We start from the raw sequence: 54,163 nt of genomic DNA on the forward strand, positions 1-54,163 counted from the left end.
GGGCACATTTTGCCATGAAGCGATAAATAACAGCAATAGCTAACATTCAGTTAATCAGAAGGCTTCTAAAATAGAAGCCTTTTTATTGTTTGGAATGATTTTAAATATCAAAAATAGTGTAACATATTTTAAATTTTATAGTCTAGTAAGCAACAAAAAAATTGTCCAATTTATAAAAAGATGTTAATTTTTGTATAAAATAGTACTATGTATTACATATTACAAGAAAAAGAAATACATTTGCAACATCAAAATCAATCAAAAAAAGCTAAATGAAACTAAAATTATTCTTTCTGTGCCTTATTATGCCAATGCTTTCGTTGCAAGCGCAAAATAATCTTACAATCTCAGGGAAAGTAACCGACAAGGCAGGACAGCCGATTTCTTATGCTACCGTAACGGTCAAAGAAGGCGAAACTGTCATCACTGGAAGCATCACTGATGACAATGGTGACTTTGAAGTAAAAGGACTTGCTCCTAAAAACTACAATGTAGAAATACAATTTATCGGCTACAAGCCATATAACGGAAAAGCAGATCTTACCTCTGGTCAAAAAGGTTTTTCACTGAACAAAATTACTCTTGCCGATGAAGCAACACAGCTTGAAGGCGTAGAAGTGATTGCGGAACGTTCTACTATCGAGCAAAAAATCGACCGAAAAGTAATCAACGTTGGACGTGATTTGACAACAGCTGGAGCAACAGCTTCAGAAATCATGAACAATATTCCATCGGTGAATGTAGACCAAGACGGAAAAATTTCCTTGAGAGGAAATCAAAACGTTAGAGTCTTAGTTGACGGAAGACCGACCAACATGGATCCGGCACAATTGCTAAAACAGATTCCTTCAACTTCTATCAAAAAGATTGAGCTGATTACGAATCCAAGTGCGAAATACAATCCAGAAGGTATGTCTGGGATTATCAACATCGTATTGCATAAAAATTCAAATGACGGTTTCAACGGAAGCTTAAATGCCGGAATTACGTTTGCGAAAGAGCCAAAATTCAACAACTCTTTGGATATGAACTACAGAACTGGAAAAGTAAATTTCTTCGGAAACGTAGGTAGCAATTTCGGAAAATACTACAATGACGGTTTTATCCAAAGATTCGACAACAACTCACAGCAAATTCTGGATATCGTAAACGACAATGAATCGTACTTGTATAAAATTGGTATGGATTATTATATCGACGATAACAATACGCTTTCTTTCTACACCAACCAAAACGGAACTGACGGAACAGGACATGTAAATACCGACATCCGATACTTGAACGGTGATCAGCCAAATGTATTGCAATTAGGAGAATATCTTACCGACAACAATAGCGGCGCTTATAATTTAGCGTACAAACATAAATTCGCAAAAGAAGGCCATACGTTAGATTTTGAAGGAAACTACAATGACTACAAGCAGACACAGCATGCTAATTTTGACACGACTACTTTTGAAACGCCAATTGAGTCTTTAATTTATTCGGACAAAATTGTAGACAAGAGAGAAAACACGACTTTGAACTTGGATTATGTAAATCCATTAAATGAAAAATCGACTTTAGAGTTAGGTGCTGAGGCAAGAATAATCAGAACTACAAACGATTACAATACTCAAAATCCGGTCTCTCCTTTTACGATTAGCCATTATGATTATGACGTAGATATTTATTCAGCCTATGCTACTTTTGGTCAAAAGTTTGAAAAATTCAGCTACCAAATCGGAGCTCGTTTCGAAAGCTATAAAGTAAAAGCAAATCTGGAAAGCAACAACGTAGATCCAGATCAAAGATTGAAAAAATTCGATGATGATTACATGACAGTATATCCGTCAGCTTATTTCACATACAATCTAGATGAGAAAAACATGTTCCAATTGAGCTACAGCCGTCGTGTTGACAGACCAAGTTTGGAACAAACAAAACCAATCAGGGAGTTTTCTACGCCATTGGTTACCGGTTTAGGAAATCAAGAACTAGAGCCTCAATTCACAAATTCTGTTGAATTGAACTATACAAAAATGTTTGAAAAAGGTTCTTTCACCGGAGGTGTTTACTACCGATTGATCAATGATGAAATCAGCAGAGTTTTGTATTCTGATGAGACTACAGACAATCCAAACGACTTGATCATGAGCTGGGCGAACTTCGATAACAATTCAGCGTATGGATTTGAATTGTCTGCGAACTACAAAATTACAAAATGGTGGGATGTTCAGCCTTCGATAGATTTCTCAAACATTTCGCAAAAAGGTTTGGTTTCTGTATTACGACCTGGAACAACGGATGTATTTGATTTCGTTAGAAGAGAAATTGATGCCTCTGCTTTCAACGCAAGAATGAACAGTAATTTCAAAGCAACAAAAAGCTTGAGCTTCCTTTTATTCGGCTTCTACAGAGGCGGCGTAAACGGAATCCAAAACGACAGCAGGGAAATGTACAAAATTGATATGGGTGCCCGTTATGCGATGCTAAACAACAAATTGTCTTTCAGCGCTCGTTTCAATGACGTTTTCAATATGATGGAATATGGTTTTGACAGCCGTAATCCGTATCCAAGCACAGGTGTTTTCAGATGGGAAAGCCAAAGTCTTTACTTCGGAATCAACTATATGTTTGGAGGTGGTAAAAACAGAGCGTTGCAAAGAAAGTATCGTGAAGACAACACGAAACAAGGCGGCGGAATGTTCTAAAAATGAATTTTTAGGTTTTATATATTGGGTTAGAAATGAAAAACTCGGAAGTGATGCCTCCGAGTTTTTCTATTTTATAAAGTCTTGTTTATGGATAAATTTGTATCTCTGCTCCAATTTTTACGGCATCGTACAATTCATCGATTTCAGGGTCTGTTACTGCTATACAGCCAGCCGTCCAGTCTTTCCATCGGTGGAATTTTGAAATATAACCCTTTCCGTTTCTAAGTCCATGGATTTTTATATCGCCTCCAGCTGGCTTCTCTAACCTTTTCGCCTTCTCTAAATCATTTTCATTGGGATAAGAAATGCCTAGGTTTTTATGAAAAGCGCTATTCGGATTCCTTCCGTCAATACTATAAATTCCTTCAGGAGTCTTGCAATCGCCTTCAAATTGTTTATGTCCGATTGGGCTTCTTCCCAAAGATATTCTATACGTTTTCAAAAGCACGCCTTCCGAATAAACCTTCATTCTTCTTTTCGATTTGAAGACTTCAATCCGATCAATTTCTTTTCCTTTTGGCAACTTGCTTTCGGGATAGAAATAATAGGCGGCAATAATAAGAAGGATTATTATGAAAATCATGTGGAGGCGCTAAGGTTTTGAGGCTCTGAGAAGCTAAGAACTATGGCTTTAAAGCTTTTCAAACTTAGAACCTTAGCGCCTTAACTTCTCAGCACCTTATTCTACCATTTAATCACAGCGCTTCCCCATGTAAAGCCACTTCCGAAAGCGGCCAAAACAACAGTATCGCCAGATTTAATTTTTCCTTGCTCCCACGCTTCCGTAAGTGCAATCGGAATAGAAGCTGCAGTAGTATTTCCGTATTTCTGGATGTTATTATAAACTTGATCGTCAGTCAGCTTAAACTTTTGCTGAATGAATTGAGAAATTCGAAGATTTGCTTGATGCGGAATCAGCATATCAATATCAGAAACTTCTAGATTACTTGCTTTTAGGCCTTCCATGATTACTTCGCTAAAACGAACTACAGCATTTTTGAATACAAATTGTCCGTTCATGTATGGAAAATAACTTTCGTCATTCGGATCATTATCTGCAATAATATCAGTAACCCAGCGACCGCCCATTCCTGGTGCCTTTACGATCAGTTCTTCGGCGTATTGGCCTTCAGAATGCAAATGCGTAGATAAAATTCCTTTGCTCAAATCTTCTTCTCTTGATAGGACCGCTGCTCCTGCCCCATCGCCAAAAATTACGGAAACACCTCGACCTCGGGTTGTCATGTCCAATCCTGTAGAATGTACTTCCGAACCGATAATTAGTATGTTTTTATACATTCCGGTCTTGATGTATTGGTCGGCAATCGACAATGCATATACAAATCCAGAGCATTGATTTCTGACATCTAACGCGCCAACAGTATTCAATCCTAAATCTCGCTGTACTAAAACGCCAGGCCCAGGAAAATAATAATCAGGACTTAGGGTAGCAAAAATGATAAAATCGATATCTTCTTTTGCTACTCCAGAACGCTCGATCGCAATCTTGGCGGCTTTTACGCCCATGGTCGTGGTCGTATTTCCGTCGCCTTTTGTGATGTGACGTCTTTCTTGAATTCCAGTACGTTCTTGAATCCACTCATCATTCGTGTCAATTATTTTTGACAAATCATCATTAGTAACTCTATTTTCAGGAACATAATATCCTAAACCTGCAATTTTTGAATGATACATATTTTATTATTTCGTTAAAAATCAGACCGCAAATTTACGCATCTGCGAATTATCTATTGCACAAGTTAGTAAATATTTCGATATCAGCAATCCTACCATTTTTATTGAGAGACATTTCAACAAGATTAACCGTATTATTAACGAAATATTTTAGCGTATGTAACAACCTTGACTTATTTTAGACAAATATTCATCAACTATAACACATAATCTATGAAATTAAAGTTATCCTTGCTTTTCTTGCTTGTCGGGCTGTCCGGATTTTCGCAGGAAGAGCTTACTTACCAAAAGCCTTCCAAAGAAATTTTGGAGCTGGCAGATTACGAAAGAGCTCCATCGGTTACCATGGATACCAAAAAAGAATATATGCTTCTTTCGTACCGAAATACTTATAAGACTCTGGATGAACTAAATCAGGAGGAATTACGACTGGGCGGCTTGAGAATCAATCCTATTACCAATATTTCAAGCACTGTTACTTACATCAACAACATCAAAGTCCGTAAAATTAAGGATAAGAATGAAATCCAAGTGACAGGCTTGCCGCAAAATCCAAAAATCAGCAATATCGCATGGTCGCCAGACGAAAAGAAAATTGCTTTTTCGCACACGACCGCTACAGGTGTAGAATTATGGGTTTTGGATATTGCTTCAGCGAAAGCGACACGATTGACAGATGCGACTGTAAACGCGAACATGGGCGGACCATTCAGCTGGTACAGAGACAACCAAAGCTTATTGGTTAAAATGCTTCCGAAAAACCGTCCTGCTTTGATCGATTCAAAAAAAGACCTTCCAAAAGGGCCTACGGTTTCTACAAGCGACGGTTCGAAATCACAAAACAGAACGTACCAAGATTTATTAAAAAACAAGACCGACGAAACGAATTTTGAAACTTTGGTAACTTCAGAATTATACAAAGTTGATCTTAACGGAAAGGCATCATTGTTCAAAAAAGCCGATTTATATGCCGGAGAAGGCTTTTCTCCTGACGGAAATTACATCTTGATCACGACCATCCAAAAACCATTCTCTTATATCGTTCCTTTGAGCCGTTTCCCTATGAAATCCATAGTTTACGACCAAACCGGAAAAGAAATAAAAGTAGTCAACGAAGTGCCTCTTTCTGAAATTATGCCAAAAGGATTTATGGCTACTAGAAAAGGAAAAAGAAGCATGAGCTGGAGAAGTGATGCGCCTGCAACACTTTATTTCGTAGAAGCATTAGACGGCGGAGATCCTGCAAACAAAGTAGATTTTAGAGATGAAGTTTTCTTATGGGAAGCTCCTTTTGCTTCAAATCCGACTTCTTTGGCAAAGACGGCACAACGTTATGGAGGAATTGTTTGGGGAAATAACACGACTGCTATTTTATACGACCAATGGTATGACACTAGAAACGAGAAGACCTATCTAATCAATCCGTCGAATCCAAATCAAGCGCCGAAAGTAATTTTCGATAGAAATTCTCAAGATATTTATTCTGATCCGGGAAGTTTTGAAACTGTAAAGAATCAATACGGAAGACAAGTACTGGCGTTAGAAAACGACAATGCTTTCTTAATCGGAGAAGGTCATACAAAAGACGGACAGTTCCCTTTTATTGACGAATTCAACATCAAGACATTCAAACCGAAACGTTTGTACCAATCAAATTATAAAGATAAAGTCGAAAGTATTTTCTCTATTGAAGATTTCAAAAAAGGCGACGTTTTGGTTCAAATTCAGTCAAAAAGCGAATATCCGAACTATTACTTCAGAAATATCAAAAAGAAAAATCAGCTGACACAAATTACGGATTTCAAAAATCCATTTGAAAGCATCAAGAATGTACACAAAGAAGTCATCAAATACAAAAGAAAAGATGGCGTTGAACTTTCTGGAACCTTATACCTTCCTGTCGGATATGATATGAAGAAGAAAGAAAAGCTGCCTTTGTTGATCTGGGCATATCCAGAAGAATACAAAGACAAAAACAGTGCGGGACAAAGCGCTCAAAATTCAAACGAATTTACGTTCCCGAATTACGGTTCTTTTGTATACTGGGTAACAAAAGGTTATGTTGTCTTGGATGATGCTTCTTTCCCGATTGTAGGAGAAGGAACAACTGAACCAAACGATACGTTCATTACTCAATTGGTAGACAATGCCGCTGCAGCTATCGACGCCGTAGATAAATTGGGCTACATCAACCGTAAGAAAGTTGCTGTTGGAGGCCATTCATACGGTGCCTTTATGACCGCAAACTTATTGACCCATTCTGACTTATTTGCGTGTGGTATTGCACGTAGTGGCGCTTACAACAGAACACTTACGCCATTCGGATTCCAAAGCGAGCAACGTAACTATTGGGAAGTTCCTGAGGTTTACAATACGATGTCGCCTTTCATGAATGCTGAAAAGATGAAAACACCATTGATGTTAGTTCACGGAGATGCCGACAACAACCCTGGAACATTTACGTTACAGACAGAACGCTATTTCCAAGCATTAAAAGGACTTGGAGCACCTGTTAGAATGGTATTATTGCCAAAAGAAAGCCACGGATATGCCGCCAAAGAAAATATCCTGCACCTGCTTTGGGAGCAAGACCAATTCTTAGAAAAATACTTGAAAAATTAATACTATTCTTAGGAACTATATTTAAAAAAATCCCGAAATCAGAAGATTTCGGGATTTTTATTTTAAAGCACTTTATTGTTTACTTCTAAGAAAAACAATGTTTCGTTTTCTAAAGCAGTATTGTGTTCAAAAAAAATGACTTGTTTTTCAAGAACAGCCTTAATAAGATACCTATTTCCTTTAAAAAAAGACTGCTTTACTTGAACTTGAATAAAACCGGATTGGGCTACCTTCAACTGATGCGGATACAAAAGCAACGTAGTCGTCGTTCCCTCTTCATCATCGACAGCAATCTCGTTGACCTCTCCAAAAAGCGAGGCCACATATTTATTAATAGGATTAAAATATAACTCTTTTGAAGGTGCCTTTTCAAGCATTTTTCCTTTTTGCATCACGATAGTCTCATCGGCAAAAGAAAGCGCATCAGCGCTATCGTGTGTGGCAACAATACAGGTTATTCCCTTTCTCTTCAAGTAGGCAAAAAGATTTCTTCTGAGCGCGTTTTTTCTAAAATTATCAATATGGCTGAAAGGTTCGTCCAATAACAGAACTTCCGGCTCTAATGCTAAAACGCGTGCCAGCGCTACCCTCTGTTGCTGGCCTCCGCTTAAATACTTTGCTTTTACCTTAGCATAATCAGACATTTCAACCATTGCGAGCAGGTCTGCGACACGCTGCGCCTTTTCTTCCTTATGGACATTGGAGAGGTATTTGCCGACATTCTCTTCTACCGTTATATAAGGCATCAGATCGAAATCTTGTGCTAAGTATTTTATATAATCTTCTCCCGGAATCAGATTGAATTTTGGACCTAAAATTTGGATCTCATCATAAAAAATCTCGCCTTCATCTAAATCATAAAGACCGTAGATTAATTTCAAAAGCGTGCTCTTTCCGCAACCGCTTTCGCCGATTACTGCAATATTTTGTCCTTTTAGGATTGTAAAACTGATATTCTGTATGACTTGTTTCTCGGAATAACCGAAAGAAATATTTTGAACTGATAACATGTATGGTCTTGATTGAAGAATGCAAAGTTACAAAGTTTGACTGCAACAGAAATGGAAACTTTTAAAGATATTGAGAAAAGAAAAAGCCTCCCAATGGGAGGCTCTTTTTATGTAATCTAATTTTTTAATTAGAATTTGTAAACCAATCCTAAGTTGATGTCTCTCATGTCAAGACCAAAATCGAAAGAGTTTGTTTTTTCAGCACCGTCAGCATCTGGTTTAGTAGTTTCGAAACCTAAGATTCCGAAAGTAGCCTCTAAAGAGAAGTTTTTAGTGATGAAATAGCTAACACCTGGAGCTACAACAACACCAAAACCGTCACCTTTGAATTCTCCAAGTTCTCCTGCTTCAAGATCAAACTCATTATCGTAGCTATTGTAGTTTACACCCAATTGTCCGAAAAGAGAGAATTTAGAAGCTGGTGTAAAGTAATATCTACCAAAAGCACCTACAGAAAGTGTGTTGTTTTTAGCATCTTCTCCACCAAATTCAACTTTTGAAGATTGGTATCCTACTGCAACACCAACAGCGATGTTTTCAGTTACGAAATAACCAACTCTTGGAGCGATTTCGAAATCACTTGTTTTGAAATCTCCAGTTTTAGTTGAACCAAAACCTACAGCTCCTGAGATGAATACATCACCTTTTTTAAACCCTTCAGTAGTTTCTTCTTGAGCGTTAGCAAATCCGAAAGCGAATACTGCAGCTACTGTTAAAATAATTTTCTTCATGTTTGTTTAGTTTTAAAATTATGGCGCAAATGTATAAAAAAAATAACACGAAACAACTTACGTGTTATTTTTTCATTTACCCTAAAATTCAGGTAAAAAGCATTGCCATACTCTAATTTTCTGACATTCAAAACAATGCAAATTTTACACCTAATAATTTCAAATAAAAAAGCCTTCCAAATTGAAAGGCCTTTATTTTTATTTTAGGTGATAACGATATTAAAATCTGTAACCAGCACCAATTTGAAAACCTGTATTAGTAACTTTGGCATCTCCTTCAGTATCAGAAATATCAGACAAACCTGCATTGTATCTAGCATCAAAGAACAAACCGTTTGGAAGTTCATAACCTGCACCAATACCAATACCAAAATCAATAGATTTCGTAGCTTCGTCTAAGAAATCATTCTCTGCTGCAATTTTAAATGCCACTTCTGGACCTGCCTGAATGCTCAATCCTTCGTAAACATAATACTTAGCCATAATTGGAATTCTTAGGTAGTCTAGTTTAGCATCTTCAGCTCCTTCATTAGAATACAATAATTCTGGCTGAACGTGAAATTTATCACTTACTGTAAAATCTGCCAAACCTCCAACGTAAAAACCAGTTTTGCCATCTGTATCAGCATCAGCACCAAAATTTGTGAAGTTTGCTCCAGCTTTAACACCGAATTTTATTCCTTCTTGGGCGTTAGCAAATCCGAAAGCGAATACTGCTGCAACTGTTAAAATAATTTTTTTCATGTTTGTTTAGTTTTAAAATTATGAACAAATGTAAAAAAAAAATAATACGAATCAACTTACGTTCATTTTTTTAATTAACTTAATTTTAAGAAAAAAAATATTAATAATTTCCTAAATTTAAATTTATCTCAAAAAAACATGGCTAAATTTGTCCATAGAAGCAAGTAGAAAAACTTTAAACCACCTTAAAAAATTTATTATGAAAAAACTTATCGTAGCTGCAATTTTAATCATTGCAGGAGCAACAAATGCTGATGCACAACTTTTAAAATTTGGTATTAAAGGAGGCGTTAACTTTGCCAACTTTAACGGAGGCGTCGACGGTATCGACTACAGCAGCAGAACAAGTTTTCACGCTGGTGCGGCTGCAGAAATAAAACTTTTTCAAAATTTTTCATTACAACCTGAACTTTTATACACTTCTCAAGGTGCCGATGTAGACGGATTTGACGATTTCAATTTGGATTATGTGGCTGTTCCTGTTTTGGCGAAGTTTTATATTATTTCTGAAAAATTAAGTCTTGAAGTAGGCCCTCAGTTCTCTTTCTTGATTGACGAAGCAGAAGAAGCTTATAACAACAAAAGTTTTGATTTCGCAGCAGCGGGAGGTTTAGGACTTAACATTACAGACAACTTCTTTGCTCAGGCAAGATATACTATCGGGCTTTCGGAAGTTTCAAAAGAAGCCGAAGTTAAAAATGCTGTATTCCAATTATCTCTTGGATACTTCTTTTAAAAAATAGTTCTCAATAAAAAGAAACCGTTTTGTTTAGGCAGAACGGTTTTTTTATTATTTATCATTTCACAAACACTGGAAATTCCTATTTTTACAAAAACATCTTCCATGAGAATCATTATCATCAATGGCCCTAACTTAAATCTGCTCGGAAAACGCGAACCCGAAGTCTATGGACATACTACCTTTGAGGAGTACTTCGCATCGCTTCAAGCTGAATTCCCTTCGCTTGAGCTTCATTATTTCCAAAGCAATATTGAAGGAGAGATTATTGATAAGCTTCATCAGACAGGCTTCTCTTTTGATGGAATCATTCTCAACGCGGCTGCGTACACGCATACCTCTGTAGGAATCGGAGATGCTGTAAAGGCGATTAGCACTCCTACAGTCGAAGTACATATTTCCAATACCTTTTCGAGAGAATCTTTCAGGCACCAATCGTATATTTCGCCAAATGCAAAAGGCATCATTATCGGCTTCGGACTTGAAAGCTACAAACTGGCAATAAACTCTTTTCTCTAAAAAAAATTTCGGCCATGCAACCATGTTGTAAATAAATTCGTCTATTTATTTACACGTATGATTGTATATTAACTTAAACTATTACATCCTCCGCATGAAAAAATTTTTTACGCTACTTCTACTTGCCTTTTCTATTTGTGGATTTTCGCAGATCAAGGGAAAAATTACTGACGAATCTGGAAAAGAACTTCCGGCCGTAAACGTATATATCGAAAACACTTATAACGGAACATCTTCTAACGAGCTCGGGTTTTATGAACTAAATATAAAATCACCAGGGAAATATATCGTCGTTTTCCAATACTTAGGATACAAGACGCAAAAGACAACGGTCAATGCAGAAAAATTTCCTCATGTTTTGAATGTGACTCTTGCCGAAGAAAACATCTCGATTCCTGAAATTGTTATTGATTCAAAAGAAAACCCTGCCAATGCCATTATCCGAAGCGCGATAGCTTCTAAAAAGCAGAATTCGGAGATGACGGCAAAATTCAATGCTGATTTTTATTCTCGCGGTATTTTTAGAGTAAAGGATGCTCCAAAAAAGATTTTAGGCCAAAAAGTAGACGAAGATGGCATCTTGGATTCTACAGGGACAGGAATTATTTATTTGTCTGAAACCGTGTCCAGAATCACCTACCAAAAGCCAGACAAGCTGAAAGAAAACATCATCGCTTCTAAAATAAGCGGAAACGACAAAGGATTCAGCTACAATACGGCCAGAAATACCGATTATGATTTTTATGAAAACTATATCGATTTCAATATTAATATGGTCTCTCCGATTGCTAACAATGCTTTTAACTATTACAAGTTCAAAATGGAGGGTACTTTTATCGACGAAAACAACAATACCATCAACAAGATTAAGGTAACTCCTAGAAGAGACAGCGAGCCTGTTTTTGAAGGCTACATTTATATTGTTGAAGATTCATGGGCTATTTATGCCGTCGATCTTGATATCAAGGGCTACAGAATGCAGGAGCCAATTATAGACGTAATGAATCTTACGCAAAACTTCAGCTACAATTCCAATTCAAAAATATGGGCAAAAAGCTTGCAGACCTTAGAGTTTAATGCCGGACTTTTCGGAATCACATTCACAGGAAAGTTTACGCATGCTTTCAGCAACTATGAATTCAAGCAAGAATTTGAAAAGAAAACTTTTACCAAAGAAATTGTTTCTATCGATAAAGAAGCGAATAAAAAAGATGATACCTTTTGGGATGCGATGCGTCCGGTTCCTTTAACAGACGAAGAAACAAAAGACTATGTCAAAAAAGACAGCATACAAACGATACGCAAATCGAAAACCTACCTTGATTCGATCGACAGAAAGGATAATAAATTTAAGATTCCCGACTTAATTACCGGCTATACTTACAAAAACTCCTATAAAAATTGGTCTTTGAAATACGACGGAATTCTAGAGTTCCCTACTTTTAATACAGTTCAAGGCTGGAATCTGAATTCTGGTTTTTCATTCATGAAAAGAAATCCAGACGAAAATACATATACGACGTTTGGCGTAAAAATGAATTACGGGTTTGCTGAGGAAAAGCTAAGAGCTATTGGTTATTTCTCAACTCGACTGAACAACCAGACCAATTCCTATCTCTACGCTGCTGCGGGTAATGAAGTTGCCCAATTCAATCCTACTGCAATTAGCGGTATCGTGAATACCGTAAGCACTTTATTCTTCAAGGACAACTACATGAAGTTATACGACAAGACTTTCGGGCGAATCGGATACCAGCAAGAAGTCGTAAATGGTCTTACGCTAACCGGAAACGCAGAATATTCTAGAAGAAAATCGCTTTTCAACAATACGGATTATGTAATGATAAAAAGGGATAAGGAATATACTTCAAACAATCCTCTTGCTCCCGATGCGCATACGCTGCCTATTTTCGAAACGCACAACTTGGCAAAAGCTTCTATCACGGCACGAATTAATTTCGGACAGGAATATATTTCTAGACCTGACGGGAAATTAAACCTTAGAAACGACAAATATCCTGTGCTTTCGGCAACTTATGAAAAAGCTTTTGCTGGAAGTGAAAAAGAATACGAATACGATGCTGTCCATGCGCGCCTAGTATATGATGTTACTTTAGGAAATAAAGGAGAATTTGGCATCAACCTGAAAGCAGGAAAGTTCTTTAATGCTGAGAATATTTCTTTTGCAGATTACAAACACTTTAACGGAAACCTGACTCATATCGGGCAATCTGACAGGTATTTGAATGTATTCAATCTTCTTCCTTATTATACGCATAGCACAAATGATTCCTATATTGAGTTGCATGCCGAGCACAACTTTAAAGGCTATATCATGAACAAGATTCCATTACTAAACAAGCTGAAATCAAATCTTGTGGTCGGATATCATGCTATTGCAATTCCAGACGTAAAACCTTATTCAGAGTTTATAGTTGGATTAGACAATCTTGGTTTTGGAAAATTCAGGATGCTTCGTGTAGATTATGTACGTTCTTACCAAAACGGATTCCAAGGCGATGGTGTCATCTTCGGACTGAAATTCTTGAACATTCTAGAATAATGAAAAACAAAAAGGCGTTTCGATTGAAACGCCTTTTTTAAATAGTATTTAGAGAAATTATTCGGTTACGATTTTGGCTCCTAGAGCTTTCAATCGTTCCTCTATATTTTCGTATCCTCTGTGGATTTGTTCGATGTTTTGGATTTTGCTTACTCCTTTTGCAGAAAGCGCCGCGATCAATAAAGAGATTCCGGCACGGATATCTGGAGATGACATAGTCGTCGCTTTTAATTGCGATTTGAAATCATGCCCGATAACAACAGCTCTGTGCGGATCGCAAAGAATGATTTTTGCTCCCATATCAATCAATTTATCTACGAAGAACAAACGGCTTTCAAACATTTTTTGATGGATCAGGACACTTCCTCTCGCTTGTGTCGCCACAACCAAAACAATACTTAACAAGTCAGGAGTAAAACCTGGCCATGGAGCATCTGAAATTGTCAAGATAGAACCATCGATATAATTTTGGATTTCATAACCTTCTGTATGAGCCGGAATATAAATATCATCGCCTCTTTTTTCTAGCGTAATTCCAAGCTTTCTGAAAGTTCCAGGAATCACTCCAAGATTTTCCCAGCTTACATTCTTAATGGTGATTTCGCTACGCGTCATCGCTGCCAATCCAATCCAAGAACCAATTTCGATCATATCTGGAAGAATTGTGTGCGTGCAACCCTTTAACGACTCAACGCCTTCAATTTCTAACAAGTTTGAGCCAACTCCGGTAATTTTAGCACCCATAGAATTCAGCATTTTACAAAGCTGCTGTAAATAAGGCTCGCAAGCGGCATTGTAAATCGACGTTTTTCCTTCTGCCAAAACAGCTGCCATAACGATATTGGCAGTTCCTGTAACAGAAGCCTCGTCAAGAAGCATTGTAGTTCCTATTAATTTAGTTGCTTCAACGCCATAGAAATGGTCTTCTCTATTATAACGAAATGAGGCTCCAAGATTGATAAAGCCTTCGAAATGCGTATCCAGCCTTCTTCTTCCGATTTTGTCTCCGCCAGGTTTTGGAATGTATCCTTTTCCGAAACGAGCTAAAAGCGGACCGACAATCATAATAGAACCGCGAAGCGAGCTTCCTTCTTTTTTGAAAGCTTCCGACTCTAAATAAGCCATATTCACTTCATCAGAAAGGAAAGTATAAGATCCTTTTCCGATCTTTTCGATTTTGACTCCAAGATTTTTCAATAAAGTAATCAGTTTATTGACATCGATAATATCCGGAATATTGTTTATCGTTACTTTTTCCGGAGTCAGCAATACAGCGCATAAAATCTGTAATGCTTCGTTTTTCGCTCCTTGTGGCGTAATTTCTCCTTTTAAAGGAACGCCACCTTCAATCTTGAAAGTTTCCATTTTTTAAAATTATGAGTTTATCGATTATGAGTATAAGTGTATATTTTACAATTTATAACTCAAAACGTTAAGGTTTCCTATTGTTGTTTTTGTTCTGATTGTTTTGCTTGCCGTTGTTGTTCTTAGGCTTTGCTTTTTGCGGCAGCGGCTGGTTTTTATTCGACATTTTTTTGTTCGTACGCATCAAATCTGTAGAATTGAGCAATTCTTCCGAACTTGCCTTCAAATTGATTCTGCCGTTTGACAGCTCGTATAAATGTTCAAAAATAACGTCGTCTTTTACCGTATCCTTGTTCCAGCTCAGGTAAGACTTTTTCATGTGATTGGCAATAACCTTGATCAGCGCGCTTTTCAATTCGCCTTCTTCCCATTTGTTAGCCACATCAATCATGTACTTGATATTGTTTCCGTAGAATCTATATTTCGGGAAATTTTGCGGATATTTCAAGCGATCCGGCTTCTGCTGCAGCATTTCTCTCGACGGTACCGGATACGGAGAATCCACATCTAATTTAAAATCAGACATGATAAAAATCTGGTCCCAAAGCTTGTGCTGGAAATCTGGAACATCGCGCAAATGCGGATTCAAGCTTCCCATCACGGCAATAATATATTTTGCAGCTTTGTTTCGCTCATTCTTGTCTTCGATTACAGTGGCCTGGTCAATCAGTTTCTGCAAATGGCGTCCGTATTCCGGAATAATCAAATGCGGTCTTTCGGCATTGTACTCCAAATGATGAACGATGTCGTGCGGGTTTTCTTTTATGTACATAAAATTGTCGTGAAGCTTTAAAGCGAGATAATCCCTTCTATAGTGGAAACCTCTAAATATTTATCAATGATGCTCTGTGAGCTTTTCATTCTTACATTTACAGAAATACTTGTAAATTTTCCTGTTTTCGACTGCGTGGTATTGATAACGGCACCCATAGCATTAAAAGCATTTTCTACCGCATCAACCTTTTCTTTATCTGTAGGCACTATGAATTTAAAAAGATATTCTGCCGGCCAGACATTTGCATCATCCAATTCTACTTTCAGCCTTTCATAAAATTCCTGGGTCTTCTTATCCATCTTCAAAATTAAAATAAAAGCAAATATACGGTATTGATTTTAGATTTAAGAATTATGAAATTAATTTAATATGAAATGAGAACATTCGCCATTCGCATAAAACATCAAGCCATCCAACCAAGCGCTTTTAAAAAAACTAAATTCGCTTTAGTATCTAAAAATCTTTAAGTAAATTTGCGCCTTATTTTCAAAAAGTGCAAAAAGATATTGTTGTAATTATCGGCGGCCCGGGAACTGGCAAGACGACCATCATTGATGGTTTGCTGGAACGCGGACACTGCTGTTTTCCTGAAATTTCACGAGAAATAACGCTGGAAGCCAAAAAACAAGGAATTGAGCAATTGTTCCTCGAAAATCCATTGCTTTTCAGCGAATTGCTTTTGGAAGGAAGAAAAAAACAATACCACCAAGCCTTAAAAGAAAAAAGTCCTGTAGTTTTTATCGACCGCGGCATTCCAGATGTATTGGCCTACATGCACTATATCGGCGATGCCTATCCTGCTTTTTTCGACGAAGCCTGTCGTGAGCACAAATACACAAAAATCTTTATCCTGCCGCCATGGGAAGCCATTTATGAAAGCGACGATGCGCGGTATGAAAATTACGAACAAGCTACTTTGATCTACAAACACTTGAAGGAAACCTACGAAAGTTATGGCTATTCCTTGATTGAAGTTCCAAAAGACACGGTAGATAACAGAATTCTTTTTATCTTAGGGCATCTTTCGAACTAGAAATATGCAAGAAGCGCTATCGATTCTTCAAAAATATTGGAAACACGATTCGTTCAGAACGCCACAGGCTGAAATCATAGCTTCGGTCTTGAGCGGACACGATACGTTTGCCCTAATGCCTACTGGCGGGGGGAAATCCATCTGCTTCCAGATTCCTGCCATGATGCGTAATGGAATCTGCCTCGTAATTTCACCGTTGATTGCCTTAATGAAAGACCAGACGGCCAATCTTCAAAAGGTAGGCATCAAAGCAATTGCTTTGACTGGAGGCATTTCTACCGATGAAATCAGTGATCTTTTAGACAATTGCCTATACGGGAATTATAAATTCTTATACCTGTCGCCAGAGCGATTGCAGGCGGATTGGATTATGGACCGCATCAAAAATCTGCCGATTAATCTTATCGCAATAGATGAGGCGCATTGCGTTTCGCAATGGGGACATGATTTTCGTCCGGCCTATCTTAAGATCGCTTCTCTAAAGACCCATTTTCCAAAGATTCCTTTCTTGGCCTTGACAGCAACGGCAACCGAGCGCGTAAAAGAAGATGTTATTATCCAGCTGGGATTAGAAAATCCTGCTCTTTTCCAGAAGTCTTTTGCGAGAGAAAATCTGGCGTATATGGTTTTTAATGTCGAAGATAAACTCTATCGACTAGAACAGATATTAAAAAAAAATCCGCAACCTTCTATTATTTATGTCAGGAATAGAAAAGCCTGCCTTGATACGGCTTCACAACTAGAAGCTTTAGGAATCAAAGCTACGTTTTATCACGGCGGCCTCCATAGCAGGGAAAAAGAAAAAAACATGAGGCTCTGGATGGACGAAGATGTCCAGGCCATTGTTGCGACAAATGCTTTCGGCATGGGAATCGACAAGGCAAATGTAAAAACAGTAGTCCACATCCAATTGCCAGAAAATCTTGAAAATTATTATCAAGAAGCAGGACGCGGCGGCAGAAACGGAGAAAAAGCTTTTGCCGTTTTGCTGAACAGTCCTTCTGACGTCCAATATTCCGAAAACCAGATCTTGAACAATCTTCCCGACAAGAAATTCTTGAATGAGATGTATGTGAAATTGTGCAACTTTTTCCAAATTGCCTATGGCGAAGGAATTGACGAGCAGTTTTGTTTCAACATCAACCAGTTCTGCGTCCAGTATGGATTTCCAATCTTGAAAACCTTTAATGGCCTGCAATTCTTGGACAGGCAAGGAATTATTACACTTTCACAGGAATTTTCAGAAAAAGTAACGGTACAATTTATCATTGAATCCAAGGAAGTAATCCGCTATACCAGTCTGAATCCGCAAGATGAGGAAATCATTCTGGCGATGTTGCGCACCTATCCTGGCATTTATGAAGTTGTTACTCCCATAAACATTTCCTTAATCGCAAAAAAATCAGGCAGCAAAGAAAACCAAGTTGCGGCTGTATTGCAGAAATTACAAGAAAGACAAATCATCGAGTACCATGCCAAGAGCAATGATTCTACGATTACCTTCAATGAAGTTCGCGAAGACGATAGGACGATCAACCGCGTTTCAAAATATCTGGAAAATCAAAATAATTTGAAAAAAGCCCAGCTGGAAGCTGTCTTAGAATACGTAACTAATGACAAATCCTGCAAAAGCCGTCAGCTCTTGAGTTATTTCGGGGAGAAAGACAGCCAAAACTGCGGTATCTGTTCCTTCTGCATCAAACAAGACAAAACACCGAGTCCTCTTTCTTCTATTGCAGAAAAAATCTTGGGATTGTTGCAAACCAGTCCGATGAGTTCAAGAGAAATCCAAATGTATTCTAAATTTCCAGACGATGCCATTATCTTTGCACTGAAACAACTATTAGAAACGAACAAGATCGAACTCTTGCCAAACAATAAATACACCTTGAAATAGAATGGAAAAATTACGCATCGTTTTTATGGGAACACCAGAATTTGCAGTCGGAATTCTGGACACAATACTTAAAAATAATTTTGAAGTCGTTGGAGTAATAACTGCTGCCGATAAGCCAGCGGGCCGCGGCCAGAAGCTAAAATATTCGGCTGTAAAAGAATATGCACTAGAAAAAAACTTAAAATTATTACAGCCGACAAATCTAAAAGACGAAACTTTCCTTGAAGAATTAAAAAACTTAAATGCGAATCTTCAGGTTGTGGTTGCCTTTCGAATGCTCCCGAAAGTGGTCTGGGAAATGCCTAAATTCGGAACATTCAACCTTCATGCTTCGCTCCTGCCTAATTATCGTGGTGCAGCTCCTATAAATTGGGCCATCATAAACGGAGAAACCAAAACTGGCGTGACTACATTCTTTATCGACGATAAAATTGATACTGGAGCGATGATTTTGAGCAAAGAAATAGAAATTACTCCAGACGAAAATGCAGGAATTCTCCATGACAAGTTGATGAATTTGGGTAGCAAGACCGTAATTGATACTTTACATTTGATTGAAAATGGCAAAGCAGCAACTACCATACAAAAAGATACAGACGATATCAAAACAGCTTACAAATTAAATAAAGACAATTGCAAAATTGACTGGACCAAATCTGGAAAAGAAATTCACAATCTAATTCGTGGCCTTTCTCCCTATCCTGCAGCATGGAGCTTTTTTAGCGACAAGGACCAAGAATGGAATGTAAAAATATACGAAGCACGTTTTTCACAACAAGATCACACAGAAGCTATCGGAAAAATCATTACGACTAAAAAAGAAATGAAAGTTGCGGTTAGTGACGGTTATATTGAAATACTACAATTGCAATTTCCGGGAAAGAAAAATCTAAAAACAGCCGAACTATTAAACGGTATTAGTTTTGGAGACGAGGCAAAAGCTTTCTAATCCCGCATAAACACTGATTTGACAGCGATTTCGAGAAAAACAAGTCGGTTTTATTAACAAAAGCCCCAAGTTATCAACAAATCGGTGAAAAACACTCGAAATGTCTTGCCCAGTAAGGAAATCCTATTAAATTTGTTATAATTAACATAATGTTTAACCAACAATTAAAACTATTATTATGAACAAATCAGAATTAATCGATGCTATCGCTGCTGACGCAGGAATTTCTAAAGCAGCTGCAAAACTAGCTTTAGAGTCTTTTTTAAATAACGTAGGTGGTACTTTGAAAAAAGGTGGCAGAGTATCTTTAGTAGGATTTGGATCTTGGTCAGTATCTTCTAGAGCTGCAAGAGAAGGAAGAAATCCTCAAACTGGAAAAACTATCAAAATTGCTGCAAAAAATGTAGTAAAATTCAAAGCTGGTGCTGAATTAGAAGGATCAGTTAACTCTAAATAGTTTTTTGTCCCGATATAAATCAAAGCCTTCCATTTGGAGGGCTTTTTTTATGCAATTCATCGAATTAATTTGGAACAAAAAAAATTTATTGTTAAATTTAGTAAAAATTGCAAGAAAATGATTTCAGAAAAACTCAAAAAAGGAATCTTACTGATTGCGGAACCATCCATAATCGGAGACCTATCATTCAATCGCTCAGTTATTTTGCTTGCCGATCATAATGAAGAAGGTTCTGTAGGATTTATCCTTAACAAGCCTTTAGAGTACAGCATCCAAGATTTGATTCCTGAAATTAATGCAAAATTTAAAATCTATAACGGAGGGCCTGTCGAACAAGACAATCTTTATTTTATCCATAATATTCCAGACTTGATTCCCAACAGCATTGAAATTTCAAATGGAATTTATTGGGGCGGTGATTTTGAATCTACGAAAGACCTCATCAATGAAGGAAAAATCAAGAAAAACAACATCCGTTTCTTCTTAGGATATACAGGCTGGGATGCACAGCAATTAGACAAAGAGATGCAGGCCAATTCGTGGATAATTACAAAAAACATCTACGAAAATAAAATTATCGGAAAATCTACTACTGACTTCTGGAAGCAAAAGATTTTAGAATTAGGAGGCGATTATGTAATCTGGTCCAATGCACCAGAAAACCCTATCTTAAATTAGCTTAAACGAATCTGAGCATTCAATCGAAGTAATAAATCTTTAGCCGTTTTTGTCTCGTATTCTTTCTTGCGATATTTTGTTATTGGCTGAATTCCTCTAATTACATTCGTAATAAATAATTCATCAGCTTTTTGCAAGTCAAAAGGAGAAATCGAAGTTTCTTCCACCTCAATTGTTTCTATCTTTTTTGCGAGTGTCAAAATTTGTTTGCGCATCACGCCATTCAGGCAGCCTTCAGAAATTGGAGGCGTAATCAATTTATTACCCATGAGCATAAAAAGATTTCCGTTTAATGCTTCGATTACGTTTTTATCATCATTGATTAGAAGACAGTTGTCATAGCCATTTTCATCAGCAAAAATACTTCCCGTCACGTTTATCATCCTATTTGACGACTTTATGGTTGAAAGCAGGTGTTTTGCCACAACAAAATCTTTATAAAGCTCTACTTCATACTCCTCTTTTTCAATACGATAAACGGAATTTTCGAGAGGCTGTACGGTAACCAAAAAGGAAACATTATTATCTTTTGGAAGATAAAATCCTCCTTCGTTTCTATATACAGAGATTCTAGCTCTTGAAGAAGACGAAAGATTTTTAGCAGCTGCCAGCGAGAGAAGTTGTTCCTCAAAATACTCCATCGTAAAATTCATCGGAATTTCCATCCTAACGATACGCATAGCAGACATCAGCCTAAAATAATGATCTTCAAGGAAAAGAATTTTTCCATCTAAAATTTTTACCGTTTCAAAAACAGAGTCCCCATATAAGAATCCTCTGTTACCTATCAATAAATTTGCTTCTGACGTAATGTTTCCGTTGAAATTGATCATAAAAAAAGCCCTGAAATTAAATCAGGGCAAATATAAGTCTTAAAAACAGAATTACACTATACAGATCCTATTACGTGCTTCAAATCCGAAATTTGGTTTTCCCACAATTGTGTAGATTCTTCTACTTCGTCTTTTTCGGCAAAATCAACTACCATCAGAGAAACATCTTTAGTGATTTCATCAACAAGGATTCGCAATTCAAAAAAATACTCCCCATCTTGGCCATTTTCGTCAATCCAACGAAATTTCACTTTCTCTCCTGTTTTTTTTGAAGCCAATCTGGCTTTCTCTTCTGCATCATCCCATATGAACGTAAAAAACTCCCCTCGAGAATTAACATTATCAGCAAACCATTCTGACAATCCAGAAGGTGTTGATATATACTGATATAGCAATTGCGGTGAAGAATTTAGAGGAAATTCTAATTCATATCGTACTTTATTTTCCATAGGGCATCGTTATTTTTTTGGAAATATATAGAATAAAATCAAATTAACGATGATTTAAAAATTATTTTTTTTTGCTGATTTATATTTGCAACCTGTAAATTTAATTTTATATTTGCACCCGCATTCGACAAGGATGCATGACCTAAAAATGGCGAGGTAGCTCAGTTGGTTAGAGCGCAGGATTCATAACCCTGAGGTCACGGGTTCAACTCCCGTCCTCGCTACGAGATTGGAAAATCAGAAAAAAGCAGGTTTTATGCGGTTTAAAAGAAATTTTAAACCGCTTTTTTTATGTCTATAAATAAGTTACTTTTACTAAACGAATACGATTTAGAATACGATTTGGTAAAAAAGAAAGACTACTCAGAACCCGAAATATACGATGCCGGCGGCGACCTTTCTGCAAGATGGTACGTATATTATTCCTTCAGGAATCCTGAAACCGGATTGCTTGAAAGACAGACTCCCATTTACCATAACGTAAACCAGTTCAAGGAGCTGAAGCAGAGAAGGGCCGCAATAAAAATATTGCGAAAGGCAACATCTGCAATACTTAAAGGCGGGTATAACCCTTTTAGCGATGATAAAAGAGTAGACGAGATAGAGAAGCTCAACATACCGGATGCGGTCAAGTTTGTGCTGAACATAAGGAAAGCTACGCTCTCTCCAAGCTCATACCAGGACCTGCGCATAAGACTGGCCGACTTTGAAAAATGGCTGCTGAAGCACGGTTTTGAAAACAGGTATATTACAGACGTCAACAAAAAGACCTGCATCGCATACCTGAACGACATTCTTATCGCCACTTCAAACAGAAACAGGAACAACACGCGTACCTGCCTCTCTCAGTTTTTCACCACGCTGGAAGATAACGAGATCGTACCGGAAAATTTCATACATCGCATAAACGTAGAAAAGACGAAACCCGAAAGAAACAAGACATTCGACCTTTCGCAGGAAGAAGAAATTTTCAGGCTTGCAAAATATGACGAGATCATGCTTCTCTTTATCAAGTTCATCAGCTATAATTTCCTGAGGCCGGTAGAAGTCGTGAGGCTGAAGGTAAAAAATATCAACATTCGGGAGCGCCAGCTATTCGTAAAAGCTAAAAACAACAACTATAAGATCAAGATTATTCCCGAAATATTCTTAAAGGACATTCCCGACCTTCGAGGGCTTGACCCCGAAAGCTGGCTGTTTACGCCAAACGGTTTCGGCCAGTCTTGGGATGCTACCGAAATATCTCGGAGGAATAATTTTGGAAAGAGATTCAAGCTCATAAAGGACGAGCTCGGCCTTGGGAAAGATTACGGATTATATTCTTTCAGGCATACATTCATAACCAAGCTGTACAGGGAATTGGTAAAGGGCAGTACTCCATTTGAAGCAAAAAGCAGGCTGATGCTCATAACCGGACATTCCTCGATGACGGCGCTGGAGAAATACCTTCGAGATATAGACGCACAGCTGCCGGAAGACTATTCAAAACATTTCGACAAATAAAAAAAGCCTCTCTATGCGAGAGGCTTTTTTGCGTTTGCGAGCGATCTTAAACGATCGTGATGGTTTTTGGAAAACCTGCGACACTTACAAGACCGGAAATATCCTCATAAGTTGAGATTCTATAGTACTGATCGATATTCAAGTCAAGTATGTTCTCAGCAGTAACTACAGTACCATCCTCAAGCTTCAGCTTCGTTCCGTTCGTAATCTTATTCAGCAATTGTTCGTTTCCTGCCTTCTCGACCAGCAGCTGCGTAGTTGTTCCCCAGCCTCTATTGGCATCGTAAATTGAAACACCGACGCCGTTGGTCCAAAGGGGGTTTGTAAGTTCGGCCAATTGGAAAGTGGTTCCTGCGGCAGCTCCGCCGCCGTCCTTATTTTTCCTTGTGAAATAATATGCAGCACCCGCCGCAATCAACAATCCGAATATTAATTTTTTTCTTGCCATTTTTATCTTTTTTTAGAAGTTCTTTTTGTCTTTTTGGCCGGAGCTTTGGCCTTTGCCCTTACGATTCTGCCTCCGGGCAGATATCTGAACCCTTTTAAAAGGGTCTTGCCGTCTGCCCTTAATCCCTCTTTTCTTTTGTTTGAGGCAGGTTTCTTGTCGCCTGCCGCCTTGCTTCTTGGTTTTTTAGCTGTTGCCATAAATAAATGATTTAAGATTATATTTTTGGTTAATTCAATACTCTAATACGTCGAATGAAAAAGCTGTCTCTTTTGGCACGGCAATCTCTTTTGGTGCTTCTTTTTCTATTTTTCCCTTATAGATGTTATATTTTAGCTCATGCAGCGGCCTGTCCTGGTATCTGTTCTTGTTCGCATAGACAACATTCCGCGTGTAGTCGGGAAATGCTTCTGTAAGCAGTATGATGTCGCCGTCAAATTGCGATTTTGATCCGCCTCTCATCTTTCCGTCGCCCGTCAGCTGGTAGATAACCACAAACAGCTTACCGTCATATTTTTTGCGCAGGTCCTTGTCCAGCTCGAACCCCCTGCACATTTCCTGAAGCTTCGGGAAACTGTCGATAAAGACAACATCGCATTGCTCGATAAGAGCATGAAGGTCCTCAATGCTTCCAATTTCAGGAGCGAAAATATTTTCCTTTGCCTTTTGGTTCAGATACTGGTCTACTTTCGACTTATAGATTGCACTCTGCGGATGTTCCTCAATTGAGGCGTGGCCGCATCTGTAATTCTGTCCGAAAGCATTCATCATGCGAAACAGCATTCTTGTCTTCATAGAGCCTTGGCCGCCGGCGAGGGTAATGGCCAGGCTCTCGCGTTTTTTCTTTTCTATCCTTCCAAGAAACTCAGATATCTCTGCATCCCTTATATCGTAATACTCGTAAGCCTGTGCGGGTTTTGAGAGTTCGTGTGCCAGCGAGCCTGGAACAAAATCCTTTTTCGAATCGGACTGGATTGCTTCGCTTGTTGATTCGGGCTTTGTTCCGAATAGCGCCATCTGTCCGCTTTCAGGCTTTGTCTTCTTATTTTTTGCGTTTCTGCGTTCTGCCGGACTTTCTTTTCTTGGCTGCACTGTTTGGCTTTTCTGTGCTTTAGGCTTAACAGGAGCGACTATTTCGGCTTCTGTCTCGATTTCTTCTGCTTTTTGCTTTGCTTTTGCTGTTTTCTTTGGCTTTTCCTCTTTTTTTATTTCCTCGGTAATTTTCTTGATGTCATTGAAATAAAGAGGGTCGCCGTTTTCGTCAAGCTGCAATATGTAGTCTGCCGCTTTCTGCGCTTCCGTGCAGGCGCGCATTACGAAACGGTTATCGTTTTCGATATGCGTCAATGCCAGGTTCCAGTTCTTGAGGTATGCCGCATGGTTTATATTGTTGTGCCATATAATGCCGGCTTCTGCGCTCAGGAAGGTAGCCGACCATTCGGCGATCAGTTCCTCAAAAGCATATTTCTTTTTTTCCGCCGCGCTTCCTTTCATCCTGCCGGAGAAATCGCGGTCTAGCCTTTTCGGGTGCCCGGTACTGTGGCCGATCTCGTGGAAAAGCGTACGATAGTAGTCCTGCACGGTCTCAAAGTCCGACAGGTAGGGCATCTGTATATGGTCATGGCTTGGCGAATAATACGCGCGGTCGCCCCCAAACCTCAATGGAGGCACCGGCGAAGGATAGTTTTTCAATATCGCTTCGGGTATCGGCATCCTTTTTTCTTCGTCTGACGGTATTTCTTTTTCGATATATCCTACCTTGAAATTTTCAAGATCGAAATCAATATCCTCGATGTCCTTTCCGTTAAATACGTTGTAATATTTGAGTATCGGTATCTTATAGACTTCCTTCGCGTCGATGCCGTTCTCATCGGCAAACTTCAGCGCTTTTTCTTTGCTGTACGAACCGAAATCAATCTCTCTCTTAACGTCTACCACCTTATACAGCTCAGTAAAGTACACGACCGGAAAGCCTTTTGCCCCTTTTCTAACCTTGCCTTTCATTTCCTCGACCTGCTTGAATGTCATAAAGAAGGGATTGCTCAGGATTCCGAACTCCGTAAGGAGAAGGACGTTTACGCCCCTGTATCTTTTCTTGGTCGAGAAATTGAACGGTACCAGGTAGCCCGATCCGTAAAACTGCCCTTCCCATCTTTTTTCGTAGCCGTATGCGTTCGCCTCCTTGATCATGTCTTTCATCCTAGCAGAAATCATATCATAGATTTCTGTCGGCGAAACTGCCTTTCCGAGCCCTGCAAATTCTTCGGCAACGGCTTCGCAGTCCAGGCACTCCAAAGATGACCTGCTCACGATCTCGCAGGCCGGGTTTTCGATATCGAAATAAAACTCCTTGCTTTCAGGATAGGAATCGAGTACCTGCTGGAGCTTTGCCGCAATATGATATTGCTCCTGCTTCCCTGCAAGAACAATCTGCGCCGCAATTTCCTCTCTCGTTGCTTTTCTTCCGTTTAGTCCGTTGAAGCTGTCTACCGATTTCATATTTCCTTTTTATATTTGGTATTCGATTCCTAATGCCGATACGGTTGCCGTAATCTCCAAGTTTTTCATATTCAGGTTGCCGAAGTCGAAAAGGACTTCCAAGGCAGCAAGGTTGTCGGCCGTGACCGGAATATCCGATATGACTACAGAACCGTTAGCCGGAACCTCGATCTCGCTTATGTTCAGGTCTGCCTCTGCCAGGTACTTGCCCTTGTAATAGATGACGAGCCTTGTCAGCGTTGCCACAACTCCATTGACCGAAAATGCCTGGTTTGTCGGATTGACCAGCCTTACGTCCAAATTAAATTTTGTAGACGAAAGGTTAAGAAAGGATATCTTTCTGATCCCGACCGGCTTGATGCTCATCTTGTCAAAAATATCGGCCAGGTTCTTGACCTTGGCCGCGCCTAGGATTGCCAGCCCGACGACTGCAACTCCTAATCCTATCAATATTGTCTTGGTTTTCATACTAGATAAAATTTGAAATCTGCAACAGGGTTCCTTTCTTGTCTCTCAGCTCAACGTGAATATGGTTAGTCATCGAAGCGCCGTATTTCTTGGCGATATCCTGCGCCTTGCCGATAACCTGGCCGGCTGCAATCGCCTGTCCTATCTTTACGGTAGGCGTCATGTAGAAAATCTTTATCTCATGCTCTGAGTTCTTGATTTCTATTCCGGTATAGCTCAGATCATTTCCATAAGGAAAAGGAAAGCGCGTTACCGTTCCTGAAATAGGCGAAAAGATACTTTCTCCCGGACTTACCGTAAAATCTTCTCCTTGGTGCTTGCGTTCTCCCCTGCCCGCTCCAAAGCTTCCGCAGCCGAAAGGATCGCAGCCCCTGATTTTTTTTGATGCCGTAGGTGCGGCAAATGCTTTTTTTGTCATGATAAGAATGATTGCCAGTATTGTTAATGATATGATTATTGTCTTTGTTTTCATGGCCTGAAAATCTTGCTGAAGCGATAGCCTAGAAACAAGATGACGAGCGGCCAAAAAACAAGGCCGGTACAGTAAAAGAACTTCTCCCATCTTGACCATACGGCCGGAACCAGGACAGGCTTTTCTTGATATACTGTCTTTTCCTTGATTACTGTCCTTACGCTGTCTTTTCTCTGCGATATCGTTTCTTCCAGCGCCGCATAAAGTACCAGCATCTTTTTATACTTGTCATAGTAAGCCCCGAACTCATTGCCTCCGGATTTCTTTTTGCTATTGAAGCTTTCAAGCTGCCGCTGCAACGCCTCGTTGCATACAGAATCGCATTCCGGCTTTGCTGTCTTAAGCTGGCCGATCAGAAGAAAAAGGCTGTCATTGATAGCCTTGCTTCTCTCAAGCATCGTATTTACTTGCGAACTCTCGCTATTATTTATGACTGTTTCTGATTTTTCTACCAACGGCTTCTGCTTCGCCTTGCACGAGACAAGGATAAGCGAAAAGCCATACATCATAAATAGTGCTGCAATCCAATAGATTGCGCATTTCGTGCCTATGCTTAGTTTTTTCATCTTTTTGTAGAGTTGTTAGAACAGTTTATGCATTTTTCCTGGTAGCCCTTGACCAGCTTGTGCAGCATCTCGATTTCTGTCTTCTGCTGTCCTACTGTCAGGTTTAATGTTGCGACGGTTATATTCTGCTTTTCCATCGTGGTCTCATTCTTGTCAAGCTTTCCGTAAAGCGTTTCCAGTTCCTTGTTAAGCCTTTCGGTGAGCTTGTCATAAATTGCCTGCGATTTTTCGACGCTGTTTGCCTCCTCTATTTTTGCGCCTGCCCTTTCTTTTTTAAGCTGGCTCCTGATCGTAAGAATGTATGTAAGAAGCTGGATAACATTTAATCCGCCTAGTAACATTGCCAATGTAGATTGATCCATATATCTAAATATTGCAGGATACATTTACCCCGTCGGTTAATAGATCATTATAAAGCACAAGGTTGGCACCCGTAACCGCCTCGTTGCCTGTTCCGTTCATGTCTAGGCTTGCCGGCATTATTCCGTTATCATTCAGGTAATTCAGTATCGTTGCTATTTCTGCCTCAGGCAGAAGGTTATTTCTCAGGTTGATCGCTACGCCGTCCTTTATGATAGACAGCGGCCCGATATCATTTATAAGATTGTCATTCGCGGCTAGATATGTAAGGTCGGGGCTGTTTTCCAAGAATAGGTTGACAAGCTGGTTATTCCTGATCCTTAATTCTTGCAGCGCCACGAGAGCCGAACCGTCGAACGCTCCTAAAGAACATACTGCCGCCCTAACATTTACAAGGCCTGTACACTGGTCAAGTCCGATGATAGCGCCTAAAAGAGGGTTGCTCTCGCAGTTGAATATCTCAAGGCTAGGCGTACCTATATTCAGGTTTCTCATGTCGTTAAATGAGCAGTCAAGCGAAATAAGATTTGCATTTGCCGAGACGTCCATGTTCTTCATGAGATTGTTGTTAGCGATCACGGTCGATAGGTTCTCATAGATGCTCCAGTATATTTCGCTTTCGATGCTGTTGTGCGAGATATCGACATATTCAAGGTTAGGTAGCGTCGAGATTTCTATATTCGTAAGCCCTGCTTCCTGCAAATCCAAGTAGGTTGCTGCCTCATTATTACCGCCAAGCTGAACGCTGTTGCCGTCTACGAAACAAGTCGTAAAATTCACGTTGCCCTCTCCGGTATTCCAATTATTGATTGCAGCATTCCATTGCGCTGCGTTTTCAAGTTCCGTTACTCCCATATTGGCAGCTCGTTCCTCGATATCATCGAATGTCAGGGCGATGAACATTATCGGAGGTTCAGGAACGGCAGTCACTACTGCCAGCAGGGTGATATCTGCCGAGGCAGGCAGCTGATATATGTCGCCTGCTTCCAAGCCAGCAAAAAGGGCTTCGGTATTGTTTGCAAATTCGCCTTTTATCTGGAATGCAGGCGTTGAGCCGTCGTCAGGCAGCTCGCCTGAATCCGAGTATTTGTTGAAGTCGGCCTCTACGCATTGCTTTTGCCCGAAGCCGTAGATGCCGAACCCTTGCGAGCTGTCAGCGCCTCTGAAAACGTAAAGATGCGTCTTGCCGTCCTGACCGAACTGGATAAGATAGGTCTTTGTAACATCTGACAGGTCAAGTCCTTCAGGGTCGAAATTGATAGTCTCGACAAAAGCCGTATCGGCAGAAATATTTCCAAGGTTTCTGAAAACGGTATTTGCAAGGTTGACATCGGCTGCCGATGCGATAAGGTTGGAACTCTCGAAGATGATATCCGTACCGATCACGACATTTCCGATCGGCGAAAACTCGCCTTCGCCTTTTGCCCACTTATAGCGCTCGAAGTACTGGCGTGTCACGTCAGTCTCGGCATTGTAAGAAAGCCTTACCAGACTCAGGATCACATTCTCGTTGCTTGCGACTGTCAGGCTGGAAAAAATCGTAAAGAGCATCATAAAGCTGCTCTCGTCCGCATAATAGCCCAGGAACTGCTCGCGCCATGTGATGCTTTGAGGTTCCTGCGGTCCGTTATTTCTTGGCACTATTACTATTCCTGACATTTGAAAAGATTTTAATTAGCGTTATGGCGGCAAGTGCGCCCAGTATTATTTTTGTCGTGTTGCTGCTGCTTTTTTTTTTTTAGCGGCCTGTCGAATATCGCGATCGCATCGGCATAGTCCTGGTCTGTCACGAAACTGGAATAGCTGGAGCCGTTTTCGACATAGCTGATAGCCTTGCAGAGCGAAATCAGGCTTTCTGCCGTCAGCTCGATAGGAACGTTTGCCGCATAGCCGACCATCGATGCTACCTGCTTTATATAGGCTGCCGTGTTGTTCTCGATCGGCGGGGCATAGACAGTAATCAGCTTCTCGATGGTGTTGGTGCCCTGAGCGATCTTGTTATAGATCAGCACCATCTTTGCCCTGATTCCTTGGTGCAGGTACTGGAACTGCTCGAAAGTCTTTCCGGCATCCGTATTGCGAGAGAAAGGTATCTTTCCCACCCAGTCGTTTGCGGCCGAATATCTGATATTGCCCGGATTGTTGTTTCTCAATCCTCTCGGCAGGTCCGTTCTGTTCAGGTATGATCTAGCCATTGATTTTTACTTTTTGCGGTTTCTGCTTGAAAAATGAAGTGAGCGCCCATACTGCCAAGGCGGTACCTCCGACTATAAGGAACAGGTTTGGCTTCTTCTGTCCGGTTATCTCTACCGGCTCAAGGTCGATATCTGCCGGTACCAAGTTCACGAACTGGCTGAAGGTTCCGGCTGCGATAACCTGGTCCTTGAATCCCAAGTGCGAAAACCTTATCAGGGATGCGGGCGATGATGCGACAAGCGTAAAAGAGCCGTTGTTTGAGGTCGTCGTGCCGTTTGCCGTTCCTACCTCTGTCACGTCTACGCCAGGCAGTCCGTTGTAATCTCCATCTGCGTAAATTCTTCCGGTTACTATTTTCATGGCTATAGGTAATTAGGGTATTTCAGTCTCAGTGTCTCGTAGCTTGATTCAGACAGTTCGTTCTCCAGCCAAAACTGGAGATCGTAGCGGTCAAGGTCGGAAAACGGGTTAAGGTTTACCTGATTGCCCAGCGTCGGGTTATATTTCAACTGTCCGAATTTCTGAATCACCTGCGCAAACTGCGCCTGGCTGACGTTTTTCAGGGCGGCAAAAATCATGTTTTCGTTTGTTCCGCTCTGATACATCGCCTTCCACAATGTCGTTGCCGTTACAAACGGGTCAAACTTTCCAGTATCGGGAACAGTATTGCCGTTTCCTGTAGGGTCCGTATCTGAGCCGCCGTCCTTTGGCTTGAAAGCATAATAGGCAGCCACAATAAGGACTAAAGCGCCGCCTCCGTATATCAGGTAATTTTTTTGTGTCTGTGTCATAAGGTTCTGTTTTAGAAAAAGCCAGGTATAAGGAATCGAAGCTCGGCCATCTGCGCCGACGAGAACTGATTTTTAAGCCACTCGAAAAGAGTAAGGTTTCCTGCAAGCAGGGTACCCCTGCGCTCTCCGAATGCGTTGTAAACCTTCACGACCGCATTATAGTTAAGTCCGGCAAGCTGCAATTTCACGTTGTCGAAATCGTTAGAAACCCATCCGATTGATGCATAGATAGCATCCGCCCTTGTCTGCGCCTGTGAATCCGTAATATTAGAGGCTCCGTATCTTGAAATTTCCTTCAGCCTTATAAAGCGGTCGGACCATACGCGGTAGGCCACATAGCCTACCCCTAGGATAAATAATGTCTTTAGCACGAACGGAATGACAGAAGCCGTCTGCTTGACGACCTCTGCCTGAGTTTCCGCGCTTTTTTTAATGGCATTTTGTCCTGCTGGTGAAGCAACAACCAAAGCCGCAGGATTACTCATGCCATTATTTTTGCCTTTTGTATTTGCTGGTGCTGCCATTCTTGTCTTGTTAAGCGAACATTCCTTTAAGCAATGTCCAGTTTTCTTTTAGTGCCGCCAGGGCTTTCGGGTTCTTTGCGATATCGATGATTCTCTGCTGGTCCTCGGCTTCGAGGTTTGAGATTGCTCTTAAAAGCGTTTCCTTGTCTTTCAGGCGGTGCGGCGTGTCCGCATCGACCTTTAGTTCTACATTGATAATTTTGCTAGGCATCCTTATTATTGTTTTTGTTTAGCCTCAGTAATTCCTCTTCTAAAAGAGAGATTCTTAATTCATAACTTTCTAAAACTGGAATAATCTCTCTTACGAAAAGAGAAACATTCAAATCATTTGGACAGTTATTTTTACCCTTTTTGCACCAATCTTTAATTTGTGCTACGATAGATATTTCTGTGATTTTGCTAGGCATAGTTATACGGTTGTTAGGTTGTGCTTGATCATAAGCTCGTTCAGTTCTGCGTCAAAATCAGGCTTTTCGGCCATTCCCTTGATAAGCAGGGCAAGGTCATTCAAGAAATTCTCGTCTGCGTTCTGTGCCAGGCCGATGAAATACTGCTGCACTGGCGTAGCGTTTGCTCCCGACAGTCCGGCAGTCGCAATCGCTTCTTGCGGGGTAAGGAACTTTTGGGCGACAAGGGAAAGGAGCGGCGCGAAAGTCTGCGCAAGCTCATTGTTTGCCTTGGTCTTTTCGACCGTCTTGGTTCCGACAAGCTCATTTGTCAGCACTTCCTTTTCAAGCTTCTTGTTTTCTGCTTCCAGCACTCCAACTTTTACCTTCAGTTCTTGGTTTTCCTGAAACAGCCTGCTATGGTCCTGCATCTTGTAGGCAACGTCGACCATGTTTAGGCCTGCCATTCCGTTCATTCCGAAACCGAACATATCCTGCATCGGAACAGCCTTATGCATGACGGGGCTTTGCTGCGGCTGGGTTGTTGCGGCAGATTGGATCGTATCGCTGCCGTTCCTGTCCATAAGGTCGGCATGGTATTCGCCGACTGCCTTGAAGCCGCTGCCGTTCTTGCGGCGGTCCCTGATCAGAAGCCTGTTGATTCCCTGCCCGTGCATCCACTCGAAAAAGCCTTCTACGCTTCCGTAACTTTCTTCAAGTGCTGCTCCGGTTGCATCAGTGACGACCTTGATAAGGGTGTCCTTGTCAGTTACCGTTACTGCATTAAGGGGATCTGATTTTAATCTTGATATTGTGTTACTCAGTTGCTTCATGATTAACATTCTTTTGTTTTTCTATAATCCATTATTGCAAGCCCTCCGACCTTGGTAGCAAAATCAACAGTCATCTCGATCTCGAACGGAAAGCCGTCGCCATCGATATCGAATTTCGGCGGCGCCAAATGGACCAAAGGATCGAACGCAGGAAGCGTACGGGTAACGTTTGTTATGGTAAACAGAACGTCCGTCGTTCCATGGTTGGCAAGCGTAAGGCTCGTAAGCCCTTTTTCCCTTACCTTCCTTTTTTCCGTGATATTCTCGCTGTTGTATGTTGCTGTCATGGGTTGTTAGATATTGCATTCTTTGTTAAGATTCTCGTAAACGAAAATCAGTTCCGTCAGGAAGTCGCCAGTAAATGCTTCCGTAGCAAGCACCTCATAGGTGTAGGTCTTTCCCCCTTCAATCTGCAAGGGCTTGATGCCGTCCACATAGGATGCCTCTCTGCTTCTGTAATTGTCGATGTGCTGGAGTTCCGAAATGAACTCGCCGCCGACGTTCTTGATTGAAGCCCTCACGAAACCCGTATTGTTCAATTCTCCCTTGTAGATCATGCAGCCCAATATCTTGCCTGCCGGCAGCTCAAATCTTTCTTTGTTGCTGGTAGAGCCTGCTGCAACCGTAAGGGGAACTATATGCTCAATTGTCGATCTAGTACTCATGTTATTTTTTTTTTGATTAAAAAAAGCCAAGCCTTTGCGACTTGGCTTTTTCAATTACAACTCAACTAAACTAAAACTATGCGCGGTCTGTATCTACAAACTCAAAGCCTCTGATCTCAACCTTAAAAGCTTGATCTACGGCTGCAGCTCCTGCTAAAGCGGCCTTGATAGAATAGATCACGTCAGGACGCAGGTTGAAAGGGACTACTGATCTGAAAATGTAGTCATCCCCTGAAACAGCCTTGAAGTTCGAGACGTCAGATCCGGAAGTTCTTAAAAGGTCTGCTCCTTGGTTTATGATCAGCTCTCCATTCTTGAAAATTTCAGGCGCTGCCGTCTTTCCAAAAGATGCCGTCAAGATACCTGCCGCCTGAACTCCGGCAGTAGTATCGAATGTCACACGAATTTCAGTTGCAAAAAAATCTGTACCGGTCGGGATGGTATTTCCTTTTAGCGATCTTTCGCCAATTGCATCCTGATATTTTGAAAGGACGATTTCTCCGTTAACCAATTGGTTAAGAAATCCCGTCCAGTAATGCGTTACGGACTTGATTGCCTTGTTATTTGAGATAGGCAAGCTAGTGCCAGGCTGGATAGCTCCTTTAAAAGCTAAAATTTCTTGCAATGTTAAACTTGAATTTGATTTCATTTTACAGTGATTTTTAAATTTTTATAATTTTTTATTTTATTGATTATCCTTTTTTGGTTCCGCTAAAGTGCAACGAGCGCCTGGCCTGTTCCGATAGCATTGTCAAAAGCGTTTGCGCTTTCTCCAAATCTTCCTGACGGAGCCATATCGCTATATGCGCCAATTGCCGGCATGATCATTCCCATGCCTCTCTTTTTTCTTCGGCCGTTCATCGGATAGGCAGGATATGCCTGCACCTTGTCGCCACATGCGCAGCCTAGCCCGACAGATTTAGCAATAGCGCGCTGGAGCTTGTCGCCCGACGCAGCCATTTTCTGTACCGCAGTGCTTTTCCCTGCCAAAGATTTTACGATCGCGTAGCCCTGCTGTCCTGCAATACCGTAGCATACTCCTTTTACAAGAAGGCTCACTACGTCGTTGCTCTTGATGGCCGCGCCTAATCCGCCGCCCACGACAACAAGCGCGCCTCTTTTCAGAAGCCCCATATTGTCATGCTTCTTTTTCTCGGCAGCATCCGCAATCGCTTTTTCCTCGTCATGGATGACTGAGAAAACGCCGTTAGATACGGCTGATCCGACAACAACACCACCAGCAACTGAGGCGGCGTTTTTCACATCGTTTCCTGATGGTTTCCCTACTTTCATTGTTTCTAATTTTTATTTATAATTGTTTTTACTTGTCTTTGTTTTTCTTCTTGCCGTCCGGTGACAGCAGGTAGTATGCAAGCGCGCCGAAGCCTAGAATCGCCCAGATATTTGTTTTCTTTTTGGGAGTTTCTGTAATCGGCTGTTTTACCGTTGCCGGTATCTTGATGATCGGCTTTACCGGCTCCTGGTTTTGGACAGGCGCCGTTGGCGTCGTTCCTACCGGCAGGAATGTCTGATTCTGTGCCGCGTTCCCGCCCAGGTAGTTGAAGCACGCATAAGATGCGCTGCTGCCTGTTATCAATGGCGCATAAGGCGAAAAATCCGTAATTGCAACCGACACCTGCACGCTTGCAAGATTTGCAGACGATACCGCGTTTTCGATTATATCTTCTATCGGGTTGAGCAGCTCGTCGATCAGCGACAGTCGCCAGGCGATCGCATTTGCCGAAAGCCCTACCATTTCGTTATTCATGAAATAGCTTCTTACTACGCACATCTTGTTAAGTGCCGCATTGATGCCCGTCAGCTGAGCTGCAAAATCCTGCTGCTGCAATGCGGCCGACAATCCTTCCGCAAGCTTTTTGTAGAATGGCGAAAATTTTTCCGTATTCCACTTTGTAAGTATCACTTCTTCAGATGCGGTCGGCTCGTATTCTACAGTGCCGCGATTCCACCAGCCATTATTGGGATCCGCTGGATTAGTCCAGTCTTGAACTAAATTACGTAACTCGCTAGCTACTGCTGGTCCTATGATAGGAACAGAATCAATAATACTAATTGCCGCATTGACAAGCTTTTTCATCAGCCTGCCGAACCAGCCGTTTAGGCCTGTGCCTGGATATGATTTTGCGGGTAATCTGTTTATCGCTGCTGGTAGCATATTATTTCGTGTTAGGTGTTTTTGCTTGTTTAGACGGCTGGTCTTTCATCTGCGTAAAGGCGTAACCCACTCCTATCGCTACAAACAGCCAGCCGACTATTCCGAAGCCTGCCTGAGAGGTACTTTTGTCTACGGGAATGATCCCGCCGCCCGTGCCCTGTCCGTTGCCGGACTGCCCGTTTCCTGCTTGGTTTCCGCCGCCGTTGTTTGGTGAGACAGAAGAAATGATATTGGAAAGCCCCTGTAAGAACTGCGCCGTATTGAATGAGGCAGGCGAATTGATATTCTCTGCCGCGTATGGCGTGATCTCGAAAGCCGGTATCAGTAATACTCCTGTCTTTACGGACCATGTATATTTTGGCTCAGTCAGATTCACGTTGTGCAGCCACAGTCCTATGCTTTCGGTGGCTGTCGAAGGGTGCTTGAAAACTACTGAGCCGTTTGCCGCTCCTTTGGTGAAATATTTGTCAAGGTATGCCGTCAGTCCTGCGCCTACCGTGTCTCTATAGAACTTGCTGATCTTGATTGCCGCGTCGAAATTCCTGCTGGAGCATGAGTTCCAGCTTTTCTCGCGCTTCTTGTTCTCATACCCGGTAACGAACATCTTTGCCGATCCGTAGAATTCGTTTATCTGTGTCGATAGCGCCTCGTAATTCCGTGCCGTGATCGCAGCATTCATTTCAGCGATCGTGTCGTTGAAATAAGTGGTGATGGCGTTCATGTTGGCGTTGAGCTTTGGCGCGTCAAAGGCAGTGCCTCCGATACAGCTTATGCTCGAAAGCAGGTTTTTCACGTCTCCGAACTCAAAGCCGTTGAGCCCTTGGTTCGGGTGTGTCCTTGTTCCGTTAAGTACGTAGTGTGGTAAGCTCATATCTAAATCACTTTTATCAATTCTTGCCGGCTCTTGCATCGTGGCCAGCGTACCGTCGATCGTGTAATATCCTTTGTCCGTCTTTCCCGTCTTTTGGTCCTTCGGCACTATCACGTACACATGGGTCCATTCCGAGGGCTGCCAGTCAGCCTGCTTGATCTTTCTTATCGAGTGCCTTATGCCGAGGCTTGCCAGTATGCAGCTTGCGATTATCGAATAGCTCTTGCAGTCGATCCCGTTTTTGCGGTCGTGCCAGCTGCACGCCAGCGTCCTTAAAAACTGGTCTTCCTGGTCTGCATGGTACTGGAAATGGCTGTACAGGAAATCATGTATTGCAATCGCCGTCTTTTCGAGCGTTTCCTTCTCTAATACGACTGCCAGGTCTTCTGCCTGCCATGAATATTCCTCGACAACGCTTTTCATCTGGTTGATTGAGAAATCCGTCATGCCTTTTCCCTTGTATTGGCTTACGCATTGGCCTTTCGGTATCAGGTGATCATATTCTGATCCTGATTTTATTTCCCTATAGTTCAAGATGTCCGCTTCGCTCATAACCTCTTTTATGGAACAAATGAAGCGGATAAAAAAAATAAGGTGCGTCAGTTTGACGCGATTCGACGTGATTCGACGCGGTTTGCTGTGATTCGACGCGATTCGACACGAAATTGCAACCCAGTTTTGCAATTCTTTTTTGCGGTTGTGAGATTTCCTACATTAAATGTTAATAGTGTGCAGGCATGAAAAAAAGTGTTCAGAATTTAGATAGTTTTGTATTCAAATATGAATTATGAAAGTGATAAGGATGCATGAAAGCGAAACCATGGAATTTTACACGGCAAGCACCGAGACGATGATGAGCCTGCCTTTTGTCGATGGCGGGGTTTCTGCCGGGTTTCCTTCTCCGGCAGAAGATTTCCTAGAGAACGAGCTTGATTTCAACGCGACTTTTATAAAGCACCCAAGCGCGACATTCTATGCCAAGGTGAAAGGCAACTCCATGAAGGATGCAGGAATATCAAACGGCGATATCATGGTAATCGACAAATCGCTTGAGCCGAAAAACGGAGATATTGCAGTATGCTACCTGGACGGCGAGTTCACTGTAAAGACCATTATGATAGAAAAAGATATTGTTTGGCTCGTCGCACAGAACGAGCAGTATGCCCCTATCAAGGTTACTTCCGAAAACGAGCTTATAATCTGGGGCATCGTAATAAACGTAATCAAATCTTTCAGGTAATGTTTGCACTTGTAGACTGCAATAATTTTTACGCCAGCTGCCAGCGCGTATTTGACCCGTCGCTGATAGGAAAGCCGATCGCTATCCTGTCAAATAATGACGGCTGCGTCATTGCAAGATCGAACGAGTGCAAGCCGTATATTCCGATGGGTGCGCCTGCGCACCAGTTCAAGGAAGAATTTGAGAAAAACAATGTCCATGTGTTTTCAAGCAATTACGCATTGTACGGCGATATGTCCAAGCGAGTGATGTCTACCCTTGCAGAGTTCACGCCTGATATGGAAGTCTATTCCGTTGATGAGGCATTCCTGAAATTTATCGGCTTTGAAAATTACGACCTACTGGAATATGGCAGGAACATACACAGGCGCGTGATGAAATGCACGGGCATACCCGTTTCAATCGGCATAGCCCCGACAAAGGCTCTTGCAAAAATTGCAAACCGGATCGCAAAGAAGTTTCCGGACCGCACAGCCAACGCCTATGTGATCGATACTGAAGAAAAAAGGATAAAGGCCCTGAAATGGTTAGAGATAGGCGATGTTTGGGGAATCGGCAGGCAGCATGCTAAAAAGCTGCTGGCGCTGAATGTCAGGACCGCCTACCAGTTTACGCAGATGTCAGACGACTGGGTGAGGCACAATATGTCGGTTGTCGGGCTCAGGCTGAAGCATGACCTTCAAGGAATCAGCTCTATTGATTTCGAGGAAGTAAAGCCGAAACAGAACATTGCCTGTAACAGGAGCTTTGACAGGATGCTCAGGGATAAGGAGGACCTTCGCGAAAGGATATCGACCTTTGCTGGAACGGTGGCCGAGAAGCTTAGAAACGATAAGCTGCATGCGAATTCGATAGATGTCGTATTATGGTCCAACCCATTCAGGGAAGACCTGCCGCAATACGCGAAAAGAATACGGATCAAGACAGAATTTCCCACCAATTCGACTTTCGAGATAAACAGGCTTGCCTTGATCGCGCTTGATATGGCTTTCAAGCAGGGCATCGACTACAAAAAGGCAGGCGTCATGGTCGGGTCCATAACTCCGGCCGACTGCTATCAGATGAAAATTTTCGGAGGCGAGAACCCGAAGCACCAAGACGTATTGAAGGTGATTGACAGGCTGAACAGGAAGATCGGGAATACAAAGATCAGGTTCGGGGCTCAGAGCCTCAAAAGAAAATGGAAGATGAGAAGGGAAAGGCTTTCGCCGTCATACACGAGCCGCTGGAGCGACCTAATAACAATCAACTGCGAAAACTGCTAATTATGTGTTTCTTCTATGCTCAGCTCAAATCAAAAAAAGAACTTGAAGCCAGGTTCGATGCCCTAGTTGAATCTGACGAGGATATTTTCGAGATCGGAGATTTCAACGGCTTTGCAAATCCGTACACTCCCATCATTTCGGATGCAAGCCCAAAGATAATAGAGGCCGCGCAATGGGGTCTTGTTCCGGCATTTGCAGCTGATAACATAAAAGGTTTCCGGGAAGATGCAAATACGCTTAACGCACGCATTGAGGGTATCGAGAAAAAAAACTCATTCAGGAACAGCATCGGCAACAGATGCCTGGTAGTGGCAAGCGAATTTTACGAATGGAAGCATATTGGAAAGGAAAAGATCAAGCATAGGATTTATACTAAAGACGGCCAGCCATTCGCATTAGCCGGAATATACAGCCCTATCGACGATATCAAGACCTTTTCGATACTTACTACAGAAGCCAACGAGCTTATGGCCGAAATCCACAATACAAAAAAAAGAATGCCGGTAGTCTTACAGAGGGATGAAGAAAAGCTTTGGCTGGACGGCGATCCGCTTGCATCCTATCACAGCAGGAAAGAGATAGAGCTGATTGCAGAGCCTATCGGACCGTTTCAGGGCCAGCTTTTCTAGCAGATATCCACAGGCATATTCTCAAAAAGGATATGCTGTCGGGTGTACCTGCCTCCTTTCACGCTCCAGACGATATCAAGAAAAGCCTTGCTGTTTTCAAATTGCGCAATTACCTTCTGCAATATCAATTTTTCGTTTCTCGGAAATTCTCTTCTTTCAAATCCTACCTTAAAAGATGCAACGATCTCGATGATAGTCTCGTCCTGTTCGATCGGGTCGATATAATCCGCAGAATTGATGTCTCCATATTGTTCGCTTGCATAGCAGTCAACTACCTTTGGATTGCCGGTCTTCAGTTCCTGCAAAACCATCTTTGGAACAATTATGTTTAGGTCGTCATTATCCAGTTCCGGCAGCTCTAGATTTTCTGAAAGAAGTATCGAGTATATTGTTCTTGTATTCATTTGCCTAATCTACGAAATAATTGCAAAAGTATATTGCAAAAAAAACCACCTAAGTGGTGGTTTTTTTTTTTCTTTATGAGTACTTCCGCATAAATTATTTCGCCATCTTCTGATGACCCGGTCGTAACTTCAACCTTGCATGAATAATTTTTATGGCTTGTTGCCCAATGTAAAAATTTTTTAAGCTTGGAAATGTTTCTTTTATGGGTAAGGTCTATTTCATAATAAATTTCACGGTCGGGAAATTCAGTAATATAATCTTTTATACATTCGCATACAGTATGCTTGACGTTATGATCAACAGCTAATTCACTGCCTCCATTTAGGTTTTGCAAATCGACCTTAAATCTTCCTGACCTTGGGTCTAAATCTTCCTCAAATGTAACTTGGTAATAAATATTGTTGTCTGTCGTAAAAGAATATACAGCTATTCCATAAATGGATTCCTTCTTGTAGTCAAGCATAGAAAATTAGGCTTTCGATCTTATCGTGTTCTTAAATGCCTTAATCGAAGCGTCAATTAATTCGTTTTTTCTTTCAATAGCTTGCTTAATCCTACTTACCTTCTCTGGTGATGGATTGTTATCAACAGAGAACTCAATACTATTTCTTTCGAAGTAGTCGTACAATGACTTTAAGTCTTTTGAATCTGTTAATGTGCTCATTTTTAATTTTATATAGTTTTGTTTAATCGCTTATTACCGGGGTGCAAAGATACTTTTTTTATTTACAAATAAAAATAAAAAAAAATCAAATATTTATAAACCAAAATCATGCCATTATTGACCACATGAACGCTTAAAAATATCCAATTTGTTTTTGTACTTGGTAATATTATAAAAAAAATATGAATTGAATGTTAAAATCGATGAAATGCACCATATTTTAACATTTGAATGGCATATGAATGTATTTCGTCGATGTTTTTGACTAAATAAAACTCTTATTAATATTTTTTTCTTTAACAAATTTAATGATTTTTATGATTCAATCAGGCCAAAAAAAGGTTAATTTAACCTATTGAAAGAGTTAATTGCAATAGTAAATTGATAAATATATAGTGTCAATGGTCTTATAATTTATTAAATATATGCTAATTGACAACTGTTTGATTTATAGCAAATTGCAAATTACGCCCTATTATGTTATGAAAACGTTTTCAGAATGTCAATTTAACGTATTTTTGAGCTATTCATAGACTAAATTTGGACTTTTGTATTATGTCTTGATAAGTTTGTAAGAGAACTAATTCATTTTGAATTAAAGGCAATCGGAAAATATATGATGTATTCAAAATATGAAATCACTAAAGCCGGCAACACACTCCTGACATCTAAGTCAGCCGATGAAATTAACCAGGCATTAAATAAGATTAACGACTGGAGGACCAATCACCTACAGCCGTTAAAAGTGCTTAAACGTAGGCTAGTAAAAACATTAGAAAGAAATCGGATTGAGCCTTACTTGATTTCCCAAAGACTCAAGAGGCTGACCTCTATTGAATATAAATTAGACCTTAATCCCAAGATGGGCTTAGGACGAATGCAAGATATTGGAGGATTTCGTATTGTGCTAAAAGACTCTAAAGACTTATTCAAGCTCAAAAAATATATTGAAAACGAATCATACAAAAGGTTATTTGACAAAACAAAAGACTACGTTTCGATGCCAAAAACATCCGGCTATAGAGGCGTTCATTACATCTATAAATATAATTCTTCTGTAGACAAATATAATGGATTGCAGGTCGAATTGCAGATAAGGACAAAGCTGCAGCACTATTGGGCAACAGCTGTTGAAACGGCCGGAATCATAACTAAAACCTCATTAAAATCAAGCCAGGGACCTGATGAGTGGCTAGAATTTTTCAAAATAGTAAGCTCTTTGTTTGCGCTTAAAGAGAAATTACCGGTTCTTGAAATTCATGAAAATACAACAATGGAAGAACTTATGATATCTTGCTATGACATGTGTAAAGAATTGAATTTTATTGATACTTTAAAAGCCTTGCGTGTTACAACTAACCATTTGGAAGAACAAAAATTTCCGGGAGACTACTACTTGCTTAATATTGATGTTGTTCAAAAAGGAGTCACACTGAACGTTTACACCAAATCACAATATAATCTTGCAACAGAAAACTATTTACGATTAGAGAAATCCATTGACAATACTAAAAATGCAGTAGTACTAGTTTCGGCGACATCCTTTAAGTCATTAAAAAAAGCATACCCTAGTTACTTTTTAGATACTTCTGAGTTTCTAAATGCTTTAGAAAGAATAAACAATAATTGCATAAAGCTTAAATTAGTTAAAACCCGGAAGTACCTACCAACAGTAACACCTATTTTTCCTGACAGTGCTTAAATAACATAAAAGCTAAAGCCACTAGATAGGCTGTCCTTCCCTCTTGAAAATAGAACTAGTATTTTCATTAAAATTATTTAGTTAAATAAACAAACGCAATTGCTTCTTGAAATTTTCAAATCTTTCTTGCTCATCAGCAAAGTAACTTCCATCTATTTCACAAGCAGTAAATTCAATAGTGCCAAACTTAAAAGCAGTAATACGATGGCTTCCTGAGCCAAGATGAGTATCAAGCACTTTCATTCCTTCAGCAACAAAATCATTATAAATCTTATCATACAATTCAACCGGCTTTTGCGTCGGGTGTATCTTCTTTTCCTTATTCCCTCCTCCGGTGTTTGAAATGCGATACATCTTTGCAGGCTTGTCAAACGAAGTCCAAGCCATTTCCCATTGCGAGAAGTTATCCCATGGCTGGAGCTTATCCCAACAGATGATGCAGCGCGTCGGCGGTAGGTCAAAGTAATTGCCTCCCCAAATAATCTGATGCTTTGACACCCTGAACAGCTCATCAAAATATTCTCTGCCAGGCTTTTCATAATCCCAATGGATAATTGAAGTATTTAGGTTCCTGTTTTTTAATTTGCCCCCCCTTGAATTAAGCCTCCCTTTTTTCAGCTTCATTGCGACGGATTCGCCTGGGTATCCGTCTCCCTTCCGAGTAAGGTGGGTTCCCATATTCATATTGGGTGCGTTGATTCCGTATGGCGGATCGACAATTGCAATATCAAAATGATTGTCAGGGTAATTGCGCATGACTTCCATGCAGTCGAGATTAAAAACAGTTGAAGAACCACACATAATTATAATTAATTTATTTCAATATCCAGTACTTCTGCATCATTATCATCGTCATAAAGCGGATTGCTTGATTTCATTGAAGAAATTGCTCCAACATTAAAACCGACAAATTCTAAAGCTTCCTGTTCAGTTACTTCGCCGGAAACAGTTACTGTTATTCTAAATTCGTATATCATGCTATTTAAATTTGTAGTAAAGATTGATTGCAACTGAGGCTTTAAATTCTCTCTTGTCGAGGTCATACAGATATGTAAGGTCAGAACGGTATTTGTAATTGAGCTGAGCTCCGATTACAAAAGGATGGATATCATAGCGCAATTCCGTATTGCCGCCATAAAAAAGAAAGTTTGAATTACCCTCTCGGATTATGCTTCCGGCTTCAAGTCCGGCTGAAATTGATACCTTTTTGTCAATCGGAAAAACATAGTTTGCGTAGACGCTATACTGCTTGTAATCGATCGCGGGAAATGCCTCGTATTGGATTCCGATCTCAACGTTATTGTAAATCGCTCCTGCTTTCAGCTGGTAGTCCAATTCGGGCTTGTTTCCTGTCGGCTTGCTTCCGAGAGCTGCGTTTCGCAAATCGAAACCAGCAGCAACATAAGGGTAATTCTTTTCCTGTGCATTCGCCGATACCAATACCAGCATTAATGCGAATTGTAATAGTCTTTTCATAATAACCAATAGTTTAAGTTGTTAATTGATTGTCTGCATACAGACCACGTGCCAAACTTTAAAAAATCGACTTATTGTAAAATTCGATTGCTTTATAAATCTGAAAAACCAACTGCGGTACAACTGCATTTCCTGATGCCTGCAATGATTCATTTCTCCACTTTACATGTGCGTTTGTTCTTTTTGGTATTTTTCCGTTAAAAATGGCATCAATGTCCAGTTTGGTGGGAAGCCCATCATTTCCGAAACAAACAGGGGATTGAGTCGGGAAGTTTCTCCAGTTTCTTTCCTTGCTATTTTTGTCAAAGAATTTTGTGTCTCTAATCCTGTCAATTTCTTTCCGCAATCTGCTGCTGTCGGGCTTGGCAGCATTCCCTTTGCTGCCATTTCCATCAACGATACCGAATGCCTGCCTCCTTTGTTCAGGTTTGAGGATTTCCTGCCTTGTTTTATTTCTGCTCTGTCGAAACACGTCGGAGTAGGCAATGAACCATATCCTGTACCGTTCGTGGGGAGCGCCGACGCCCGAAGCTGGCAATAGAAACGGGAATACTTCGTACCCTTCAGCTTCCAGGTCAGCCTGCACCTCGTCGAAGACCAGCCCTCCATTCCAATTAAGCAAGCCGCGAACGTTTTCGCCCACGACCCAAGGCGGCTGAATCTCTCTAATTCCTCTACGCATTTCCGGCCATAGATGGCGCTCGTCGTCTTTTCCCTTGCGTTTTCCTGAGATACTGTAGGGCTGGCAGGGAAACCCGCCTGTAACGATGTCAATGTTTCCTCTGTGAACAGAGAAATCTGTCTCTTTGATGTTTCCATAAGTAATAGCATTTGGCCAGTAATATTTAAGAAGCGTCTGCAAAAAAAGGTTTATTTCGCAATGGGCGATATTGTTCCATCCCATCCATTCTGCTGCCAAATCAAAGCCTCCTTTGCCTGAGAAAAAGGATATGTGGTTAAATTCGTCCATTATTGCAATTTGTTATTTTGAGTGAAAATCAACTCTAAGACGTTTTCTTATCTTGAAGGAGTATTTGTACTGCCTGCCCTCCAAAACCTTTTTAAAAAGCCTCATTTTGAGTTCTTCGTCTAAAATGTACTCGATACACTTTCTAGCTGTCGTCAATTTGCTTTTGGAGTAGATATCGACTACGGTTTCAACATCAGTATTGCCGTTATCTACAAAGACTCTTTTCTTGCCCTCATATTCGCTTACTCGGATCACGAAATTTTTGTTGATCAGGGCATTTGTCGGATTGTCTGATTTAAGTGCTGGCATAGGATAGTTTTTGCAGTTATATATTTAAAATTCAAAGCCTGCCGGAATCCCGTAAGTCTCGAAATATTCGACAATCTCTTTTCTCTCGATCTGATGGGTCGCGATTATCTCTCTCATCGATAGGTTCCTATAGGATTCTTGGTTTTTCCGCATATCATAAATAATCGTATTGATCCTGTGCCTTACCTTTCTTTCCGAAAGCGGGTAGCACATCTTGACCAGTTCGCTTTTGGTAAGCGAATACGGTATTTTTTTTAGTTCTTTCTTTATCAATTCCATGATTATTAATGATATGCGGGTTAGCCTTTTTTTACTCCTGAATCTTCCTGAACACGAAATGCGTTTCCGTATCGTGTCTTGAAAGCTCGTGCTGCATCACGCCGCTGTCGTTCAGCGCATTTCCGATTGCGTGCTTTTCGGTCAGCTGGTCCTTTGCATAGGAAAACTCTACTGCACGAACCCAAACAAACTGCTTTTCGTCGTGCTCTGCTTCCAAATCGGCAGATTGTAATTGCTGTTTTTCCAGAACGTCTGCTAAAGCGGCAGCTTCATCGTTCTGCCATTTCTTTCTTGACCTTTTAAAAATTTGATTTTTCATGATATGATTGTTAAATGATTATGGAATTAATTTTATGCCTGATGATCGATAATAAAATAAAGAGCTCAGTGTTTCAGTTATTTTCATCTCAGCTTCTGAAAAGTCTAATTCTTTAATAGCATCATAGACAGTATTAGTATCGTCACCTGATTCGCTAACATGGTTAGATTCAATATGATCAGCTAGAAGTTCTGCTATTTCTTTTGAATCCATTCCAGCGGGATTATAGCCTACCTTTTCTACTAATGAAATGTCGTTTCGACTAAAATCAATTTCATCATCTAAAATGTCAGATAGCCTTTGGAACCCATCGGAATCATATACATACTTAGTATATCCTTGCTCTAGTGCTTCTTTTACTGTTAATTCTGTTTTCATTATGTTATAGTTGTTTAGTTAATGTTCATCAGCTGCTGGTGGATCAGTCCGCTTGATTTCTGCATCACGAATCTTTCGTAATCGTCCTGCATCGTCAATGCCGAATTGCAGACCTGCAAGATCATTACTGCCTCGCTTACCGAAAGCGTCAGGCTTGCAGTAGTCTTTGTAGTCTTTTCGATCTTGCTGCGGAAGCTGTAAAAAAGCTTTTGCAGGATATCTATCATAAGCAGCGCATCATAAAATTTGTTGTCGGTCCGGTTCATGTACCTGATCGATGCATTTTTGTACGTGATGAAATTGTCAAGCTGCCTCTGCAATGCTTCTATTTCTACGATTTCAAGTTTTGATAATGTCACTGTTTTCATATCTCTGTCGCTTTTAGCTGCAAAAATTTCTGTCCGTTTTCATAGAACTGTACTACCTGCGTATTTTTGAACAGTTCCGATTTCTTGAACCTTCCGAGCATGCTCTTGACGATGAACTCGCGCGGCCGCCTGTTATGCTTTATCGGCGACCACCAAACCTTGTTTGCAAGCTTCGGTTTTGTAAGGATCACCATCTTGATCTTTGATTTCTGCGTCTCGAATACCGGCATATCTTGTTTTTTTGGTTAAAATTCATGTACTCCATAAGCCGCAAAGCTTTCTTTCGCTCCGGATGGTCCGGCAATGACAGATTTCTTTTCGATGATCTGCGGAAGCTTCGCCAGGAACTCGGCCGGCAGGTTCTTTTCTACGTAGTCGAAGAGCTGCGGCAGGGTGATCTTGTCTTTTAGGAATCTGGCAACTGCCGTCTCGCATTTCTTGGAATAGTTTATCGCGGTCCTGCGCCTGATGGAATCGGCCTGCAATTTCTTCTTGACAGCTTCGTATTTCTGCTTGGCCGCCTCATGCTCGTTCCATTTTCTCAAGGTGTACTCGAAGCCTACTTCTTTGGAAGTCTTGCGCGTCATGTCGAAATACTCGAAAGGAAAGAGAGGCGGGAACTCGTTCTTGATGAACCACTTTCGCGCCCACTCGGTACGCCATCGCATCTGCTGGATGTCTTCGACGATATTCGCCTTGGTGAAGGAAGCTCCGGTAAAGGCGATCCATTTTGACTGCGAATAGAGATTTATCGCCTTTTTCCAGCTGCCGGCATACGGCGTGCTCTTCTTCCATAATTTTGAAATGGACTTGAAAAAATCCTGTATCGCGAGTTCGCGGAACTCGTCATTGGTGAGCGTGCCGGAATAGGCTTCTTTGTAGAGATATCGGATATCTATCGGTCTGTAGCTGTTGAACTCTTTAGCCGCCAGGCGTTCTGCGAGTTCCTGCGGGTGCAGAATCTGGTCGAGCAGCTTTTCAGAAAGGGTTTCCGAAACTTTAACATTTTCGGCCGCGCCCCCCTCAGTGGAATTTCCGTCTTTGCTGGCAGGTGTTCCTGTAAAAGACACATAAAAAGGCGTGAGCGCCAGCGAACTCCTTATATCAAGAGAACTGCCTGCATTCTCTTTCTTTTGATATTCATTTAAACATGTTCCTGTAATATCATTGTTATCAGGTAAAACTTTCCCAAAATTGAGGTTAAGTCGCTGATTTTCAGCGATAGCCAATTTATTGGTCTTGAGGTCGAAAACGGCGAGGATTTCAGGGTTTATGTGCAGCTCTACCGGCCTGTTCTGCCCCGCGAAATGATAGTCGATGAATACTCCGCACTCTTGCAGCCTCTGACGGTGATTCCTGACGGTCTTGGAACATAGGTCCAGGCTTCTGTGGTTGTTCCTTTTCAGTTCCGTGACAAGGAACGAGTTGACCTTGAACTCTTGGAGCGGACGCTTTTCGGTAACACGCAGGCTCATGTACCGCGTATTTCTTTTCATCAGCTGGGAGTTGTACAGGTGCAGGAGGTTGGAGAAGATTATCTCTGTAGCATATTTTACGGTCTGTATCTTCTTTTTCTCTACGATCAGGCCGTAATCCTTGCAGAAGGCGTCTGCAAGCTCGTTGTATTTTCTCGGCGGCAGCGAGTTGTGCTTCAGCTCAAAAATCAGGGAAAATTTCTTCTGTACTTCCGTCAGCTCGGTTTTCTTGCGGTACGATTTTACAGATGTATTGTGCTTTGCTATAAGGCTGTTTTCATCGGCAGTCCTCGTATTGTATGCCGCGACATGCTTTCTGTAATTGTCCATCGTGATCGAATAGGCTTCGTCTACGATGGCAGGATAGACCGCCATTATGCGGCTGTCGAGGGTCAGGTCGGCTGCATTGGAGATTGCAATCTCATTCTGCAATGCAAGCTTTTCAGCTGTCGTTCCATATCCGAAAAGGTTTGATGCGAGGTTGAAAACCCTGCTGTCTAGCTTTTGTTGTTTCATACTATATTATTTATAGATATCCTAGTTTATAAGCCTTTTGTCTTATAGCTATCATGTCATTTTCAGGATATCCCCAATGGTTAGAAAATAAACCGCCATAGCCATTATTGTGATTTGTTTTTCCTCCTTTGCATATGAACTCTGCAAAATCTTTAGTAAGTGCTAGAAGTGTTCCTCCATGGGTCCAGTGTTTGGGTTTGGCCTTATCAATTTCGATAAGCATATTTTCATGATTGTATTCATTTCGCATGTATACCTTACCTGACTTTAAGAACATATAAGCTATACGGTCCTCATAGGAAAAGAATAGCCGTCCACGGGTTGCTATTGCAAAAATGATAAGGTTGACAATCTTTACTCTGTCATTAATATCATCGAGATCGAAATTTTCATCATTCATAATTTTGTATTTTAACCTTTCGGCAAGGCGCACGGATGCGCCATTGCGTCTAGGGATTTTCAGCTATTTGCTGGAGGTATTTTTATTTCGTCTGTTCTTGTTGAAATGGGTTGCCATCAGGTCGGCCGTGACGCTTTCGAGCGTAAAGCCTTCCAAGGCGTTTCGTTTTGTCTTTTTGGCTTCTGCCTTTCCGAGTTCTTTTTCAATGCACAACGCCAGTTCTCTCAGTTCGTCAGAAGAGAGAAATATCTTGGCGTTGTTAAGCATTGAAAGTACTTTCGGGCTCATTAGCTTACAGTTTGAGCTTTGAATATGAGGTTTTGAAAACTTTTAGAAGTTTGGGAACAGTCGAGGTTCAAAAAGAAGGAAGTAGGCTTGATACTCCATTCGGCCTGTATAATCATGTGCGTTTTATTTGGAAAATTGCCCTCTCTTTCCTCAAATATTTTTTCAATTTTCCAAGTACTTACACCAGTTGCAGAATATTGTCCGATAATCATATCACCAGGTTCTATTCCTTCCTCTACATACAGCTGAACTGTGTTATTGATCATCCTGATATTTGGATTCGTTTCCCATATAAGGAAATCAACTCCGATAGTGTTTTGTAATACTTTCATAGTTTGTGAATTAATGATTACGCGCTCTGTATTGACTTGATTACTCTCTCTGTTCTTTTTGCAAGCTGCTTGGCTTCCTGGCTTTCTTTTTCGACAAGATCGACGACAGCCCTTTCTACTTCCCTGTTCTCTCGGTTTCCGTTTACGAACTGCCTGATGCTTTCGTTTGAAAAAGGCTTGCCGTCATTGTTCCTGATTCCCTGCTCTTCCAGATGGCTCGCTATTGCAGGCGAATATTGGCTGCCGAGCGTCGAGATAATGATTCGTTTAAATGTCTCAGATATCATGTTGTTGCTTTTTAATGTTCATGAATTTGAATTTGCAATGCTCTGCTGTACCAGCTTCAGCATCACCCCGAAGGTTTTCATAATGCCTATGCCTTTTAATAGCGTGTAGTGCCTGGCATTCTCAAAAATGTAAGCTGCAACCTGGTTCAGTTCCTTATCTGTCGTGCAGCCCTTGATAATTATTCCTATTTCTTCGATCGTGTAGATTCTCATAAGATGAAATTTAGAATTGTGCTATCTTTCTTTGATGTTGATGTACAGCGCACGCATGGTGCAGATAAAAAGGATGATGAAAATTATAGTCTTTGCAGTTTCCATAGTTTTCAGTTAAAGTGCTTCGGATTCTCGCTTTTCTTGTAGTAGACCCTGCCTCCTATCTTGTGGCTTTTCAGATACCCTTCGTCGGTCCATCTTTTGAGCGTCGAGAGATCGCAGGCCAAAAGCGTTGCGGCTTTTTTTCTCGGAATCAGGTCCTCGTCCTTGAACTTGGAAAAATTCTGCTTGAAATTTTCAAACTCAGCAGCAACGGCGTTGCGGATTGCTTTGTTCAGGTCAGTAACAGAGATTGTAATTGATTGCATAGGATTGGATGAAATTGCACTTCATTTTTTTTACCTCGATTGGCCTAAGTGTTGCAATTGCATTTTGCAGTTATTTTCGTGCAACCGTAAAATAGATTTAACTATATTAGCGGTTACGCTTTTGTAACGCTTTGCAATTAAGTTGTAACGTTTAGACAATACAAATGTATAAGATATTTTCTATATTCCAAATAATATATAAGATATTTTCTAAATATTTATAAAATAAATGTCAGAAACATTAAAAAGAATTAAGCAATACATTGATTATAAAGGTATTAGCATAAGAGCATTTGAGATTGAATGTGGTTTCTCAAATGGATCATTTGCAAGCCAATTAAAGAACAATAAAACTATTGGCGTTGATAAATTAGAAAATATCTTAAACAAATACACTGAAATTAATGCTAATTGGGTTCTGACTGGTATTGGCGAAATGATAGCAAGTAACCCTATTCAAAATGTAGTATCTGAGTCAACAACTGATTATTCTAGCAATTCTAATTTGCAGGAATTAATTGCCACCCAAAGGGAATTGATAAAAATGCAAAAAGAAAAAATTGAAGCTTTGGAGAATAAGCTCAAAGATGATAAGCGGGGAAAAGAAAAGGCATCGTAATTCGATGGATAGTATATTTAACCAAATAACAACAAGCATGAAAAAATTTCTATTTCTATTGGTATTATTACCAACAATTAATTTTGCTCAAGATAAAATTTCAACAACTGACGAAGAATATAAATATTTAACCGAAGGTTATAAAATCCAGCAGGAAACTGGAAGCGACTTCAAATCAGGATATGAATTACAAAAAATAGAAGAAAATAAAGCTAATGGTTTTATAATTACATATTCGCTCTTAAAGCATAAAGAATCGAACAAGACTAAAGCATTATCAATTGTGCTAACAAAAGAAAAGGATAAAAAAGATAAGATTGTTTATTTGTGTTTGCCTTTCAACAATACTGATTTGTTTGTGAAATTCTGTAAAGAAACTGAATCATTAGGCGTATCCATGAAAATGTATTTTGATTATTCAATATACAATGTACTGCAAAAATCTTTAGATAAAATTGCCAACAGAATGTAATATAAAAGAATATAATACCGCATACGATTTGTGTTTTTTGAACAATTTTTCCTTTTGCGAATACCAGTAAAATCAGGGTTATAAAAAGCATTGCCAAATTCATAACCCTGAGGTCGAGAGTTCAAATCTCTCTCTCGCTACGGAAAGCAGTAATCTGATGATTGCTGCTTTTTTTTATGTCCAATTTTTTGCTTCTCTTAATTAATACAGCGGGTATGGTCCCGTAACGAGAGTAGCTTTTTTGCTTCATAACCGCCCTAGACCGCTATCAAACACACTATTTACAAAGTTTACATTTTTATTTACAATCCAAATCGCTCAAATTGAAAAATACCAAAGTAAATTCGGTGAATCAATTTTGAAAGGATAAAAAATATGAAAAAAGTCACCTATGTGCTGATCTTACTGCTGGTTGTGGTAAGCGGACTAGTATTTGCTAATCGTGAAATTAAAAATGCAACTAAGCCATCCCTAAAGCCGTCTTCTATTGCTAACAGAAAAGCCGTCCTGGATAACAGGAAAAAATGGGAGGCATCTCCTGACGGCATAAAGTACAAAGAATGGGAGGTTTCTCCTGAAGGTAAAAAAGTGCATGCCAGTCATGATAAAATAAGGAAGTATATAAAAGATTTTACCGATATGGAGGCCGTGGTAACCTCAGTTACTTTTAAGCGCGCAAACGCGAAATCGTCAGGACCAAAATGGCTTATCGTCAGGATTGATGGCGAAGAATACATGATGCAATTTATTCCTAAGGATTTTCAGCAGTTAAATAGCCTGAAAGTTAATGACAAAATAATCGTAAGAAGCCGCAGCGCCGGGTATTCGCCTAATCATCCCTATTTGATTCTATCGGGCGATTATATTGAGCGAAATAATAAGATACTTTTTAAGCGTGATTTTAGCAAAAATAAGGGTTGCTGAGGATTACCGGCTTCGCGAAAGTGTTCAAAGAATCTCACTTTTGAGCTATTTGTAAAACAAAGGGCTGACATTTCTGTCAGCCCTTTGTTATTTTATTAGTAACAATAAATTAAAATAATAATCCTTGACAAAAACTAGAGATAATTTCAATATTTATTCCTCATTTTTCTTTTTTCATCTATCTTATTTCATCCAATCTGAGTAACATTTTTGATCAAAATCAAATAATTTACAACAATTTAACATTCTTTAAAACTTTTTTCCTACGTTTGTAGTCCCAAATCTAATATTAATTATGAACAAAACTACCTTCCTAGGAATGTTGTGCCTATTCGTTATGGGCATAACTCAAGGTCAAGTGATGTCTGACAGCAAGTCCCCACTTGAAAAAGCTCAGCACTATCTACAAGAAAAAGGCGAAGTTGTCTTCACTTTTCGAGCTCAAAACCAAAAACAATTTAAAGAACTGGCCGATTTCTTATCCATCAGCCATAAAAGAGTCGATCCGGTCGAATTGAAGGTCGAGGCGTATGCCAATTCGGAGCAATTCAAAAAATTCCAGACGTATGGAATTCCGTTTGAAGTAAGCGTTTCAGAAAATGAATTTGCTGTAGATGAATACACTACCTTCAGCACAGCCGCTTGGGATGACACTTGGAATGCGTATCCAAAGTATTCTGAGTATGTTGCAAAAATGCAATATTGGGCAACAACATACCCTAGCTTGTGTAAGCTCCAAAGCATTGGAACAACTCCAAACGGCAGGACATTATATGTTCTGAAAATTTCAGACAATGCACAAGTTGATGAGACTGAGCCTGAATTTCTGTATACCTCATCCATGCATGGAGACGAGATTACCGGATACCCTACTATGCTGCGCCTTATTGATTATCTCTTGACAGGATACGCTACAAATAGCGAAATCAGCAGTATCGTTAATAATACAGAAATTTTCATCTGTCCGTTAGCAAATCCTGATGGTTCTTATAAAAGAGCTGGAAACGACACCATGAATTCCACAGGAAATACAGCAACAAGAGCAAATGCGGCAGGAGTCGATCTTAACAGAAACTATCCTGACCCAATTGACGGCATCCATCCTGATGGCAATCCATTTCAAGCTGAAACTCTTGCTTTTATCGAATTTGAAAAAACAAGAAATTTTGTCTTGGCAGCCAACTATCACGGAGGCGCTGAAGTCGTAAACTTCCCTTGGGATACTTCGAATACGCCGAGTACTGCTAATTTTAGCTACCATCCACACGATAACTATTTCAAATTTGTCTCTAAAGAATATGCTCAATTGTGCCAGACTGCCGATGGAAATGCAAATTACATGGACGATGTTTACAATTCTGGACAATTTGCAGGCACAACAAATGGCGCGGCTTGGTATTCGGTTTACGGAGGAAGACAAGACTGGAACAACTTTTTTAACCATAATAAAGAAGTTACCATTGAGATTTCAGCCACAAAGTTTCCGGCTGCTTCCAACCTTCCTTTTTATTGGGAAAGAAACAGACAGGCACTTCTAAATTACATGAAACAAGCCAGTTATGGCCTGAAAGGAACCGTGAAAAATGCCGCTGGCGAAGCTGTTGAAGCTAAAGTATACATCAGCAATTATGACTTGATGGGTTCTTGGGTAAAGACAGGTCCATTAGGAGATTATTACAAAGTACTTATTGCAGGAACATATAATGTTACTTTTGAAGCACCAGGCTATGTAAGCCAGACGCAAAGCGTGACCGT

At 40.5% G+C, this 54,163-nt stretch carries 70 protein-coding genes and 1 tRNA gene (2 of these 71 cut by a window edge); 21 read left to right on the forward strand and 50 right to left on the reverse strand.

The features are described 5' to 3' along the window. Both OLM56_RS17085 and OLM56_RS17090 read left to right on the forward strand, forming a co-directional pair. Positions 1-26: the final stretch of a T9SS type B sorting domain-containing protein gene (locus tag OLM56_RS17085; protein ID WP_264527832.1), read on the forward strand. The gene continues 4,144 nt to the left of window position 1, outside the view; the window shows 26 of its 4,170 coding nt (coding positions 4,145-4,170); its start codon lies beyond the left edge, outside the window; it ends in the stop codon at positions 24-26. 246 nt (positions 27-272) lie between these two features. Beyond that, positions 273-2,693: a TonB-dependent receptor gene (locus OLM56_RS17090; protein ID WP_264527833.1), complete on the forward strand. Its 2,421-nt coding sequence runs from the start codon at positions 273-275 to the stop codon at positions 2,691-2,693. Between the two features lie 88 nt (positions 2,694-2,781). Here the strand turns inward: OLM56_RS17090 and OLM56_RS17095 are convergent, their stop codons facing one another. Further along, positions 2,782-3,279: a L,D-transpeptidase family protein gene (locus OLM56_RS17095; RefSeq protein ID WP_264527834.1), complete on the reverse strand. Its 498-nt coding sequence runs from the start codon at positions 3,277-3,279 to the stop codon at positions 2,782-2,784. Between the two features lie 101 nt (positions 3,280-3,380). Beyond that, positions 3,381-4,391 (reverse strand): 3-oxoacyl-ACP synthase III family protein, encoded by a 1,011-nt coding sequence (locus OLM56_RS17100; protein ID WP_182492569.1) that lies wholly within the window; start codon positions 4,389-4,391, stop codon positions 3,381-3,383. Positions 4,392-4,604: 213 nt separating this feature from the next. Between OLM56_RS17100 and OLM56_RS17105 the strand changes: the two genes are divergently transcribed. Then, positions 4,605-7,013, forward strand: a complete 2,409-nt coding sequence (locus OLM56_RS17105; RefSeq protein ID WP_264527835.1) for a S9 family peptidase — start codon at positions 4,605-4,607, stop codon at positions 7,011-7,013. 62 nt (positions 7,014-7,075) lie between these two features. On the opposite strand, the gene OLM56_RS17110 is transcribed toward OLM56_RS17105, so the two are convergent. From OLM56_RS17110 to OLM56_RS17120, 3 genes are all read right to left on the reverse strand, one after another. Beyond that, a complete protein-coding gene (locus OLM56_RS17110; RefSeq protein WP_264527836.1) occupies positions 7,076-8,023 on the reverse strand; it encodes an ABC transporter ATP-binding protein in 948 nt (315 codons plus the stop codon). A 128-nt stretch (positions 8,024-8,151) separates the two neighbouring features. After that, entirely contained in the window at positions 8,152-8,754 is a 603-nt protein-coding gene (locus OLM56_RS17115) for a porin family protein (protein WP_264527837.1), read from the reverse strand. Between the two features lie 219 nt (positions 8,755-8,973). Further along, positions 8,974-9,498, reverse strand: coding sequence for a porin family protein (locus OLM56_RS17120; protein WP_264527838.1), 525 nt, complete (start codon positions 9,496-9,498; stop codon positions 8,974-8,976). Between the two features lie 199 nt (positions 9,499-9,697). On the opposite strand from OLM56_RS17120, the gene OLM56_RS17125 reads away from it, so the two are divergent. From OLM56_RS17125 to OLM56_RS17135, 3 genes are all read left to right on the forward strand, one after another. Next, a complete protein-coding gene (locus tag OLM56_RS17125) occupies positions 9,698-10,234 on the forward strand; it encodes a porin family protein (RefSeq protein WP_182492574.1) in 537 nt (178 codons plus the stop codon). A 108-nt stretch (positions 10,235-10,342) separates the two neighbouring features. Further along, positions 10,343-10,756, forward strand: a complete 414-nt coding sequence (gene aroQ, locus OLM56_RS17130) for a type II 3-dehydroquinate dehydratase (protein WP_121374981.1) — start codon at positions 10,343-10,345, stop codon at positions 10,754-10,756. A 94-nt stretch (positions 10,757-10,850) separates the two neighbouring features. Further along, entirely contained in the window at positions 10,851-13,319 is a 2,469-nt protein-coding gene (locus tag OLM56_RS17135) for a DUF5686 and carboxypeptidase regulatory-like domain-containing protein (protein ID WP_264527839.1), read from the forward strand. A gap of 57 nt (positions 13,320-13,376) precedes the next feature. On the opposite strand, the gene murA is transcribed toward OLM56_RS17135, so the two are convergent. The 3 genes from murA to OLM56_RS17150 form a co-directional block, all read right to left on the reverse strand. Next, positions 13,377-14,684 (reverse strand): UDP-N-acetylglucosamine 1-carboxyvinyltransferase, encoded by a 1,308-nt coding sequence (gene murA, locus OLM56_RS17140; protein ID WP_121374983.1) that lies wholly within the window; start codon positions 14,682-14,684, stop codon positions 13,377-13,379. A gap of 67 nt (positions 14,685-14,751) precedes the next feature. Beyond that, entirely contained in the window at positions 14,752-15,456 is a 705-nt protein-coding gene (locus tag OLM56_RS17145; protein ID WP_121374984.1) for a DUF4290 domain-containing protein, read from the reverse strand. A gap of 17 nt (positions 15,457-15,473) precedes the next feature. Further along, positions 15,474-15,758 (reverse strand): DUF493 family protein, encoded by a 285-nt coding sequence (locus tag OLM56_RS17150; RefSeq protein WP_121374985.1) that lies wholly within the window; start codon positions 15,756-15,758, stop codon positions 15,474-15,476. 194 nt (positions 15,759-15,952) lie between these two features. On the opposite strand from OLM56_RS17150, the gene OLM56_RS17155 reads away from it, so the two are divergent. From OLM56_RS17155 to OLM56_RS17175, 5 genes are all read left to right on the forward strand, one after another. Continuing rightward, positions 15,953-16,492 carry an AAA family ATPase gene (locus OLM56_RS17155; RefSeq protein ID WP_121374986.1) on the forward strand — a complete coding sequence of 180 codons (540 nt, stop codon included), beginning with the start codon at positions 15,953-15,955 and terminating at the stop codon, positions 16,490-16,492. Positions 16,493-16,496: 4 nt separating this feature from the next. Continuing rightward, positions 16,497-18,389, forward strand: coding sequence for an ATP-dependent DNA helicase RecQ (locus OLM56_RS17160; RefSeq protein WP_264527840.1), 1,893 nt, complete (start codon positions 16,497-16,499; stop codon positions 18,387-18,389). Position 18,390: 1 nt separating this feature from the next. Further along, positions 18,391-19,338: a methionyl-tRNA formyltransferase gene (fmt, locus tag OLM56_RS17165; protein WP_264527841.1), complete on the forward strand. Its 948-nt coding sequence runs from the start codon at positions 18,391-18,393 to the stop codon at positions 19,336-19,338. A 178-nt stretch (positions 19,339-19,516) separates the two neighbouring features. Further along, entirely contained in the window at positions 19,517-19,795 is a 279-nt protein-coding gene (locus OLM56_RS17170; protein WP_056069491.1) for an HU family DNA-binding protein, read from the forward strand. Positions 19,796-19,912: 117 nt separating this feature from the next. Further along, positions 19,913-20,473 carry a YqgE/AlgH family protein gene (locus tag OLM56_RS17175; protein WP_121376218.1) on the forward strand — a complete coding sequence of 187 codons (561 nt, stop codon included), beginning with the start codon at positions 19,913-19,915 and terminating at the stop codon, positions 20,471-20,473. Here the strand turns inward: OLM56_RS17175 and OLM56_RS17180 are convergent. Both OLM56_RS17180 and OLM56_RS17185 read right to left on the reverse strand, forming a co-directional pair. Further along, positions 20,470-21,306 carry an aminotransferase class IV gene (locus tag OLM56_RS17180; RefSeq protein ID WP_264527842.1) on the reverse strand — a complete coding sequence of 279 codons (837 nt, stop codon included), beginning with the start codon at positions 21,304-21,306 and terminating at the stop codon, positions 20,470-20,472. The genes OLM56_RS17175 and OLM56_RS17180 overlap by 4 nt on opposite strands. A gap of 56 nt (positions 21,307-21,362) precedes the next feature. Continuing rightward, positions 21,363-21,755 (reverse strand): START-like domain-containing protein, encoded by a 393-nt coding sequence (locus OLM56_RS17185; RefSeq protein ID WP_121374990.1) that lies wholly within the window; start codon positions 21,753-21,755, stop codon positions 21,363-21,365. Positions 21,756-21,905: 150 nt separating this feature from the next. Here OLM56_RS17185 and OLM56_RS17190 point away from each other — a divergent pair. Both OLM56_RS17190 and OLM56_RS17195 read left to right on the forward strand, forming a co-directional pair. Further along, a tRNA-Met gene (locus OLM56_RS17190) sits at positions 21,906-21,979 on the forward strand. Positions 21,980-22,046: 67 nt separating this feature from the next. Next, entirely contained in the window at positions 22,047-23,258 is a 1,212-nt protein-coding gene (locus OLM56_RS17195) for a tyrosine-type recombinase/integrase (RefSeq protein WP_264527843.1), read from the forward strand. A gap of 46 nt (positions 23,259-23,304) precedes the next feature. Here the strand turns inward: OLM56_RS17195 and OLM56_RS17200 are convergent, their stop codons facing one another. The 21 genes from OLM56_RS17200 to OLM56_RS17300 form a co-directional block, all read right to left on the reverse strand. Then, complete coding sequence (locus OLM56_RS17200; protein WP_264527844.1) at positions 23,305-23,706, reverse strand: hypothetical protein; 402 nt, start codon at positions 23,704-23,706, stop codon at positions 23,305-23,307. 2 nt (positions 23,707-23,708) lie between these two features. Next, positions 23,709-23,903 carry a hypothetical protein gene (locus OLM56_RS17205; protein WP_264527845.1) on the reverse strand — a complete coding sequence of 65 codons (195 nt, stop codon included), beginning with the start codon at positions 23,901-23,903 and terminating at the stop codon, positions 23,709-23,711. 34 nt (positions 23,904-23,937) lie between these two features. After that, on the reverse strand, positions 23,938-26,202 hold the full coding sequence (locus OLM56_RS17210) for an ArdC family protein (RefSeq protein ID WP_264527846.1): 2,265 nt from the start codon (positions 26,200-26,202) through the stop codon (positions 23,938-23,940). Between the two features lie 9 nt (positions 26,203-26,211). Further along, positions 26,212-26,670, reverse strand: coding sequence for a hypothetical protein (locus OLM56_RS17215; protein WP_264527847.1), 459 nt, complete (start codon positions 26,668-26,670; stop codon positions 26,212-26,214). Position 26,671: 1 nt separating this feature from the next. After that, positions 26,672-27,142: a M23 family metallopeptidase gene (locus OLM56_RS17220; protein WP_264527848.1), complete on the reverse strand. Its 471-nt coding sequence runs from the start codon at positions 27,140-27,142 to the stop codon at positions 26,672-26,674. After that, on the reverse strand, positions 27,139-27,708 hold the full coding sequence (locus tag OLM56_RS17225; RefSeq protein ID WP_264527849.1) for a hypothetical protein: 570 nt from the start codon (positions 27,706-27,708) through the stop codon (positions 27,139-27,141). The genes OLM56_RS17220 and OLM56_RS17225 overlap by 4 nt, the downstream gene beginning before the upstream one ends. Beyond that, positions 27,705-28,070: a hypothetical protein gene (locus OLM56_RS17230; RefSeq protein WP_264527850.1), complete on the reverse strand. Its 366-nt coding sequence runs from the start codon at positions 28,068-28,070 to the stop codon at positions 27,705-27,707. Before OLM56_RS17230 ends, OLM56_RS17225 begins: the two co-directional genes overlap by 4 nt. 4 nt (positions 28,071-28,074) lie before the next feature. Continuing rightward, positions 28,075-29,727: a leucine-rich repeat domain-containing protein gene (locus tag OLM56_RS17235; protein WP_264527851.1), complete on the reverse strand. Its 1,653-nt coding sequence runs from the start codon at positions 29,725-29,727 to the stop codon at positions 28,075-28,077. A gap of 11 nt (positions 29,728-29,738) precedes the next feature. Then, entirely contained in the window at positions 29,739-30,263 is a 525-nt protein-coding gene (locus tag OLM56_RS17240; RefSeq protein ID WP_264527852.1) for a hypothetical protein, read from the reverse strand. Continuing rightward, positions 30,256-30,624 (reverse strand): carboxypeptidase-like regulatory domain-containing protein, encoded by a 369-nt coding sequence (locus OLM56_RS17245; protein ID WP_264527853.1) that lies wholly within the window; start codon positions 30,622-30,624, stop codon positions 30,256-30,258. The genes OLM56_RS17240 and OLM56_RS17245 overlap by 8 nt, the downstream gene beginning before the upstream one ends. Before the next feature lie 2 nt (positions 30,625-30,626). After that, on the reverse strand, positions 30,627-31,055 hold the full coding sequence (locus OLM56_RS17250) for a hypothetical protein (protein ID WP_264527854.1): 429 nt from the start codon (positions 31,053-31,055) through the stop codon (positions 30,627-30,629). Between the two features lie 11 nt (positions 31,056-31,066). After that, positions 31,067-31,579, reverse strand: coding sequence for a hypothetical protein (locus OLM56_RS17255; RefSeq protein ID WP_264527855.1), 513 nt, complete (start codon positions 31,577-31,579; stop codon positions 31,067-31,069). A gap of 10 nt (positions 31,580-31,589) precedes the next feature. Continuing rightward, complete coding sequence (locus OLM56_RS17260; RefSeq protein WP_264527856.1) at positions 31,590-31,790, reverse strand: hypothetical protein; 201 nt, start codon at positions 31,788-31,790, stop codon at positions 31,590-31,592. Then, complete coding sequence (locus OLM56_RS17265) at positions 31,783-31,986, reverse strand: hypothetical protein (protein ID WP_264527857.1); 204 nt, start codon at positions 31,984-31,986, stop codon at positions 31,783-31,785. The genes OLM56_RS17260 and OLM56_RS17265 overlap by 8 nt, the downstream gene beginning before the upstream one ends. Positions 31,987-31,988: 2 nt before the next feature. Further along, positions 31,989-32,798, reverse strand: a complete 810-nt coding sequence (locus OLM56_RS17270; RefSeq protein ID WP_264527858.1) for a hypothetical protein — start codon at positions 32,796-32,798, stop codon at positions 31,989-31,991. A gap of 2 nt (positions 32,799-32,800) precedes the next feature. Then, positions 32,801-33,085, reverse strand: a complete 285-nt coding sequence (locus OLM56_RS17275) for a hypothetical protein (protein WP_264527859.1) — start codon at positions 33,083-33,085, stop codon at positions 32,801-32,803. 6 nt (positions 33,086-33,091) lie between these two features. Next, a complete protein-coding gene (locus OLM56_RS17280; RefSeq protein WP_264527860.1) occupies positions 33,092-33,463 on the reverse strand; it encodes a hypothetical protein in 372 nt (123 codons plus the stop codon). 76 nt (positions 33,464-33,539) lie between these two features. Then, complete coding sequence (locus OLM56_RS17285; RefSeq protein ID WP_264527861.1) at positions 33,540-34,112, reverse strand: hypothetical protein; 573 nt, start codon at positions 34,110-34,112, stop codon at positions 33,540-33,542. A 62-nt stretch (positions 34,113-34,174) separates the two neighbouring features. Further along, entirely contained in the window at positions 34,175-34,756 is a 582-nt protein-coding gene (locus OLM56_RS17290) for a hypothetical protein (RefSeq protein WP_264527862.1), read from the reverse strand. 28 nt (positions 34,757-34,784) lie between these two features. After that, positions 34,785-35,639, reverse strand: coding sequence for a hypothetical protein (locus OLM56_RS17295; RefSeq protein WP_264527863.1), 855 nt, complete (start codon positions 35,637-35,639; stop codon positions 34,785-34,787). Position 35,640: 1 nt separating this feature from the next. Then, the gene (locus OLM56_RS17300; RefSeq protein ID WP_264527864.1) at positions 35,641-37,062 is read right to left on the reverse strand and encodes a hypothetical protein; all 1,422 of its coding nucleotides are present in this window, start codon (positions 37,060-37,062) and stop codon (positions 35,641-35,643) included. A 235-nt stretch (positions 37,063-37,297) separates the two neighbouring features. Here OLM56_RS17300 and OLM56_RS17305 point away from each other — a divergent pair, with 235 nt between their 5' ends. Genes OLM56_RS17305 through OLM56_RS17315 form a run of 3 tightly spaced genes read left to right on the forward strand, consistent with a single transcriptional unit; the run spans position 37,298 to position 39,644 of the window. Further along, a complete protein-coding gene (locus OLM56_RS17305; RefSeq protein WP_264527865.1) occupies positions 37,298-37,750 on the forward strand; it encodes a LexA family protein in 453 nt (150 codons plus the stop codon). Next, entirely contained in the window at positions 37,750-39,015 is a 1,266-nt protein-coding gene (locus OLM56_RS17310; RefSeq protein WP_264527866.1) for a Y-family DNA polymerase, read from the forward strand. Before OLM56_RS17305 ends, OLM56_RS17310 begins: the two co-directional genes overlap by 1 nt. A 2-nt stretch (positions 39,016-39,017) precedes the next feature. Then, a complete protein-coding gene (locus OLM56_RS17315; protein WP_264527867.1) occupies positions 39,018-39,644 on the forward strand; it encodes an SOS response-associated peptidase in 627 nt (208 codons plus the stop codon). Here OLM56_RS17315 and OLM56_RS17320 read toward each other — a convergent pair. Then, positions 39,641-40,048, reverse strand: a complete 408-nt coding sequence (locus OLM56_RS17320) for a hypothetical protein (protein WP_264527868.1) — start codon at positions 40,046-40,048, stop codon at positions 39,641-39,643. The two genes, OLM56_RS17315 and OLM56_RS17320, sit on opposite strands and share 4 nt — an antisense overlap. Then, a complete protein-coding gene (locus OLM56_RS17325; protein ID WP_264527869.1) occupies positions 40,045-40,512 on the reverse strand; it encodes a hypothetical protein in 468 nt (155 codons plus the stop codon). Before OLM56_RS17325 ends, OLM56_RS17320 begins: the two co-directional genes overlap by 4 nt. 817 nt (positions 40,513-41,329) lie before the next feature. Between OLM56_RS17325 and OLM56_RS17330 the strand changes: the two genes are divergently transcribed. Continuing rightward, positions 41,330-42,415, forward strand: coding sequence for a RelA/SpoT domain-containing protein (locus OLM56_RS17330; protein WP_264527870.1), 1,086 nt, complete (start codon positions 41,330-41,332; stop codon positions 42,413-42,415). A gap of 81 nt (positions 42,416-42,496) precedes the next feature. On the opposite strand, the gene OLM56_RS17335 is transcribed toward OLM56_RS17330, so the two are convergent. The 17 genes from OLM56_RS17335 to OLM56_RS17415 all read right to left on the reverse strand — a co-directional run bounded on the left by OLM56_RS17335 (position 42,497) and on the right by OLM56_RS17415 (position 50,393). Continuing rightward, a complete protein-coding gene (locus OLM56_RS17335) occupies positions 42,497-43,216 on the reverse strand; it encodes a DNA methyltransferase (RefSeq protein ID WP_264527871.1) in 720 nt (239 codons plus the stop codon). Between the two features lie 8 nt (positions 43,217-43,224). Then, on the reverse strand, positions 43,225-43,392 hold the full coding sequence (locus OLM56_RS17340) for a hypothetical protein (protein ID WP_264527872.1): 168 nt from the start codon (positions 43,390-43,392) through the stop codon (positions 43,225-43,227). Between the two features lies 1 nt (position 43,393). After that, entirely contained in the window at positions 43,394-43,891 is a 498-nt protein-coding gene (locus OLM56_RS17345) for a hypothetical protein (protein ID WP_264527873.1), read from the reverse strand. Positions 43,892-43,949: 58 nt separating this feature from the next. Then, positions 43,950-44,861: a DNA cytosine methyltransferase gene (locus OLM56_RS17350; protein WP_264527874.1), complete on the reverse strand. Its 912-nt coding sequence runs from the start codon at positions 44,859-44,861 to the stop codon at positions 43,950-43,952. Positions 44,862-44,873: 12 nt separating this feature from the next. Continuing rightward, positions 44,874-45,170: a hypothetical protein gene (locus OLM56_RS17355; protein WP_264527875.1), complete on the reverse strand. Its 297-nt coding sequence runs from the start codon at positions 45,168-45,170 to the stop codon at positions 44,874-44,876. A 24-nt stretch (positions 45,171-45,194) separates the two neighbouring features. After that, on the reverse strand, positions 45,195-45,449 hold the full coding sequence (locus OLM56_RS17360; RefSeq protein WP_264527876.1) for a hypothetical protein: 255 nt from the start codon (positions 45,447-45,449) through the stop codon (positions 45,195-45,197). 31 nt (positions 45,450-45,480) lie between these two features. Further along, positions 45,481-45,768 (reverse strand): hypothetical protein, encoded by a 288-nt coding sequence (locus OLM56_RS17365; RefSeq protein ID WP_264527877.1) that lies wholly within the window; start codon positions 45,766-45,768, stop codon positions 45,481-45,483. Between the two features lie 18 nt (positions 45,769-45,786). After that, positions 45,787-46,146 (reverse strand): hypothetical protein, encoded by a 360-nt coding sequence (locus OLM56_RS17370; protein ID WP_264527878.1) that lies wholly within the window; start codon positions 46,144-46,146, stop codon positions 45,787-45,789. 14 nt (positions 46,147-46,160) lie between these two features. Further along, positions 46,161-46,514 (reverse strand): hypothetical protein, encoded by a 354-nt coding sequence (locus OLM56_RS17375; RefSeq protein ID WP_264527879.1) that lies wholly within the window; start codon positions 46,512-46,514, stop codon positions 46,161-46,163. Further along, entirely contained in the window at positions 46,511-46,744 is a 234-nt protein-coding gene (locus OLM56_RS17380; protein WP_264527880.1) for a hypothetical protein, read from the reverse strand. The genes OLM56_RS17375 and OLM56_RS17380 overlap by 4 nt, the downstream gene beginning before the upstream one ends. Before the next feature lie 15 nt (positions 46,745-46,759). Then, the gene (locus tag OLM56_RS17385; RefSeq protein ID WP_264527881.1) at positions 46,760-48,505 is read right to left on the reverse strand and encodes a hypothetical protein; all 1,746 of its coding nucleotides are present in this window, start codon (positions 48,503-48,505) and stop codon (positions 46,760-46,762) included. A 10-nt stretch (positions 48,506-48,515) separates the two neighbouring features. Then, entirely contained in the window at positions 48,516-48,905 is a 390-nt protein-coding gene (locus OLM56_RS17390) for a hypothetical protein (protein ID WP_264527882.1), read from the reverse strand. Positions 48,906-48,968: 63 nt separating this feature from the next. After that, complete coding sequence (locus OLM56_RS17395) at positions 48,969-49,193, reverse strand: hypothetical protein (protein WP_264527883.1); 225 nt, start codon at positions 49,191-49,193, stop codon at positions 48,969-48,971. Further along, on the reverse strand, positions 49,193-49,525 hold the full coding sequence (locus OLM56_RS17400) for a hypothetical protein (protein WP_264527884.1): 333 nt from the start codon (positions 49,523-49,525) through the stop codon (positions 49,193-49,195). The genes OLM56_RS17395 and OLM56_RS17400 overlap by 1 nt, the downstream gene beginning before the upstream one ends. Before the next feature lie 17 nt (positions 49,526-49,542). Continuing rightward, on the reverse strand, positions 49,543-49,812 hold the full coding sequence (locus OLM56_RS17405) for a hypothetical protein (protein ID WP_264527885.1): 270 nt from the start codon (positions 49,810-49,812) through the stop codon (positions 49,543-49,545). A gap of 18 nt (positions 49,813-49,830) precedes the next feature. After that, entirely contained in the window at positions 49,831-50,025 is a 195-nt protein-coding gene (locus OLM56_RS17410; RefSeq protein WP_264527886.1) for a hypothetical protein, read from the reverse strand. Positions 50,026-50,135: 110 nt separating this feature from the next. Then, positions 50,136-50,393 carry a helix-turn-helix domain-containing protein gene (locus tag OLM56_RS17415; RefSeq protein ID WP_264527887.1) on the reverse strand — a complete coding sequence of 86 codons (258 nt, stop codon included), beginning with the start codon at positions 50,391-50,393 and terminating at the stop codon, positions 50,136-50,138. A 229-nt stretch (positions 50,394-50,622) separates the two neighbouring features. On the opposite strand from OLM56_RS17415, the gene OLM56_RS17420 reads away from it, so the two are divergent. From OLM56_RS17420 to OLM56_RS17435, 4 genes are all read left to right on the forward strand, one after another. Then, positions 50,623-51,012: a hypothetical protein gene (locus OLM56_RS17420; RefSeq protein ID WP_264527888.1), complete on the forward strand. Its 390-nt coding sequence runs from the start codon at positions 50,623-50,625 to the stop codon at positions 51,010-51,012. Positions 51,013-51,049: 37 nt separating this feature from the next. Further along, a complete protein-coding gene (locus OLM56_RS17425) occupies positions 51,050-51,484 on the forward strand; it encodes a hypothetical protein (RefSeq protein WP_264527889.1) in 435 nt (144 codons plus the stop codon). A 375-nt stretch (positions 51,485-51,859) separates the two neighbouring features. Beyond that, positions 51,860-52,408 carry a hypothetical protein gene (locus OLM56_RS17430; protein WP_264527890.1) on the forward strand — a complete coding sequence of 183 codons (549 nt, stop codon included), beginning with the start codon at positions 51,860-51,862 and terminating at the stop codon, positions 52,406-52,408. A 295-nt stretch (positions 52,409-52,703) separates the two neighbouring features. Beyond that, positions 52,704-54,163, forward strand: the 5' portion of a protein-coding gene (locus OLM56_RS17435) for a M14 family zinc carboxypeptidase (protein WP_264527891.1). 2,587 nt of this gene lie beyond the right edge of the window; the window shows 1,460 of its 4,047 coding nt (coding positions 1-1,460); it begins with the start codon at positions 52,704-52,706; the stop codon falls past the right edge of the window.

It is taken from the genome of Flavobacterium sp. N2550 (genome assembly GCF_025947265.1).
Taxonomy (GTDB): domain Bacteria; phylum Bacteroidota; class Bacteroidia; order Flavobacteriales; family Flavobacteriaceae; genus Flavobacterium; species Flavobacterium endophyticum.

What these genes read in the sequence shown, in the direction of transcription:
- OLM56_RS17090 (WP_264527833.1), top strand. Translation starts at nt 273, where the DNA reads ATGAAACTAAAATTATTCTTTCTGTGCCTTATTATGCCAATGCTTTCG.
- OLM56_RS17095 (WP_264527834.1), bottom strand. Translation starts at nt 3,279, where the DNA reads ATGATTTTCATAATAATCCTTCTTATTATTGCCGCCTATTATTTCTAT.
- OLM56_RS17100 (WP_182492569.1), bottom strand. Translation starts at nt 4,391, where the DNA reads ATGTATCATTCAAAAATTGCAGGTTTAGGATATTATGTTCCTGAAAAT.
- OLM56_RS17105 (WP_264527835.1), top strand. Translation starts at nt 4,605, where the DNA reads ATGAAATTAAAGTTATCCTTGCTTTTCTTGCTTGTCGGGCTGTCCGGA.
- OLM56_RS17110 (WP_264527836.1), bottom strand. Translation starts at nt 8,023, where the DNA reads ATGTTATCAGTTCAAAATATTTCTTTCGGTTATTCCGAGAAACAAGTC.
- OLM56_RS17115 (WP_264527837.1), bottom strand. Translation starts at nt 8,754, where the DNA reads ATGAAGAAAATTATTTTAACAGTAGCTGCAGTATTCGCTTTCGGATTT.
- OLM56_RS17120 (WP_264527838.1), bottom strand. Translation starts at nt 9,498, where the DNA reads ATGAAAAAAATTATTTTAACAGTTGCAGCAGTATTCGCTTTCGGATTT.
- OLM56_RS17125 (WP_182492574.1), top strand. Translation starts at nt 9,698, where the DNA reads ATGAAAAAACTTATCGTAGCTGCAATTTTAATCATTGCAGGAGCAACA.
- aroQ (WP_121374981.1), top strand. Translation starts at nt 10,343, where the DNA reads ATGAGAATCATTATCATCAATGGCCCTAACTTAAATCTGCTCGGAAAA.
- OLM56_RS17135 (WP_264527839.1), top strand. Translation starts at nt 10,851, where the DNA reads ATGAAAAAATTTTTTACGCTACTTCTACTTGCCTTTTCTATTTGTGGA.
- murA (WP_121374983.1), bottom strand. Translation starts at nt 14,684, where the DNA reads ATGGAAACTTTCAAGATTGAAGGTGGCGTTCCTTTAAAAGGAGAAATT.
- OLM56_RS17145 (WP_121374984.1), bottom strand. Translation starts at nt 15,456, where the DNA reads ATGTACATAAAAGAAAACCCGCACGACATCGTTCATCATTTGGAGTAC.
- OLM56_RS17150 (WP_121374985.1), bottom strand. Translation starts at nt 15,758, where the DNA reads ATGGATAAGAAGACCCAGGAATTTTATGAAAGGCTGAAAGTAGAATTG.
- OLM56_RS17160 (WP_264527840.1), top strand. Translation starts at nt 16,497, where the DNA reads ATGCAAGAAGCGCTATCGATTCTTCAAAAATATTGGAAACACGATTCG.
- fmt (WP_264527841.1), top strand. Translation starts at nt 18,391, where the DNA reads ATGGAAAAATTACGCATCGTTTTTATGGGAACACCAGAATTTGCAGTC.
- OLM56_RS17170 (WP_056069491.1), top strand. Translation starts at nt 19,517, where the DNA reads ATGAACAAATCAGAATTAATCGATGCTATCGCTGCTGACGCAGGAATT.
- OLM56_RS17175 (WP_121376218.1), top strand. Translation starts at nt 19,913, where the DNA reads ATGATTTCAGAAAAACTCAAAAAAGGAATCTTACTGATTGCGGAACCA.
- OLM56_RS17180 (WP_264527842.1), bottom strand. Translation starts at nt 21,306, where the DNA reads ATGATCAATTTCAACGGAAACATTACGTCAGAAGCAAATTTATTGATA.
- OLM56_RS17185 (WP_121374990.1), bottom strand. Translation starts at nt 21,755, where the DNA reads ATGGAAAATAAAGTACGATATGAATTAGAATTTCCTCTAAATTCTTCA.
- OLM56_RS17195 (WP_264527843.1), top strand. Translation starts at nt 22,047, where the DNA reads ATGTCTATAAATAAGTTACTTTTACTAAACGAATACGATTTAGAATAC.
- OLM56_RS17200 (WP_264527844.1), bottom strand. Translation starts at nt 23,706, where the DNA reads ATGGCAAGAAAAAAATTAATATTCGGATTGTTGATTGCGGCGGGTGCT.
- OLM56_RS17205 (WP_264527845.1), bottom strand. Translation starts at nt 23,903, where the DNA reads ATGGCAACAGCTAAAAAACCAAGAAGCAAGGCGGCAGGCGACAAGAAA.
- OLM56_RS17210 (WP_264527846.1), bottom strand. Translation starts at nt 26,202, where the DNA reads ATGAAATCGGTAGACAGCTTCAACGGACTAAACGGAAGAAAAGCAACG.
- OLM56_RS17215 (WP_264527847.1), bottom strand. Translation starts at nt 26,670, where the DNA reads ATGAAAACCAAGACAATATTGATAGGATTAGGAGTTGCAGTCGTCGGG.
- OLM56_RS17220 (WP_264527848.1), bottom strand. Translation starts at nt 27,142, where the DNA reads ATGAAAACAAAGACAATAATCATATCATTAACAATACTGGCAATCATT.
- OLM56_RS17225 (WP_264527849.1), bottom strand. Translation starts at nt 27,708, where the DNA reads ATGAAAAAACTAAGCATAGGCACGAAATGCGCAATCTATTGGATTGCA.
- OLM56_RS17230 (WP_264527850.1), bottom strand. Translation starts at nt 28,070, where the DNA reads ATGGATCAATCTACATTGGCAATGTTACTAGGCGGATTAAATGTTATC.
- OLM56_RS17235 (WP_264527851.1), bottom strand. Translation starts at nt 29,727, where the DNA reads ATGTCAGGAATAGTAATAGTGCCAAGAAATAACGGACCGCAGGAACCT.
- OLM56_RS17240 (WP_264527852.1), bottom strand. Translation starts at nt 30,263, where the DNA reads ATGGCTAGATCATACCTGAACAGAACGGACCTGCCGAGAGGATTGAGA.
- OLM56_RS17245 (WP_264527853.1), bottom strand. Translation starts at nt 30,624, where the DNA reads ATGAAAATAGTAACCGGAAGAATTTACGCAGATGGAGATTACAACGGA.
- OLM56_RS17250 (WP_264527854.1), bottom strand. Translation starts at nt 31,055, where the DNA reads ATGACACAGACACAAAAAAATTACCTGATATACGGAGGCGGCGCTTTA.
- OLM56_RS17255 (WP_264527855.1), bottom strand. Translation starts at nt 31,579, where the DNA reads ATGGCAGCACCAGCAAATACAAAAGGCAAAAATAATGGCATGAGTAAT.
- OLM56_RS17260 (WP_264527856.1), bottom strand. Translation starts at nt 31,790, where the DNA reads ATGCCTAGCAAAATTATCAATGTAGAACTAAAGGTCGATGCGGACACG.
- OLM56_RS17265 (WP_264527857.1), bottom strand. Translation starts at nt 31,986, where the DNA reads ATGCCTAGCAAAATCACAGAAATATCTATCGTAGCACAAATTAAAGAT.
- OLM56_RS17270 (WP_264527858.1), bottom strand. Translation starts at nt 32,798, where the DNA reads ATGAAGCAACTGAGTAACACAATATCAAGATTAAAATCAGATCCCCTT.
- OLM56_RS17275 (WP_264527859.1), bottom strand. Translation starts at nt 33,085, where the DNA reads ATGACAGCAACATACAACAGCGAGAATATCACGGAAAAAAGGAAGGTA.
- OLM56_RS17280 (WP_264527860.1), bottom strand. Translation starts at nt 33,463, where the DNA reads ATGAGTACTAGATCGACAATTGAGCATATAGTTCCCCTTACGGTTGCA.
- OLM56_RS17285 (WP_264527861.1), bottom strand. Translation starts at nt 34,112, where the DNA reads ATGAAATCAAATTCAAGTTTAACATTGCAAGAAATTTTAGCTTTTAAA.
- OLM56_RS17290 (WP_264527862.1), bottom strand. Translation starts at nt 34,756, where the DNA reads ATGAAAGTAGGGAAACCATCAGGAAACGATGTGAAAAACGCCGCCTCA.
- OLM56_RS17295 (WP_264527863.1), bottom strand. Translation starts at nt 35,639, where the DNA reads ATGCTACCAGCAGCGATAAACAGATTACCCGCAAAATCATATCCAGGC.
- OLM56_RS17300 (WP_264527864.1), bottom strand. Translation starts at nt 37,062, where the DNA reads ATGAGCGAAGCGGACATCTTGAACTATAGGGAAATAAAATCAGGATCA.
- OLM56_RS17305 (WP_264527865.1), top strand. Translation starts at nt 37,298, where the DNA reads ATGAAAGTGATAAGGATGCATGAAAGCGAAACCATGGAATTTTACACG.
- OLM56_RS17310 (WP_264527866.1), top strand. Translation starts at nt 37,750, where the DNA reads ATGTTTGCACTTGTAGACTGCAATAATTTTTACGCCAGCTGCCAGCGC.
- OLM56_RS17315 (WP_264527867.1), top strand. Translation starts at nt 39,018, where the DNA reads ATGTGTTTCTTCTATGCTCAGCTCAAATCAAAAAAAGAACTTGAAGCC.
- OLM56_RS17320 (WP_264527868.1), bottom strand. Translation starts at nt 40,048, where the DNA reads ATGAATACAAGAACAATATACTCGATACTTCTTTCAGAAAATCTAGAG.
- OLM56_RS17325 (WP_264527869.1), bottom strand. Translation starts at nt 40,512, where the DNA reads ATGCTTGACTACAAGAAGGAATCCATTTATGGAATAGCTGTATATTCT.
- OLM56_RS17330 (WP_264527870.1), top strand. Translation starts at nt 41,330, where the DNA reads ATGATGTATTCAAAATATGAAATCACTAAAGCCGGCAACACACTCCTG.
- OLM56_RS17335 (WP_264527871.1), bottom strand. Translation starts at nt 43,216, where the DNA reads ATGTGTGGTTCTTCAACTGTTTTTAATCTCGACTGCATGGAAGTCATG.
- OLM56_RS17340 (WP_264527872.1), bottom strand. Translation starts at nt 43,392, where the DNA reads ATGATATACGAATTTAGAATAACAGTAACTGTTTCCGGCGAAGTAACT.
- OLM56_RS17345 (WP_264527873.1), bottom strand. Translation starts at nt 43,891, where the DNA reads ATGAAAAGACTATTACAATTCGCATTAATGCTGGTATTGGTATCGGCG.
- OLM56_RS17350 (WP_264527874.1), bottom strand. Translation starts at nt 44,861, where the DNA reads ATGGACGAATTTAACCACATATCCTTTTTCTCAGGCAAAGGAGGCTTT.
- OLM56_RS17355 (WP_264527875.1), bottom strand. Translation starts at nt 45,170, where the DNA reads ATGCCAGCACTTAAATCAGACAATCCGACAAATGCCCTGATCAACAAA.
- OLM56_RS17360 (WP_264527876.1), bottom strand. Translation starts at nt 45,449, where the DNA reads ATGGAATTGATAAAGAAAGAACTAAAAAAAATACCGTATTCGCTTACC.
- OLM56_RS17365 (WP_264527877.1), bottom strand. Translation starts at nt 45,768, where the DNA reads ATGAAAAATCAAATTTTTAAAAGGTCAAGAAAGAAATGGCAGAACGAT.
- OLM56_RS17370 (WP_264527878.1), bottom strand. Translation starts at nt 46,146, where the DNA reads ATGAAAACAGAATTAACAGTAAAAGAAGCACTAGAGCAAGGATATACT.
- OLM56_RS17375 (WP_264527879.1), bottom strand. Translation starts at nt 46,514, where the DNA reads ATGAAAACAGTGACATTATCAAAACTTGAAATCGTAGAAATAGAAGCA.
- OLM56_RS17380 (WP_264527880.1), bottom strand. Translation starts at nt 46,744, where the DNA reads ATGCCGGTATTCGAGACGCAGAAATCAAAGATCAAGATGGTGATCCTT.
- OLM56_RS17385 (WP_264527881.1), bottom strand. Translation starts at nt 48,505, where the DNA reads ATGAAACAACAAAAGCTAGACAGCAGGGTTTTCAACCTCGCATCAAAC.
- OLM56_RS17390 (WP_264527882.1), bottom strand. Translation starts at nt 48,905, where the DNA reads ATGAATGATGAAAATTTCGATCTCGATGATATTAATGACAGAGTAAAG.
- OLM56_RS17395 (WP_264527883.1), bottom strand. Translation starts at nt 49,193, where the DNA reads ATGAGCCCGAAAGTACTTTCAATGCTTAACAACGCCAAGATATTTCTC.
- OLM56_RS17400 (WP_264527884.1), bottom strand. Translation starts at nt 49,525, where the DNA reads ATGAAAGTATTACAAAACACTATCGGAGTTGATTTCCTTATATGGGAA.
- OLM56_RS17405 (WP_264527885.1), bottom strand. Translation starts at nt 49,812, where the DNA reads ATGATATCTGAGACATTTAAACGAATCATTATCTCGACGCTCGGCAGC.
- OLM56_RS17410 (WP_264527886.1), bottom strand. Translation starts at nt 50,025, where the DNA reads ATGAGAATCTACACGATCGAAGAAATAGGAATAATTATCAAGGGCTGC.
- OLM56_RS17415 (WP_264527887.1), bottom strand. Translation starts at nt 50,393, where the DNA reads ATGCAATCAATTACAATCTCTGTTACTGACCTGAACAAAGCAATCCGC.
- OLM56_RS17420 (WP_264527888.1), top strand. Translation starts at nt 50,623, where the DNA reads ATGTCAGAAACATTAAAAAGAATTAAGCAATACATTGATTATAAAGGT.
- OLM56_RS17425 (WP_264527889.1), top strand. Translation starts at nt 51,050, where the DNA reads ATGAAAAAATTTCTATTTCTATTGGTATTATTACCAACAATTAATTTT.
- OLM56_RS17430 (WP_264527890.1), top strand. Translation starts at nt 51,860, where the DNA reads ATGAAAAAAGTCACCTATGTGCTGATCTTACTGCTGGTTGTGGTAAGC.